At 41.9% G+C, this 52,878-nt stretch carries 77 protein-coding genes; 13 read left to right on the top strand and 64 right to left on the bottom strand.

The features are described 5' to 3' along the window. Positions 1-171 precede the first annotated feature (171 nt). The 4 genes from M4S28_RS09735 (at position 172) to ttcA (ending at position 3,875) form a co-directional block, all read left to right on the top strand. The gene (locus M4S28_RS09735; RefSeq protein WP_004733700.1) at positions 172-1,026 is read left to right on the top strand and encodes a DUF2189 domain-containing protein; all 855 of its coding nucleotides are present in this window, start codon (positions 172-174) and stop codon (positions 1,024-1,026) included. Continuing rightward, the gene (locus M4S28_RS09740) at positions 1,019-1,867 is read left to right on the top strand and encodes a glucosaminidase domain-containing protein (RefSeq protein WP_249631721.1); all 849 of its coding nucleotides are present in this window, start codon (positions 1,019-1,021) and stop codon (positions 1,865-1,867) included. Before M4S28_RS09735 ends, M4S28_RS09740 begins: the two co-directional genes overlap by 8 nt. 123 nt (positions 1,868-1,990) lie before the next feature. Then, positions 1,991-2,641, top strand: a complete 651-nt coding sequence (locus M4S28_RS09745) for a DUF2987 domain-containing protein (protein WP_249631722.1) — start codon at positions 1,991-1,993, stop codon at positions 2,639-2,641. Positions 2,642-2,981: 340 nt separating this feature from the next. After that, positions 2,982-3,875, top strand: a complete 894-nt coding sequence (gene ttcA / locus M4S28_RS09750; RefSeq protein ID WP_004733695.1) for a tRNA 2-thiocytidine(32) synthetase TtcA — start codon at positions 2,982-2,984, stop codon at positions 3,873-3,875. Positions 3,876-3,973: 98 nt separating this feature from the next. Here ttcA and uspE read toward each other — a convergent pair whose 3' ends face one another. From uspE to ccoN, 10 genes are all read right to left on the bottom strand, one after another. Further along, positions 3,974-4,921, bottom strand: a complete 948-nt coding sequence (gene uspE, locus M4S28_RS09755) for a universal stress protein UspE (RefSeq protein ID WP_004733693.1) — start codon at positions 4,919-4,921, stop codon at positions 3,974-3,976. A 132-nt stretch (positions 4,922-5,053) separates the two neighbouring features. Then, positions 5,054-5,800, bottom strand: coding sequence for a fumarate/nitrate reduction transcriptional regulator Fnr (fnr, locus tag M4S28_RS09760; protein WP_004733691.1), 747 nt, complete (start codon positions 5,798-5,800; stop codon positions 5,054-5,056). An 86-nt stretch (positions 5,801-5,886) separates the two neighbouring features. Then, the gene (locus M4S28_RS09765; RefSeq protein ID WP_004733688.1) at positions 5,887-6,561 is read right to left on the bottom strand and encodes a sulfite exporter TauE/SafE family protein; all 675 of its coding nucleotides are present in this window, start codon (positions 6,559-6,561) and stop codon (positions 5,887-5,889) included. After that, positions 6,551-6,787 carry a cbb3-type cytochrome oxidase assembly protein CcoS gene (gene ccoS, locus M4S28_RS09770; protein WP_004733686.1) on the bottom strand — a complete coding sequence of 79 codons (237 nt, stop codon included), beginning with the start codon at positions 6,785-6,787 and terminating at the stop codon, positions 6,551-6,553. The genes M4S28_RS09765 and ccoS overlap by 11 nt, the downstream gene beginning before the upstream one ends. Beyond that, positions 6,787-9,159 (bottom strand): heavy metal translocating P-type ATPase, encoded by a 2,373-nt coding sequence (locus tag M4S28_RS09775; protein WP_249631723.1) that lies wholly within the window; start codon positions 9,157-9,159, stop codon positions 6,787-6,789. Before M4S28_RS09775 ends, ccoS begins: the two co-directional genes overlap by 1 nt. 5 nt (positions 9,160-9,164) lie before the next feature. Next, positions 9,165-9,644: a FixH family protein gene (locus M4S28_RS09780; protein WP_004733683.1), complete on the bottom strand. Its 480-nt coding sequence runs from the start codon at positions 9,642-9,644 to the stop codon at positions 9,165-9,167. Between the two features lie 108 nt (positions 9,645-9,752). Further along, a complete protein-coding gene (gene ccoP, locus M4S28_RS09785) occupies positions 9,753-10,727 on the bottom strand; it encodes a cytochrome-c oxidase, cbb3-type subunit III (RefSeq protein ID WP_004733681.1) in 975 nt (324 codons plus the stop codon). Further along, positions 10,727-10,900 (bottom strand): CcoQ/FixQ family Cbb3-type cytochrome c oxidase assembly chaperone, encoded by a 174-nt coding sequence (locus M4S28_RS09790; protein WP_004733679.1) that lies wholly within the window; start codon positions 10,898-10,900, stop codon positions 10,727-10,729. The genes ccoP and M4S28_RS09790 overlap by 1 nt, the downstream gene beginning before the upstream one ends. Positions 10,901-10,909: 9 nt before the next feature. Continuing rightward, positions 10,910-11,530 (bottom strand): cytochrome-c oxidase, cbb3-type subunit II, encoded by a 621-nt coding sequence (ccoO, locus tag M4S28_RS09795; RefSeq protein ID WP_004733677.1) that lies wholly within the window; start codon positions 11,528-11,530, stop codon positions 10,910-10,912. Between the two features lie 11 nt (positions 11,531-11,541). Then, the gene (ccoN, locus tag M4S28_RS09800) at positions 11,542-12,969 is read right to left on the bottom strand and encodes a cytochrome-c oxidase, cbb3-type subunit I (RefSeq protein WP_032497766.1); all 1,428 of its coding nucleotides are present in this window, start codon (positions 12,967-12,969) and stop codon (positions 11,542-11,544) included. A 258-nt stretch (positions 12,970-13,227) separates the two neighbouring features. Between ccoN and M4S28_RS09805 the strand changes: the two genes are divergently transcribed. The 3 genes from M4S28_RS09805 (at position 13,228) to M4S28_RS09815 (ending at position 16,617) form a co-directional block, all read left to right on the top strand. Then, positions 13,228-13,593, top strand: coding sequence for a hypothetical protein (locus tag M4S28_RS09805; protein WP_004733675.1), 366 nt, complete (start codon positions 13,228-13,230; stop codon positions 13,591-13,593). Between the two features lie 115 nt (positions 13,594-13,708). Beyond that, positions 13,709-14,893 (top strand): FIST signal transduction protein, encoded by a 1,185-nt coding sequence (locus M4S28_RS09810; RefSeq protein ID WP_004733673.1) that lies wholly within the window; start codon positions 13,709-13,711, stop codon positions 14,891-14,893. After that, complete coding sequence (locus M4S28_RS09815) at positions 14,893-16,617, top strand: ATP-binding protein (RefSeq protein WP_249631724.1); 1,725 nt, start codon at positions 14,893-14,895, stop codon at positions 16,615-16,617. The genes M4S28_RS09810 and M4S28_RS09815 overlap by 1 nt, the downstream gene beginning before the upstream one ends. Positions 16,618-16,791: 174 nt before the next feature. Here the strand turns inward: M4S28_RS09815 and M4S28_RS09820 are convergent, their stop codons facing one another. The 11 genes from M4S28_RS09820 to M4S28_RS09870 all read right to left on the bottom strand — a co-directional run bounded on the left by M4S28_RS09820 (position 16,792) and on the right by M4S28_RS09870 (position 23,209). After that, entirely contained in the window at positions 16,792-17,037 is a 246-nt protein-coding gene (locus M4S28_RS09820; protein WP_019824186.1) for a hypothetical protein, read from the bottom strand. Positions 17,038-17,148: 111 nt separating this feature from the next. Continuing rightward, positions 17,149-17,394 carry a hypothetical protein gene (locus M4S28_RS09825; RefSeq protein WP_019824186.1) on the bottom strand — a complete coding sequence of 82 codons (246 nt, stop codon included), beginning with the start codon at positions 17,392-17,394 and terminating at the stop codon, positions 17,149-17,151. A 112-nt stretch (positions 17,395-17,506) separates the two neighbouring features. Then, positions 17,507-17,719 carry a hypothetical protein gene (locus M4S28_RS09830; RefSeq protein WP_249631725.1) on the bottom strand — a complete coding sequence of 71 codons (213 nt, stop codon included), beginning with the start codon at positions 17,717-17,719 and terminating at the stop codon, positions 17,507-17,509. Between the two features lie 193 nt (positions 17,720-17,912). After that, the gene (locus tag M4S28_RS09835; protein WP_249631726.1) at positions 17,913-19,052 is read right to left on the bottom strand and encodes a zonular occludens toxin domain-containing protein; all 1,140 of its coding nucleotides are present in this window, start codon (positions 19,050-19,052) and stop codon (positions 17,913-17,915) included. Continuing rightward, positions 19,049-19,363: a DUF2523 family protein gene (locus tag M4S28_RS09840; protein ID WP_102467478.1), complete on the bottom strand. Its 315-nt coding sequence runs from the start codon at positions 19,361-19,363 to the stop codon at positions 19,049-19,051. Before M4S28_RS09840 ends, M4S28_RS09835 begins: the two co-directional genes overlap by 4 nt. Before the next feature lies 1 nt (position 19,364). After that, positions 19,365-20,969, bottom strand: coding sequence for a hypothetical protein (locus M4S28_RS09845; RefSeq protein ID WP_249631727.1), 1,605 nt, complete (start codon positions 20,967-20,969; stop codon positions 19,365-19,367). Positions 20,970-21,115: 146 nt separating this feature from the next. Beyond that, positions 21,116-21,355 carry a phage coat protein gene (locus M4S28_RS09850; RefSeq protein WP_102467480.1) on the bottom strand — a complete coding sequence of 80 codons (240 nt, stop codon included), beginning with the start codon at positions 21,353-21,355 and terminating at the stop codon, positions 21,116-21,118. A gap of 10 nt (positions 21,356-21,365) precedes the next feature. After that, positions 21,366-21,611 carry a single-stranded DNA-binding protein gene (locus M4S28_RS09855; protein ID WP_102467481.1) on the bottom strand — a complete coding sequence of 82 codons (246 nt, stop codon included), beginning with the start codon at positions 21,609-21,611 and terminating at the stop codon, positions 21,366-21,368. A gap of 31 nt (positions 21,612-21,642) precedes the next feature. After that, a complete protein-coding gene (locus M4S28_RS09860) occupies positions 21,643-21,786 on the bottom strand; it encodes a hypothetical protein (RefSeq protein WP_249631728.1) in 144 nt (47 codons plus the stop codon). A gap of 8 nt (positions 21,787-21,794) precedes the next feature. Then, on the bottom strand, positions 21,795-22,127 hold the full coding sequence (locus M4S28_RS09865; RefSeq protein WP_249631729.1) for a CTX-RstB family phage integration protein: 333 nt from the start codon (positions 22,125-22,127) through the stop codon (positions 21,795-21,797). 2 nt (positions 22,128-22,129) lie between these two features. Beyond that, positions 22,130-23,209, bottom strand: a complete 1,080-nt coding sequence (locus M4S28_RS09870; RefSeq protein WP_192890635.1) for a replication initiation factor domain-containing protein — start codon at positions 23,207-23,209, stop codon at positions 22,130-22,132. A 151-nt stretch (positions 23,210-23,360) separates the two neighbouring features. Between M4S28_RS09870 and M4S28_RS09875 the strand changes: the two genes are divergently transcribed. Next, complete coding sequence (locus M4S28_RS09875; RefSeq protein ID WP_019822664.1) at positions 23,361-23,543, top strand: hypothetical protein; 183 nt, start codon at positions 23,361-23,363, stop codon at positions 23,541-23,543. Between the two features lie 441 nt (positions 23,544-23,984). Here M4S28_RS09875 and M4S28_RS09880 read toward each other — a convergent pair whose 3' ends face one another. The 11 genes from M4S28_RS09880 to M4S28_RS09930 form a co-directional block, all read right to left on the bottom strand. After that, entirely contained in the window at positions 23,985-24,230 is a 246-nt protein-coding gene (locus tag M4S28_RS09880) for a hypothetical protein (protein WP_019824186.1), read from the bottom strand. Between the two features lie 111 nt (positions 24,231-24,341). Further along, positions 24,342-24,587 (bottom strand): hypothetical protein, encoded by a 246-nt coding sequence (locus M4S28_RS09885; protein WP_019824186.1) that lies wholly within the window; start codon positions 24,585-24,587, stop codon positions 24,342-24,344. Between the two features lie 112 nt (positions 24,588-24,699). After that, the gene (locus tag M4S28_RS09890; RefSeq protein WP_249631725.1) at positions 24,700-24,912 is read right to left on the bottom strand and encodes a hypothetical protein; all 213 of its coding nucleotides are present in this window, start codon (positions 24,910-24,912) and stop codon (positions 24,700-24,702) included. A gap of 193 nt (positions 24,913-25,105) precedes the next feature. Next, on the bottom strand, positions 25,106-26,245 hold the full coding sequence (locus M4S28_RS09895) for a zonular occludens toxin domain-containing protein (RefSeq protein ID WP_249631726.1): 1,140 nt from the start codon (positions 26,243-26,245) through the stop codon (positions 25,106-25,108). Next, positions 26,242-26,556, bottom strand: coding sequence for a DUF2523 family protein (locus M4S28_RS09900; protein ID WP_102467478.1), 315 nt, complete (start codon positions 26,554-26,556; stop codon positions 26,242-26,244). Before M4S28_RS09900 ends, M4S28_RS09895 begins: the two co-directional genes overlap by 4 nt. Position 26,557: 1 nt before the next feature. After that, positions 26,558-28,162: a hypothetical protein gene (locus M4S28_RS09905; protein ID WP_249631727.1), complete on the bottom strand. Its 1,605-nt coding sequence runs from the start codon at positions 28,160-28,162 to the stop codon at positions 26,558-26,560. Between the two features lie 146 nt (positions 28,163-28,308). Next, a complete protein-coding gene (locus M4S28_RS09910; RefSeq protein ID WP_102467480.1) occupies positions 28,309-28,548 on the bottom strand; it encodes a phage coat protein in 240 nt (79 codons plus the stop codon). Positions 28,549-28,558: 10 nt separating this feature from the next. Continuing rightward, positions 28,559-28,804, bottom strand: a complete 246-nt coding sequence (locus tag M4S28_RS09915) for a single-stranded DNA-binding protein (RefSeq protein ID WP_102467481.1) — start codon at positions 28,802-28,804, stop codon at positions 28,559-28,561. Positions 28,805-28,835: 31 nt separating this feature from the next. Then, positions 28,836-28,979 (bottom strand): hypothetical protein, encoded by a 144-nt coding sequence (locus tag M4S28_RS09920; protein WP_249631728.1) that lies wholly within the window; start codon positions 28,977-28,979, stop codon positions 28,836-28,838. An 8-nt stretch (positions 28,980-28,987) separates the two neighbouring features. Next, entirely contained in the window at positions 28,988-29,320 is a 333-nt protein-coding gene (locus M4S28_RS09925; RefSeq protein ID WP_249631729.1) for a CTX-RstB family phage integration protein, read from the bottom strand. Positions 29,321-29,322: 2 nt separating this feature from the next. Continuing rightward, complete coding sequence (locus tag M4S28_RS09930) at positions 29,323-30,402, bottom strand: replication initiation factor domain-containing protein (RefSeq protein WP_192890635.1); 1,080 nt, start codon at positions 30,400-30,402, stop codon at positions 29,323-29,325. 151 nt (positions 30,403-30,553) lie between these two features. Between M4S28_RS09930 and M4S28_RS09935 the strand changes: the two genes are divergently transcribed. Further along, the gene (locus M4S28_RS09935; RefSeq protein ID WP_019822664.1) at positions 30,554-30,736 is read left to right on the top strand and encodes a hypothetical protein; all 183 of its coding nucleotides are present in this window, start codon (positions 30,554-30,556) and stop codon (positions 30,734-30,736) included. Between the two features lie 441 nt (positions 30,737-31,177). On the opposite strand, the gene M4S28_RS09940 is transcribed toward M4S28_RS09935, so the two are convergent. The 11 genes from M4S28_RS09940 to M4S28_RS09990 form a co-directional block, all read right to left on the bottom strand. Beyond that, positions 31,178-31,423, bottom strand: a complete 246-nt coding sequence (locus M4S28_RS09940) for a hypothetical protein (protein WP_019824186.1) — start codon at positions 31,421-31,423, stop codon at positions 31,178-31,180. A gap of 111 nt (positions 31,424-31,534) precedes the next feature. Continuing rightward, complete coding sequence (locus M4S28_RS09945; protein ID WP_019824186.1) at positions 31,535-31,780, bottom strand: hypothetical protein; 246 nt, start codon at positions 31,778-31,780, stop codon at positions 31,535-31,537. 112 nt (positions 31,781-31,892) lie between these two features. After that, the gene (locus M4S28_RS09950) at positions 31,893-32,105 is read right to left on the bottom strand and encodes a hypothetical protein (RefSeq protein ID WP_249631725.1); all 213 of its coding nucleotides are present in this window, start codon (positions 32,103-32,105) and stop codon (positions 31,893-31,895) included. Positions 32,106-32,298: 193 nt separating this feature from the next. Further along, complete coding sequence (locus tag M4S28_RS09955) at positions 32,299-33,438, bottom strand: zonular occludens toxin domain-containing protein (protein WP_249631726.1); 1,140 nt, start codon at positions 33,436-33,438, stop codon at positions 32,299-32,301. Next, on the bottom strand, positions 33,435-33,749 hold the full coding sequence (locus tag M4S28_RS09960) for a DUF2523 family protein (RefSeq protein ID WP_102467478.1): 315 nt from the start codon (positions 33,747-33,749) through the stop codon (positions 33,435-33,437). The genes M4S28_RS09955 and M4S28_RS09960 overlap by 4 nt, the downstream gene beginning before the upstream one ends. A 1-nt stretch (position 33,750) precedes the next feature. Further along, on the bottom strand, positions 33,751-35,355 hold the full coding sequence (locus M4S28_RS09965) for a hypothetical protein (protein WP_249631727.1): 1,605 nt from the start codon (positions 35,353-35,355) through the stop codon (positions 33,751-33,753). Between the two features lie 146 nt (positions 35,356-35,501). After that, entirely contained in the window at positions 35,502-35,741 is a 240-nt protein-coding gene (locus tag M4S28_RS09970) for a phage coat protein (protein WP_102467480.1), read from the bottom strand. A 10-nt stretch (positions 35,742-35,751) separates the two neighbouring features. Next, entirely contained in the window at positions 35,752-35,997 is a 246-nt protein-coding gene (locus tag M4S28_RS09975) for a single-stranded DNA-binding protein (RefSeq protein ID WP_102467481.1), read from the bottom strand. Between the two features lie 31 nt (positions 35,998-36,028). Beyond that, on the bottom strand, positions 36,029-36,172 hold the full coding sequence (locus M4S28_RS09980; protein WP_249631728.1) for a hypothetical protein: 144 nt from the start codon (positions 36,170-36,172) through the stop codon (positions 36,029-36,031). Between the two features lie 8 nt (positions 36,173-36,180). Then, positions 36,181-36,513 carry a CTX-RstB family phage integration protein gene (locus tag M4S28_RS09985; protein WP_249631729.1) on the bottom strand — a complete coding sequence of 111 codons (333 nt, stop codon included), beginning with the start codon at positions 36,511-36,513 and terminating at the stop codon, positions 36,181-36,183. Positions 36,514-36,515: 2 nt separating this feature from the next. Further along, positions 36,516-37,595, bottom strand: coding sequence for a replication initiation factor domain-containing protein (locus tag M4S28_RS09990; RefSeq protein WP_192890635.1), 1,080 nt, complete (start codon positions 37,593-37,595; stop codon positions 36,516-36,518). A 151-nt stretch (positions 37,596-37,746) separates the two neighbouring features. Here M4S28_RS09990 and M4S28_RS09995 point away from each other — a divergent pair, with 151 nt between their 5' ends. After that, a complete protein-coding gene (locus tag M4S28_RS09995) occupies positions 37,747-37,929 on the top strand; it encodes a hypothetical protein (RefSeq protein ID WP_019822664.1) in 183 nt (60 codons plus the stop codon). Positions 37,930-38,370: 441 nt separating this feature from the next. Here the strand turns inward: M4S28_RS09995 and M4S28_RS10000 are convergent, their stop codons facing one another. The 11 genes from M4S28_RS10000 to M4S28_RS10050 all read right to left on the bottom strand — a co-directional run bounded on the left by M4S28_RS10000 (position 38,371) and on the right by M4S28_RS10050 (position 44,788). Beyond that, positions 38,371-38,616, bottom strand: a complete 246-nt coding sequence (locus M4S28_RS10000; RefSeq protein ID WP_019824186.1) for a hypothetical protein — start codon at positions 38,614-38,616, stop codon at positions 38,371-38,373. Positions 38,617-38,727: 111 nt separating this feature from the next. Next, on the bottom strand, positions 38,728-38,973 hold the full coding sequence (locus M4S28_RS10005) for a hypothetical protein (RefSeq protein ID WP_019824186.1): 246 nt from the start codon (positions 38,971-38,973) through the stop codon (positions 38,728-38,730). A gap of 112 nt (positions 38,974-39,085) precedes the next feature. Next, positions 39,086-39,298 carry a hypothetical protein gene (locus tag M4S28_RS10010; RefSeq protein WP_249631725.1) on the bottom strand — a complete coding sequence of 71 codons (213 nt, stop codon included), beginning with the start codon at positions 39,296-39,298 and terminating at the stop codon, positions 39,086-39,088. 193 nt (positions 39,299-39,491) lie between these two features. Further along, complete coding sequence (locus M4S28_RS10015) at positions 39,492-40,631, bottom strand: zonular occludens toxin domain-containing protein (RefSeq protein ID WP_249631726.1); 1,140 nt, start codon at positions 40,629-40,631, stop codon at positions 39,492-39,494. Beyond that, positions 40,628-40,942, bottom strand: a complete 315-nt coding sequence (locus tag M4S28_RS10020) for a DUF2523 family protein (protein ID WP_102467478.1) — start codon at positions 40,940-40,942, stop codon at positions 40,628-40,630. The genes M4S28_RS10015 and M4S28_RS10020 overlap by 4 nt, the downstream gene beginning before the upstream one ends. Before the next feature lies 1 nt (position 40,943). After that, on the bottom strand, positions 40,944-42,548 hold the full coding sequence (locus M4S28_RS10025) for a hypothetical protein (RefSeq protein ID WP_249631727.1): 1,605 nt from the start codon (positions 42,546-42,548) through the stop codon (positions 40,944-40,946). 146 nt (positions 42,549-42,694) lie between these two features. Next, positions 42,695-42,934: a phage coat protein gene (locus tag M4S28_RS10030; RefSeq protein WP_102467480.1), complete on the bottom strand. Its 240-nt coding sequence runs from the start codon at positions 42,932-42,934 to the stop codon at positions 42,695-42,697. A gap of 10 nt (positions 42,935-42,944) precedes the next feature. Further along, complete coding sequence (locus M4S28_RS10035) at positions 42,945-43,190, bottom strand: single-stranded DNA-binding protein (protein WP_102467481.1); 246 nt, start codon at positions 43,188-43,190, stop codon at positions 42,945-42,947. 31 nt (positions 43,191-43,221) lie between these two features. Next, the gene (locus tag M4S28_RS10040; RefSeq protein ID WP_249631728.1) at positions 43,222-43,365 is read right to left on the bottom strand and encodes a hypothetical protein; all 144 of its coding nucleotides are present in this window, start codon (positions 43,363-43,365) and stop codon (positions 43,222-43,224) included. Between the two features lie 8 nt (positions 43,366-43,373). Further along, a complete protein-coding gene (locus M4S28_RS10045) occupies positions 43,374-43,706 on the bottom strand; it encodes a CTX-RstB family phage integration protein (RefSeq protein WP_249631729.1) in 333 nt (110 codons plus the stop codon). A gap of 2 nt (positions 43,707-43,708) precedes the next feature. Further along, the gene (locus M4S28_RS10050) at positions 43,709-44,788 is read right to left on the bottom strand and encodes a replication initiation factor domain-containing protein (RefSeq protein ID WP_192890635.1); all 1,080 of its coding nucleotides are present in this window, start codon (positions 44,786-44,788) and stop codon (positions 43,709-43,711) included. 151 nt (positions 44,789-44,939) lie between these two features. On the opposite strand from M4S28_RS10050, the gene M4S28_RS10055 reads away from it, so the two are divergent. Then, positions 44,940-45,122, top strand: a complete 183-nt coding sequence (locus tag M4S28_RS10055; protein ID WP_019822664.1) for a hypothetical protein — start codon at positions 44,940-44,942, stop codon at positions 45,120-45,122. 441 nt (positions 45,123-45,563) lie between these two features. On the opposite strand, the gene M4S28_RS10060 is transcribed toward M4S28_RS10055, so the two are convergent. The 5 genes from M4S28_RS10060 to M4S28_RS10080 all read right to left on the bottom strand — a co-directional run bounded on the left by M4S28_RS10060 (position 45,564) and on the right by M4S28_RS10080 (position 47,866). Further along, positions 45,564-45,809 (bottom strand): hypothetical protein, encoded by a 246-nt coding sequence (locus M4S28_RS10060; RefSeq protein ID WP_019824186.1) that lies wholly within the window; start codon positions 45,807-45,809, stop codon positions 45,564-45,566. Between the two features lie 111 nt (positions 45,810-45,920). Continuing rightward, positions 45,921-46,154 carry an RstC protein gene (locus M4S28_RS10065; RefSeq protein WP_249631730.1) on the bottom strand — a complete coding sequence of 78 codons (234 nt, stop codon included), beginning with the start codon at positions 46,152-46,154 and terminating at the stop codon, positions 45,921-45,923. 66 nt (positions 46,155-46,220) lie between these two features. Further along, the gene (locus M4S28_RS10070) at positions 46,221-46,436 is read right to left on the bottom strand and encodes a hypothetical protein (protein ID WP_032499644.1); all 216 of its coding nucleotides are present in this window, start codon (positions 46,434-46,436) and stop codon (positions 46,221-46,223) included. Continuing rightward, entirely contained in the window at positions 46,433-46,714 is a 282-nt protein-coding gene (locus M4S28_RS10075) for a single-stranded DNA-binding protein (RefSeq protein ID WP_102270860.1), read from the bottom strand. Before M4S28_RS10075 ends, M4S28_RS10070 begins: the two co-directional genes overlap by 4 nt. Positions 46,715-46,723: 9 nt before the next feature. Next, complete coding sequence (locus tag M4S28_RS10080; protein WP_076647604.1) at positions 46,724-47,866, bottom strand: phage/plasmid replication protein, II/X family; 1,143 nt, start codon at positions 47,864-47,866, stop codon at positions 46,724-46,726. 121 nt (positions 47,867-47,987) lie between these two features. Here M4S28_RS10080 and M4S28_RS10085 point away from each other — a divergent pair, with 121 nt between their 5' ends. Continuing rightward, a complete protein-coding gene (locus M4S28_RS10085) occupies positions 47,988-48,506 on the top strand; it encodes a helix-turn-helix domain-containing protein (protein ID WP_249631731.1) in 519 nt (172 codons plus the stop codon). A 1,138-nt stretch (positions 48,507-49,644) separates the two neighbouring features. On the opposite strand, the gene M4S28_RS10090 is transcribed toward M4S28_RS10085, so the two are convergent. From M4S28_RS10090 to M4S28_RS10110, 5 genes are all read right to left on the bottom strand, one after another. Next, entirely contained in the window at positions 49,645-49,890 is a 246-nt protein-coding gene (locus M4S28_RS10090) for a hypothetical protein (protein WP_019824186.1), read from the bottom strand. 111 nt (positions 49,891-50,001) lie between these two features. Next, positions 50,002-50,235, bottom strand: a complete 234-nt coding sequence (locus tag M4S28_RS10095; protein ID WP_249631730.1) for an RstC protein — start codon at positions 50,233-50,235, stop codon at positions 50,002-50,004. A 66-nt stretch (positions 50,236-50,301) separates the two neighbouring features. Further along, positions 50,302-50,517: a hypothetical protein gene (locus M4S28_RS10100; protein WP_032499644.1), complete on the bottom strand. Its 216-nt coding sequence runs from the start codon at positions 50,515-50,517 to the stop codon at positions 50,302-50,304. Next, entirely contained in the window at positions 50,514-50,795 is a 282-nt protein-coding gene (locus M4S28_RS10105) for a single-stranded DNA-binding protein (RefSeq protein ID WP_102270860.1), read from the bottom strand. Before M4S28_RS10105 ends, M4S28_RS10100 begins: the two co-directional genes overlap by 4 nt. Positions 50,796-50,804: 9 nt before the next feature. Next, a complete protein-coding gene (locus M4S28_RS10110) occupies positions 50,805-51,947 on the bottom strand; it encodes a phage/plasmid replication protein, II/X family (protein ID WP_076647604.1) in 1,143 nt (380 codons plus the stop codon). A gap of 121 nt (positions 51,948-52,068) precedes the next feature. On the opposite strand from M4S28_RS10110, the gene M4S28_RS10115 reads away from it, so the two are divergent. Beyond that, positions 52,069-52,587 carry a helix-turn-helix domain-containing protein gene (locus M4S28_RS10115; RefSeq protein ID WP_249631731.1) on the top strand — a complete coding sequence of 173 codons (519 nt, stop codon included), beginning with the start codon at positions 52,069-52,071 and terminating at the stop codon, positions 52,585-52,587. The last annotated feature ends 291 nt before the right edge of the window (positions 52,588-52,878 follow it).

Genomic DNA, 52,878 nt, shown 5'->3' on the forward strand with positions numbered 1-52,878 from the left:
TTTATTGGGTTCACACCCTAACAAGTGTCTAATTATTAACCATTAAGACGCAAAAGCAAGCCTTGTTACAGATTCATATTTTAGTTTGCAGCCGACATATGGGTATAATGAAGGCAATTTTTTATCAATAAGTTAGGTGGCTTCGTTTAGTTGGCGCACCTAGGTATCAATATGAACAACGACATCGAAAAAGATTTTAATTTGGGCGGTAGTATCGACCGTGCACTTTCCGGCGATTATGAGCTCAAAGCAACGGCTGTATTCCAAGAAGCTTGGAAACATACGATAAGTCACTTTCTTTCGTTTTCCCCTGCGATTGTTGCGCTGATGTTCGTGCAATTGGCTATCTTTTATATCGCACTAAAACTGCAGCTTGGTGACCCCGCGATTATCTTAGACGCGGTTATCGACCCAGAGGCATTTACACCACAGGTCGTTGAATCCATTTTTATTGCTAACTTTAGCTACGAAGTAATCAGCGCGCCTATCTATGCTGGCATCTGTTTAATGGCAATGAGCCACGTCGCAGGCTTACAAACCAAAGTGCGTCATATCGGAAAAGGTTTACAGTTCACGGTTCCAGTCATTCTCGTTACTTTGTTCAGCCTCATGCTTCAAGGCATCGCAGGTATGCTTTTGCCATTTTTGTCTATCTACTTCTCACTAGCATTCAGCAATTCAATTCTGCTGATTTGTGATAAGAAAGTACCGCCAATGCAATCGTTGCTGCTTTCTCTAAGAGCGGTAAATAAGAAAATCTTCGTCGTCGCATCTATCTACTTAATGGTTATGCTGATGTTCATTGTGGCAGCAATGATGTACGGCATTGGCTTGATATTCGTTCTTCCGTTCTTCTTTCATGTGAAAGGCATCATCTACCGTGAAATGTTTGGTATCAAACTGAAGGTTATTGCGTCAGATCGACCTAATAGTGATGACGACAACAGCAACGGCGACAGTAATAACGACGGCAACAACAGTAACGATGGTAACAAAAACAAAAACCCTCAGGTGTTCGATGCGTAATAATGTCAAAGGCAGCGCAAGTAAATCACTTGCGCTAAAGGTAACTGCACTAGCGATTGTGGGGTCTATCTCACTGGTTGGTCCATACATTTACCAAGAAGAAGAGCGCCGACGTTCGGCAGACCAAAGTTCAAATACATCAAGTGAGTTTGGTGATTTGACCGTGGCTTCAGATCGACCAAATTTTGCTGCCATCGAAGATGTGAACGTAAAAAAAGACACATTCTTTTCGTTCCTTCGCCCAAGCATCAATATTGAAAACAAACGTATCACCAAAGAACGCGCGTTTTTAACTAAGCTATCTGAATCTGGTTTGAGCAATATTGACTCTGAAGACGCGTCTTATGCGAAAAGGTTAGGGAAGTTGTACAGCTTACCAGTGCCTAGTGAAGGTTTAGATCAGGCATGGCTGACAGAGGTGCTGAGCCGTGTCAACGTACTGCCAGAGGCGCTGGTACTGACACAGGCTGCTAATGAATCGGCTTGGGGGGCATCGCGTTTCGCCACCAAAGCCAACAACTATTTCGGACACTGGTGTTACACCAAAGGTTGTGGACTTGTTCCGCTACAACGTAACGAAGGTAGCTCGCATGAAGTAGCAACATTCTCTTCAAGCCAAGAATCGGTGCATCGTTACTTCATGAACCTTAACCGCAACCGTGCTTACGCTGATTTAAGAGCCATTCGTGCAAAACTTGCTGCACAAGGTGATGATCTTTTAACTACCGAAACAGCGGCAGAGCTCACCAACGGCTTGTTAAAATATTCTGAGCGAGGTTCAGACTATGTGACTGATTTACAAGCTATGATCCGTCACAACAAGGTATACTGGAAAAAGTAACTCATTTTGATACCAACTTGGTTGCCTTCGAAAGTCGGCTGACACCAAGTAACATCACAAAAAGAGCAGCTCATTGGCTGCTCTTTCTATTTATAAACGCTCAACTTCGACAAGATTATAATAATGAAAAAGACAGTACTCGCTCTATTAGCCACTTTAAGCCTTGGCGTTTCTCTCCCAGCTTCGGCACAAGAATACATGTTCACGTATTCTAAACTCTATACTCAGCTGAAAAACAATACCAAAGAAGGGCACGATGATGTCAAAGTTGCGGTCTTCTTTGTTGACCAACAAGCACAGAAAACCTGCCACATCAGCAAAGCTTGGATGGAGAAAGAAGAGCATTACGAAGAGTTAAAAGTGTCTCCTGCGAATGAGCTGCTTCTACCGGTAGATAAAAACCTACGCTCAGCAAACCCTCTTATCTTTGTACAAACCCAAGAACAAGAATGTGCGTATTCGCTCGTCGTAATGACTCAGGAGCCTTTGGCTGGAACGGTTGAGGTTGCACAGTTAGAAAACCTTTTACCACAGATGCAAGCGATGCTAGAAGACCTCAGCGGCATGTTCTCTAGTTGGTTCACTCCTGATATTCAAGGTTTGACGCTAGAATTTGATAGTAAACTTGAAGGCAATATTGCTCTGTCTAACGGTAAGCAAATCCCAATTGAAGAAGGGCGTGCGAAATTCACGCTGGACGAACTGAATGGAAGTGACAGCATCACGTTACCAGAAGCCACAGTTCGCGTTTTGCCTTACATCCCAGCGCAATAATAGCGACCAGCCAGAATCTGTTTGCTCAGCTTAAGATCTTAACGAAACAGCCTGTTCTTCTTTGAACAGGCTGTTTTCGTTTAAAGTCTTAAACCTAAACCTAAACCTTGCCAAATCACATATCTCAACGGCCTTTCATCTTTGATTCTAACCTCTTATTAAGACATATTTTTCTCACCGCTAGAGGACAGATCGTATGATAAGGCGGAATCTTTCTCCTGGTTGGCTTGTTTATCCTGCCATTACTGTTCCAACCTGAAATAAAAATCCGTATAATCCACGCCCTAAAACAGTCCCACTAGCAATCTACAGTCGGTAATACGACGGTGTGAGAGTCGCAATGAACCAAAACGAAAATAAAAAAGATACACTTGAATTCAACAAGCTTCAGAAACTTCTAAGAAGAAATGTTGGGAATGCCATCGTCGACTACAACATGATCGAAGAGAATGACGTAGTAATGGCGTGCATTAGTGGCGGTAAAGATTCATTTGCGATGCTAGACATTTTGCTACGTTTGCGTGAAGCAGCACCCATCAAATTTGATGTTGTTGCCGTAAACCTAGACCAAAAACAACCGGGGTTCCCTGAGCATATTCTTCCTGAGTACTTTGAAACTCTGAACATTCCTTACTACATCGTAGATAAAGATACGTACTCAGTGGTAAAAGAAAAAGTGCCGGAAGGTAAGACAACTTGTGGCCTTTGTTCACGTCTGCGTCGCGGTACTTTGTACTCGTTTGCAGAGAAGATTGGCGCAACGAAGATTGCTCTAGGTCACCACCTAGACGACATTGTTGAGACTATGTTCCTGAACATGTTCCACGGTGCTCGCCTTAAGGCTATGCCACCTAAGCTTCGCTCTGACGATGGTCGTAACGTTGTAATCCGTCCTCTGACTTACTGTCGCGAAACTGACCTAATCAAATACGCAGAGCATAAAGAGTTTCCGATCATTCCGTGTAACCTGTGTGGTTCTCAAGAAAACCTGCAACGTCAAAACATCAAAGCGATGCTAATTGATTGGGATAAACAGACTCCAGGCCGTGTTGAGAAGGTCTTCAAGTCAATTCAGAACGTGAGCCCAAGCCAATTGGCTGACCGTGAGTTGTTTGATTTCATTAACCTTCCACTGGATCGTAGCGAAGATCGCAAAGCATACGAATTCGAAGAAGCTGAAATCTCGTCTTCAAACATTGATGAGTCAATGTTCATCGACGTAACTAACGTATAACGCGATATAAACGATTCTGTTGTTGGAATCGCGCAAGCTTTAGATAAACAAAAACGCCTCAAGCATTGCTTGAGGCGTTTTTTATAATTAAAAATCAGCTATTTAGACAGGTTCGGATCGAGAGGGCTAACGTAACCTGACGGTTTAAGAGCCAGTACATCGCAGTTAATCTTGTCGATGACATGTTCCGCAGTATTGCCGATAAACACGGCAGACAAGCCAGTACGACCTGTTGTACCAAGGATAACCATAGCAGCATTGTGTTCAGACGCTACACGAGGAATAACATCTTCAGGCAAGCCTTGCTCAACCACGGTTTGCTCTTCACACATACCGTGTTTCTGGCGCAGTGCTTTCATCGCGGTTAAGTGATGGCCACGAACTGCATCAGTATAAGAGGTTGGATCAAACTCTGGCAATTCGATTGTGATATTCGCTGGTGTCACCGGGTAGGCGTTCACCAAGAAAGGTTCAGCATCCAAACGACCAGTGATCTCAAGTAATCTGTCGACCATCGTATCATTGAGCTCTAAGTGAGCTTCTGTTTCAGAGCCTACATGAACGGAAGCGTAGATCTTCGCGTGTTCTGGCCAGAAATCATTTTTAACCAACAGCACTGGGCTAGGGCACTTTCTTAATAGATGCCAGTCGGTTGGAGTAAATATGACCGATTCTAAGGTATCGTGCTTACGCGTGCCTTTGATCAAAATGTCATGCTCACCACTGTAAACCTCAGCAATGATCGCTTCATACGGGCGATTATGCCAAACCACTTGTACGTTAAATTCAATAGAATCATCAAGGTAAGGAGCAGCAACCTTATTCATCCAAATTTCACGCTGATGAATTACGCCTTTGCGCATTGCGTCTCTCTCATCGACAGAGAGCATAGATGTCATTTCATACGAGAAGTCGTAGATCGACAAAAAGAAAGTGATGTGGCTTGTTGAGGTGCTTTTCTTGGCAAGTTGGATAGCACGAACTAGAGCAGGTTGCTCATCGTGATTAATGTCTGCGACAACTAAAATTTTGTTATAGATACTCATAACTAAGCCTACTTTTCAGACCGAACATATAAATAATGTAGCGTAGTTATGGAGAGAATAAGAGAAATATAAGAGGTTTTAAGAGAGAAACATGATGTAGCTCATTATTGAACTACATCATTGATATCTAGACTATTCTTTTGAAACGCCAGCAAGTTCCATCAACGCATCGTGATCTTCGATAGTGATGTATTTACCTTTAACGCTCAAGATGTCCGCTTTTTGGAAACGACCTAACAAACGGCTGATTGTTTCAACAGTCAAACCAAGGTAGTTACCAATATCGCCACGAGTCATCGTTAAGCGGAACTCACGAGGGCTGAAGCCACGCTGAGAGAAGCGAGTTGAAAGGTTGTAAAGGAATGCCGCAAGGCGCTCTTCCGCGTTCTTTTTAGAAAGAAGCAGAATCATTTCCTGGTCACCTTTAATCTCATTACTCATCAAACGCATAATCTGCTGACGCAATTTAGGCATTTTCCCTGATAAGTCATCGAGAATCTCATATGGAATTTCACATACCATAGAAGTTTCCAAAGCTTGAGCGAAACTAGGGTGTTCATCACCCGTGATCGCGTCAAAGCCAACAAGATCGCCCGCTAAGTGGAATGCAGTAATCTGCTCATCACCTTGCTCGGTAATCGTATAGCTTTTAATCGTTCCAGAGCGAATAGCATAAAGAGACTTAAGTTCGTCTCCCGCTTTAAATAGCTCTTGGCCTTTTTGAATAGGTTTCTTTCTTTCAATGATCTGATCAAGTTGATCTAGCTCAGATTCATTCAAAGTAAATGGGATACAGAGTTGGCTAATACTACAATCTTGGCAGTGGATCGCACAGCCACCAGACTGAACTCGTTTCGTCACAGGCTTTTCAGAAATCATAACAATCTTTCACTATTTGATATACGTCAATATTTTAGCATTCCTTAATCCTAAAGGGTAGTAAAAAAACCGGATTAAAGACACCGCTATACGGTATAAATAATGAGCTGTAGCGCCATATAACCGGTATAGAAGCCGTAAATGAGGATTAAAATTGCGCCAAACTGGCGAAATAAGTCAGCTTGTTGCAGTTTTTTGAGGAAATTGGCGCCCATTCCAACCGTGAGCATCGCTGGAAGAGTACCTAAACCGAAAGCAAGCATGATACCCGCTCCGTTATACCAACTTCCTGACACTGCTGCCCACGTTAGCATTGAGTAAACAAGACCACATGGAAGCCAACCCCAGATAAAACCAAAAGGTAAAGCATGGCTAGGGTGCTTCAATGGTAGAAATGATTTGCCTAAAGGAGAGATATAACGCCATAGCTTCTGTCCAACTTTTTCAAAGAACAACAAGCCAAACCACCATTTACCAATATACAAACCTAAGACGATCATAAAACCAGCAGCAAACAAACGCAGCCAGCCCAGCAGAGCATTAAAATCGCTCAGTTGACCTATCGAAGAGATTGCACCACCAATAACACCGCCAATCACAGCATAGCTTAGCAAGCGCCCTAAGTTATAAAGCAGGGGAATGACAGGCGAAGGTTTACTGTTGCCAATCGAAAGAAGCGACGCAATACCACCACACATTCCCATGCAATGGCCTGCTCCGATCAATCCAACAACAAAAGCGCCAATCCAATCAGGCGTCATCGTTCTTTTTGTCTAAGTTAGTTTGGCTTTCTACGTTAGCTTTCTCATTCTTGACAGGTTTACTATCAGAATGATGATGAACATTAGTATCTTCATCAAACAGAATGTTATGGCCTTGGCGTTCAAGGTCTTCAAACTGCTCGCTCTTCACTGCCCATAGAAAGATTCCAACCGCGATACATACAAGTACGATCGCAATTGGAATGAGTATGTATAAACTTTCCATTATTTACCTTGCTCTTTTAAAAGCCTTAACGAGTTAGATACTACAATAATAGAGCTAGCAGACATGCCAACAACGGCAATGTATGGAGCAACCAAACCTGCGACAGCCAAAGGAAGAATAAGTAAGTTATATCCTAGTGACCAAGCTAGGTTTTCACGGATTATCCTACGCGTTTTTAGCGCCAAAGTACGGGACTTAAGTAATCTATCGAGCTTATCACCCAATAGCACCATATCCGCAGAGGCTTTCGCCACATCAGTACCGCCGCCCATAGCAACAGACAGGTGAGCACCGGCAAGAATAGGGGCGTCATTGATACCGTCACCAACCATCATGGTGATGTCACTTGCGTCTCTAGAGTTTAAATAAGCCAGCTTGTCTTCCGGCTTCGCGTTAGCAACAATGTCAGTAATACCAATCTCTGCTGCAACAGGCTTCGCATTAATCAAAGAGTCTCCAGTCAGCAGCGTAGTTTTGATTCCCGCTTCTTTGAATTGCTTAATGAACTCGATACTTTCTTTACGAATCGGATCTTCATAAGTGAATGTTGCAATATGACGACCAGACATCGACAAGTAAATACCATTACTTTCAGATGGCTGATCTTCACCTAGAATGAACTCGCTGCTACCAATCGCCACTTCTTGCCCATTCAACTCGCCAGTAATGCCCGAGCCAATCACGTTGTTTACCGACTCTACTTCGATACCATCAGAAATATAAGTTTTGAACGCTTTAGCGATAGGGTGGTTAGCGTATTGCTCTAGGCTTGCTGCAACTTGCAAACAAGTGTCTTTATCAAGGTCAGCAAACGTCTCAACTTTACTGATACGAATATCACCTTCAGTCAGAGTGCCCGTTTTATCGATGATCAAGTGGTTTACCTTGCACAAGGTTTCAAATACGTGACCTTTGCGCAGCAAAATACCAAAGTTACCCATACGAGATGTTGAACACGTAATCGCCGTCGGCGTCGCAAGAGACAGAGCGCAAGGGCAGGTCGCTACTAATACTGAAAGCATGATCCAGAAAGCGTCTTCTGGTCGTGTTTGATGCCAGTAGAACCAAGTCCCAAATGAAATAATTAAGATAACCGCGACAAAGTATCGAGCCACCACATCGGCGATTTCAGCAATTCGGGGTTTAGACAATTGAGCTTCATCTTGAAGACGAACGATATTAGAAATAACCGAATCCGCTTTAGAGGTCATCACTTCCAATTCAAACGATTCATCACCGTTCAATGTGCCAGCAAAGACCGTATCACCTTCATTCTTAACCACATGGATAGATTCGCCAGTCAGCATGGATTCATCGATATGAATTCTGCCAGACAATACTTTGCCATCTGCGGGAATATGTTCACCCGGTAGAACGCGAATCTGGTCGCCAACTTTTAAGGTTTTTACCGGTACTTGCTCACCGTCTAGCGTTGTCGCCATCGCAGGAACGAGCTTAAGCAGGTTACCGCTAGCGGCTGCCGCTTTACGACGCGCGCGCATCTCAAGGAAACGACCAAGCAACAAGAAGAAGGTGAACATCGAGATAGATTCAAAGAACACTTCACCTTGCTCTGTCACTGTTGCCACTAAACTCGCAACGTAAGCAAATAGCAGAGCGATCGAAACGGGTACATCCATACCCAATGTTCGGCCTTTAATACTGCGCCACGCATTAATATAGAAAGGTAACGCAGAGTATAGGAGAACAGGTGTTGCGAAGATCAAACTTACCCAACGGAAGTAACTTTTGAATTCAGGTTCAAGGCTGCCAAATACTTCGAGGTAGAGCGCTACAGCTAACATCATGACTTGCATGGTCGCTAAACCAGCAATACCAAGACGATAGAGATAATTCTTCATCGAACGATGATAGGCGGCTTCTTGTTGATCAGCCTCGAATGGCGCTGCTTTGTAGCCTAGGGTATGGATTGCAGACAACAGCTCGCTCAGTTTAGCCTGAGTGTTGTCCCAGCTGAGCAGGGCGCGGTTAGTCGTGGTATTAACACGAATGCTAACAACCCCTAACTTTGAAGAGACTTGCTTTTCAATAAGCCATGCACAAGCAGCACAAGAGACACCTTCGAGTGACAATGTCACTTCAGATGTATTTTCAGAGTTACGGACGAACTCCAATTGAACATCTTCGTTGTCGTAATGACTGAGTGCCAGAAGTTGCTCTGGAACTAGATCCGCTTTTTCAGCCGGAGCGGTACGATATTGGTAATAAGAGACCAAACCGCTATCAACGATTGTCTGGGCTACAGTTTCGCAACCTGGACAACACATCGGTCGAACCGATCCTAAGATTTCTACTTTAAAATCCGTTTCCGCTGGTACATCTTCACCGCAGTGATAACAGGATTCACACATAAGCTTTAGTTCGTTAGTTGAGTAGGAGTATCAATTGGGAAGTTCATGCGACCTTGCACTAACCATTCAGAATCATGCGGAGAAAGCTCGATAAACCATGGACCTTGCATTTCATGGTCCAGAGTCAACGTGTAGTTGCCGCTCGCATCAGCGGTCAGTAGCTGAGTAAAATCACGGTCAGGGAGCGTTCGGTGCACGAACATTGCGCTAATAGCAGGGAAGTGGTCTAGCTTGCCTTTGTCTAGGGTAATGATAACTGAGTTACCTTTCTCGCTAACTGAAGCTGATAGGCCAAGCTTTTTAGCAACGTTTACTTTTGAAATGTCGACATTAATACCTTTACCTTTTTTATAGTAATCTTCAGTGACAACGTTAACTGAATGGTTGGTAAGTATCGCGACTCGAACCAATGTTAGCATAGAAACGCCAACGGTTAGGAAGATCAAAAACCACGGCCAAAACTGCTTATACCAAGGTTGTACCATATTATTATTCTCAATATATCCAATGAAATAAAACTAATTTTTACAAACACTTAAGGTTATAACTGTAAAAGAAAGACAGCCCCTTAAGAAGGGGCTGTTATTATTATGTTACTCTTTATCTGAGTTGCTGAGGCTCCAGACGTAGGCAGCGACGAGCTGTACCTTATCCTCTCCGAGGATGTCCTTCCAAGCCGGCATTACACCAGAACGACCGTTCATTACTGTTTCAGTTACATCAGCACGAGAATCGCCAAACAACCAATCGCGGTCTGTTAGGTCAGGAGCACCAACAGCAGGGTTACCCTTACCATCTGTACCATGACACGCAGCACACACTACGAAACGTGCTTTACCAGCTTCTGCTTCACGTACGTTCACGCTACGACCAGAAAGGCTAAGAGTGTAGCTAACCACTTCTTTAACGCCTTCTTCGCCAAGTGCGTCTTTCCACGCTGGCATTTGACCGACACGACCATGCATGATGGTAGTAACGATCGCTTGTGGTTCACCGCCATATAGCCATGCATCGTCAGTCAAGTTAGGGAAGCCCTTTTGACCACGAGCATCAGAACCATGACACTGAGAACAGTTTTGCAGGAACAAGCGTTGACCAACTTTGATTGCGTCAGCATCTGATGCAATGTCAGGAACAGAACGAAGACCGTTCTCATCATGAGCTAGCTTTTTAAATGCTTCGCCAAAGTAAGTGTTCGCGTCATCAAGCTCTTTTGCGTACTCATCTAACTGTTTGTTAGCTTGAGCTGCAGCGATTGCAGAGCGAGACTCTTCTACGCTACGAACTGTTTGGTTTGAACTCGTCCAACCTAGTAGACCTTTAAAGTTGCCAAGGCCCGGGTATAGAGCAAGATAAACAGCTGCAAACACAATTGTGCTAACGAAAAGGTATGTCCACCATTTAGGTAATGGGTTATTAAGCTCACGAATACCATCGTATTCATGGCCCATGTCATGACCTTCTTCTACACCTGTTTTATCGTTGGAACACCAACGAAGTAAGGCTGCACAGCCAATCAGCGTACCGATTGTGATGACTGTTACCCAAATACTCCAGAATGTACTCATTACTTCGTCACTCCTTGATTTTTATCTTTCGCAGGTGCTTCATCAGCGAACACTAGGTTTGCATCTTCGTCGAAGCGCGACTTACGATTTTTACCGAAAGCCCACCAAACGATGCCGATGAAACAAGCAAAAACAGTAACAGTCCAAACACTTTGAAATGTAATAATGTCCATAATTATTCCTTATTTCATTGCGTGGCCAAGCGATTGAAGGTAAGCGATGATTGCATCCATCTCTGTTTTTCCTTCAACATCTTGTTTAGCGTTAGCAATTTGTTCGTCTGTGTAAGGAACACCAAATTGATTACGGAAGATTTCAAGCTTCTGCTTAGTCAATTTGCCATCAAGTACATTCTCAGCAAGCCATGGGAAACCAGGCATGTTTGATTCAGGAACAAGTTCGCGAGGGTCGAGAAGGTGAACACGGTGCCACTCATCAGAGTAACGATCACCAACACGCGCTAGATCTGGGCCAGTACGCTTAGAACCCCATAGGAATGGATGTTCCCAAACACTTTCGCCAGCTACAGAGTAGTGACCGTAACGTTCAGTTTCAGAGCGGAAAGGACGAATCATTTGGCTGTGACATACGTTACAACCTTCACGAATGTAAATATCACGACCTTCCATTTCCAGAGCAGAGTAAACGCGTAGGTTTTCTACAGGTTCAGTCGTTTGCTTTTGGAAAATAAGCGGGGTGATTTCTACTAAAGCACCAAAGCTGATTGCGATAACAATTAAGATCGCGAGTAGACCAACGTTTTTCTCGACCAACTCATGGCGATTATTTGAATTTGAGCTCATTCTAAATCTCCTTAAGCCGGTTGAGGGATAGCTTTAAGGCTATCTTTAGGTGCAGAAACAGTTTTGTACGTGTTGTATGCCAGTAAGAACATACCAGATAGGAAGATAAGACCACCTAAGAAACGCACAAAGTAGAACGGGTAAGAAGCTTCTACAGATTCTACAAAGCTGTAAGTCAATGTACCGTCAGAGTTAACTGCACGCCACATCAGACCTTGCATCACACCAGAGATCCACATTGCAACAATGTAGAAAACTGTACCAATCGTTGCTAACCAGAAGTGAACATTGATTAGAGATACAGAGTACATACGCTCTTGACCAAATAGTTTAGGAACTAAGTGGTAAACCGAACCAATTGAAACCATAGCAACCCAACCTAACGCACCAGAGTGAACGTGACCGATGGTCCAGTCCGTGTAGTGAGATAGTGCGTTAACCGTTTTAATTGCCATCATAGGGCCTTCGAAAGTCGACATGCCGTAGAATGATAGAGAAACGATTAGGAAACGTAGGATTGGGTCGTAGCGAAGCTTATGCCACGCACCAGATAGAGTCATAATACCGTTGATCATGCCACCCCAAGACGGAGCAAACAGAACCAATGACATAACCATACCTAGAGACTGAGTCCAGTCTGGAAGTGCAGTGTAGTGTAGGTGGTGTGGACCAGCCCAGATATACAGTGACACAAGAGCCCAGAAGTGAACAATCGACAAACGGTAAGAGTAAACAGGGCGACCAGCTTGTTTAGGAACGAAGTAATACATCATACCTAGGAAACCAGCTGTCAATAGGAAGCCTACCGCATTGTGTCCGTACCACCATTGCACCATTGCATCAATTGCACCTGCATAAATCGAGTAAGATTTAAACGCAGATACAGGAACAGCTAAGCTGTTAACTATGTGCAACACGGCAACCGTGATGATGAAGGCTCCGAAGAACCAGTTTGCTACATAAATGTGCGATGTCCTACGTTTAATCATGGTTCCAAAGAACACGACTGCGTAAGCTACCCACACAAGAGTAATAGCAATATCGATTGGCCATTCAAGTTCTGCATATTCTTTACCAGAGGTTAAACCTAACGGTAAAGTAATTGCAGCGGACAGGATAATCGCTTGCCAACCCCAAAAGGTAAAGGCTACGAGAGGGCCACCAAAGAGACGCGTCTGACAGGTACGTTGCACAACATAATATGATGTTGCAAACAGCGCACTTGTACCGAACGCAAAAATAACCGCATTAGTATGCAGGGGACGTAAACGACTGTACGTCAACCACGGCGTATCAAAGTTTAGCTGTGGCCAAACTAATTGAGCGGCAATCAAAACACCAACGCCCATACCGACAATACCCCACAAAATTGTAACGAGGGTAAATTGACGGACGACCGTATAGTTGTAGTTTTGTTCAAGCTGCTTTTCTTGGCTCATTTGCATGCTTCCAATTTCTTATTTACTACACTTTACTTCCAACACGACTCACGTCGTAATGCCACCCAAATTAGAAAAGGAAATTCAGCCTATTCAGGGCTTTATTTCCACTTGCTGATTTTGAAAAAAAGTGGCATTTTCAACGCGACACTATACTTGAATTAACAAATCAATGACAGAGTAGTAACCTTACGCTTGGTCTGGAATTGGATTTTTATTTAAAAACTTTGAACTTTGTAACAAGGAGTAAAGATTATAATGGCGGCACAAAAGCTAACAAAGGGCAGGCTCGTACAAATTATCGGCATGTTGGTTATTTTAATAGCGGCATTTACTTGGAGAACAGTAACATACGACAATAACGAAACAGTAAGCTGTATAATTTCAAAACCGTGTGAATTTGGTATTGATAATCATAATGTTTTAATTTCGGGCGATAGTTCAGGGTATTCAATCGAAACATCTAAAACTGGCAAATTTATCATTAGCTACAATGAGAGCGGAATTCTAGAAGAAAAAGGGCCTTCGAATTGGCTGTTACAAACTAATGATAAGACCTCCTCAATAACAGTTACATTTCCACAACAGATAAGCACGTTTTCCGTAAACCTTTCTAAAGAGTAATAGAGGTAAAACTGAGTCACACCTCGGTTCTTTTGATAGAAATATGTACCAAATCAGTGAAACACCATGCATTAAAGTGTTATAAAGAGGACATTAATAAAGTTTCCCGGAATCTATGAAATTTCTATCAAAAGTCTCTTATTCCCTAGACGACAAAATCGCAGTAGATGAGTTGCTCAATGGGGTAGAAAACCCTGACGATATTGCCTGTCTTATTTGCTACTGCACAGAAGAGTACTCAACACTCGCTGTGCAGAGATATTTCGTAGATGCTCTCCCTAACACCCCAATACATGGCTGCACCACTTGTCACGGCATTATGACCGAAACTGGGTTCCACTCCGGCCCAGTGATAGGCGTACTCATCATCTATGACTCCGGGATCAACGCCTATGGTACGGGTATCGAGCACTTTAGCGACTCCATAAACCAAAGCACCTTCAGCGCCATCGATAAAGCACTTAAGAACGCCAACCGAGAAGGTGAAATCCCTGATCTTATCTTACTGCATTCCACTCCTGGCAATGAAGAGAAGGTCATGGCGGCTATCGATAAGAAGTTTGGTACTGAGGTACCTGTTATTGGTGGCAGCGCGGCGGACAATCAGGTTTCTGGAAACTGGAGTATCTTTACCGAAGAGTCACTCTCTATCAATGGCGTATCTTTAACTGTGGTATTTGCTTCTCAGTCCATCTATTCGTCTTTTAGTGCAGGCCATACGCCCACTCGCTATTCTGGGACCGTGACTAAAGTAAGAAACCGAATATTGTTGGAGATTGACCATAGACCAGCCGTCACCGTTTATAACGAATGGACCAATTTCCATCTAGGTGGTAGTGATGATGGCTATATATTCGAAAAGTCGTCCGTGTATCCGCTAGGGCGAAAAGTTGGCTCTTCATACGACTACCCATATTTCAAATTGTCCCACTCAATCAGAGAAACAGAGTGCAATGGAATCGAGCTATTCACAGATATCAGTGAAGGCGACACCATTTATTTGATGCAGGGCTCTAAACAGCAATTGATAAGCCGTGCCGCTAATATTATTCACTCTTCTTACTACAACGACATGGATTTAGAAGAGAAGCTAGGTGCGATCAACATCTTCTGTGCAGGTCCAATGTTGAACCTTAAGCAAGATATGGACGAAGTATGCGATCAAATAAATCAAGCACTTAACGGACTCCCATACATATGCCCATTCACCTTTGGTGAACAAGGAAGGTTATCTGGCGGTGAGAGTGCGCACGGAAATTTAATGGTATCGTCTGCAACGTTTTATAGGTTGAAAAAATAATGGGCTCTGAAGGTCAAGAAGCGCTGCAAGAAGCACGTATTGAACTGCAAAAACTAAAAGCCCGTGAGCGAAAACTGGCTGAAGAGAACAGGGTGATCTTATCAACCATCTCTGCGATCAGTAAGGCAAGTAACATATCTGAGATATTTTATAGTCTTGAATTTGTGCTCAAAAAATACATTAAGTTTGATGACTTTATCGTAATATCTAGGGTAGGGAACGAAGGCAATTTCAAAAGCCTACTAACCAATAACAAAGTCTTCGAACAAATGAATTGGAGTGATTGTGGCAAGCTATCTCGAGTGATCAATGGAGAATGCGCTATCCTTTTTGAACCCAAGTCTCTGGGTGAATTCAATTCCTTACATCCTATTATCCTTGATCAAATAAACTCTGTTCTAATTACTGGTATCGATAGCGGACTAACACAATCCGTCATCATCTTTATCCACTCCAATACCAAGCACTTTAGTGTTGAAACCAAAGCAACCCTAAACCGATTTAGACCACTGATTGAGCGTGCTGTTTTCGATATTGAAAACAAAGAAAAGCTTGAAGCAACCGTTCGAGAGCGTACAGCAGAGCTTGTCACAGCAAGAAAAGACGCAGAAAGAGCCAACAAGGCCAAGTCTGAATTCCTCGCAATGATGAGTCATGAATTAAGAACACCGCTAAATGCCATCATTGGCTTGATAGACGCCCTAAAATCCACACCTCTGAACGACGAACAACAGTCTATACTGCTTAATATGAGCACATCATCTGAGCTTCTACTGGCAATTATCAGTGATGTATTGGACTTTTCTAAGATCGAGTCAGGATGTTTTTCGCTTGCGCCTCAATGGAGCAACGTAAGAGACACTGTAACGTTTGTATTGTCTGAACAAAAGAAGACAGCAGACGATAAAGGGTTGGCGCTAACGGTAACCAGCGATATCCCTGAAGGTGAACTTCATTACATCGACCCAAGTCGCTTGGCACAAATCCTATTTAATTTGATCGGTAACGCGATTAAGTTTACTGAACGCGGGCATGTTCATGTTTCTATCAAATACCTGCAGAGCTCATTCTATATAACAGTAGAAGACACCGGGATTGGCATCAGCCCACAACAACTTTCGTCGCTATTCAGCCCATTCGTGCAAGCTGATAGTACAATCACACGCAGATTTGGTGGCACCGGTTTAGGCCTGGCAATAACCAAGCGACTGGTAGAACTAATGCGAGGACGCATATCTGTAGAGAGTGAACCAGGAAAAGGCTCTAAATTCGAAGTACAGTTACCAGTACTTACCAGAGTCACGAACAATCTAGCTCACTGTGAAGAGGACAAATCTTCAAGAGAACTCAGAAGCCGCTATTCAGTTTTAGTTGTCGAAGACAATCCTACAAATCAAATGGTGATTAAATTGATTCTAACGCGACAAGGCCACGAAGTTTTCATCGCAAGTAACGGTGAAGAAGCAATTGGCTTTGTTGAAAGAGGAAACGACTCGATAGACATTATCTTGATGGATGTGTCGATGCCAGTAATGGATGGCTTGACGACAACTAAATACATGAGAGACGCGAACATCAAAACGCCAATCGTCGCGCTAACAGCACACACATCATTAGAAGATAAATGTTCGTGCTTAGATGTAGGCATGAATGATTTCGTTACCAAACCAGTAAGAACCAAAGAGATCACAGAGGCTATTGATCGATTAATGCTTGAAATCTAATAAACGTATTCTTAATCGAAGATTAGGATATATGTTTATTAGGTATTTTATGGTAAATAGCCTTACTGTTAAATAGAACGCCAATTTGGTAGATAAACAAGAGGCAGGGCATCACACAAAGATACCTGCCTTATAAAGGCCATAAACAATTTAACATAATATACATAATACGCACTAAGAGCTAATTTGTTTAAGACCGTCTAAGGCGTCCAGATAACCAGAAACGGCCTTACCATTACGATACAGCTTATCTCTAAGCTGCTCATTCTTGCGAACCTCTGATAAGTAAAGCTCTCGATACTTCAAAGCCTCATAACCGCCCTTGATTAGTGCCTTACTCATTGTAGACGTGTTGGTTTGGTCTTTTAGGTCTGAAAGCATTTTCTCATGCTCTGTTGTGTCTCGAATTGTAATTGCCATCATTTTTCCTTTCTGCAGAAATTGCCTGGTTTAATTATGATAGCAAAATAATAAATCGAGTCCAGGAGCCGGTGCGCGTTTTGATAGCAAACATAAAAACCATAATACGCACTAAGAGCTAATTTGTTTAAGACCGTCTAAGGCATCCAGATAACCAGAAACGGCCTTACCATTACGATACAGCTTATCTCTAAGCTGCTCATTCTTGCGAACCTCTGATAAGTAAAGCTCTCGATACTTCAAAGCCTCATAACCGCCCTTGATTAAAGCCTTACTCATTGTAGACGTGTTGGTTTGGTCTTTTAGGTCTGAAAGCATTTTCTCATGCTCTGTTGTGTCTCGAATTGTAATTGCCATCATTTTTCCTTTCTGCAGAAATTACCTAGTTTGATTATGGTAGCAAAATAAGAACTCGAGTCCAGGAACCGGTGCGTGTTTTGATAGCAAACATAAAAATCATAATACGCACTTAACGAGAAACCTTAGCCCTAGCTCTGCGTTCACTAATATCAGTGTAAATAGGCTTTTCAACAAATGACCTAAACCGACTAATGGTTCGACAAGCAATAAAAGCCAGCAAATCATAAAAAAACAAAGCACCTAGAACACCAATAAAACCATAGATAGCAAAAGCCTCAGCAATCGCCTCTACCTGTTCAGCCGTCAACACAATACTTTCCATACGCTTTAAAACCTCCAGTAAAACTATAACCACCAATCGACACTCAACGAAGCCTGCCCAAATTTAAAGAGCGCCTAGCAAGATGAAGGGGTTTCGTTTTACTCTCCATCATTGCTACGCTTCGCTGCTTATCGCTCATCAGGCGAAACCGACCCCTTAACATGATCATGTTCGCTTATCCCTGCGGGGCTTGTTATATGCTAATTGGTAACGCCTCGCTAAATAAATCAGGCTTGTTATCTTTGGGAACTTCACCACAAGTGATAATGCGCTCTGAATTTTCCCAAGCAACTTGATAGACACAATCAGACAACACCTTAAACTGATAACCAATTTCTTGAAGTCCTATCTGGTCTAAGCTAAACAGCTTCCGATTCTTGTCGTACACATCGATATAAATCTTATAGAACGACAAGTCGTTATCGATACGATTGCTAGAACGATGCCTGATATAGGCTATCTGCTTTGCATACCCAGTAACGAAAAACTTAAAACCATCTAATGGCCCGAACCAATCCGAATTGTTTTTTGCTTTTTTAACTGGCGTTCCTTCAGGCACAGTTTGAACAGCTGGCGTTCCTACCGCTTCAGCAGTCTGCACTTGCTCAGGTATGTCATTTTCTTCCTTATCTGAAAATGACCAAACCAACATGCTGACACCAACAATTAAAAATAGGACTGAACCGATAACAGGCCAACGCTTCCAAAGAGGAACAATATCCGCGGCCATAGCTTCAGTCACACTGCTATTAGATGCGGTATGACTTTTGTAAAAAGGAAAATAGGCTTGTTCGTATTTACGAATACTCGTATTAACAACATCACCATTGGCACCAGAACGCACTTTTCTTGTGTATGTACTATTCGAACCTAAAGCGGTGTTCTTAGCACAGTAGTAAGTCACCTCAATCATGTCTTTAATATCGCGGTGTATCTTCCTTAAATTCTGAGTCACCAGAATGATATCAACACCATAATGACGGTGAAGCGAATACCATTCGAGTATCTCAGTGTTTAAGTTCTTATTAGGCAAAGTCATGTGCGCCTCATCGACGACATATAATGGCCCCTGCCCTTTATCATTGCGCCATTCATCATTGTAATCAGCCACCTTACTGAATGGCCTTTCCATTGAACCAAAATCGTTAAGCTTGCCATCAATAACGACAATCAAATCTCTAACTTCTTCACCAAGAACAGCAACAAAATGGTCTATCTGCAAAGGTAGATTTGTGATCACCTTTCTCCCTTCTTTTAAAGCGGGAAGAACCTGGTACGCAACCGCTTCATAACTTTTGCCGCCCCCTGGACGACCGACTATCCCGTAAATCATGAGCCTAACCTCGTGAATGGAATCAGCTGAAGAAGAAGACGCGCAACCAATGACGCTAAGATAATAGAAAGACCTTGAGGAAGACCAATCGCAGAAAGCACCCAAGAAACCTCGCTAGGAATAGCGGTTAAGTATTGAGATATGTCCATAGGTTCGAAGAAAGCGAACACCCAATCTAAAAGTGACTGACACAGTGACAATATTTCATCTAACGCCCAGATAAACACATCTTTAATCATGTCCACTAAGCTAATAATCAAGCGGTATAGGAACTCAATAAGCTTATTAAATAAATCAACTATCCAATCCATGTTAGCCCCCTAAGATGTTTTTACGTGCCGTAGCAATGGCAGTGAAAATAAGACAAAAACGAACGAATCCAAATATCCAATCAAGATTGAGATAATCCTCGATGCTGTAATCACCAAAATCTAAAACAGGAATAGTAAAACTAGGACGTTTGGCATTAGATAAATCAAGGTTTCCGAAGGTGTTAACAAACCCGTCGAGTACGTTAGTCTTGATGGATTCAAAATGCGCATTGGCAACACCAGAAAGCCCGTCAGGATAACCGGACGTATAAAAACCCGTACAAGTATCAGTCTCGATACACGAACCCGAAGTACCCGCAGAGCTAGTATCAACCTTAGTCAAAGCATCAAGAGAGCCTTCAATTTTTTCTAACGATTCGCCAACATCAGAAAAGCCAGTATTAACGGCATTTACTGTATTTTTACCATTAGTATTAACGGCATCGACCGTTGTTGCGGTTCCTGTTTTGACGGCAACCTCAACACCTTGAATTAGTTGCTTAGTATTATTGTAAATATCGATATTGGTTTGAGCTAAATCCCTTGTAGCGTTCGAATTATTAACGACGTTTTTATTTAACCTATCAAGCTCGGTTTGTATTCTTGCTTGAGATTTGTTTATGTCGATATTTAAATCGTTCAGAGCTTGATTAACGTTGCTATTCATAGACGTTACAGCCTTAACAATATCGCCATTAGAATCAGGTGTTAACTCAGGCTCAGTAACTTCAGGAGGAGGCGTGACGGGTTCCCATGTTGCAGGTTCACCACTGGCATCAGGAATATTCCCACCATGACTGACATCACCATCAGGCTCAGTAGGTTCTACAGGGTTGGTAGGTTTATCTTTATCAAAAGAACCTAAACGACAAGAAAACTTACCACTAGAATCATGATCACAAATGGCCTTATCATCATAAGGTGCATCAGGGTTAGGTTTACCATCCCCATCGGTATCTTCACGGCATACAAAAGCGGAGTCTACGTAAGGTTTAGTGCAACCCTCCCAAGGGTCTTCGAGGTCTTCAGGCTCTGGAGGCGTCCCCCCATCACAGGAGCCGTAATAAGAACAATCAGCGTAATCTTCAGGATTACCAACACAATCTTTACCCGTATAAAAAGAGTCCTTAATCATTGAACCACCAGAGGCACGATAACCAGACAAAACTTCACATTTATTTGAAATATCGCAAGATAACCTAGAAGAACCCAAAGATTGACCATCATCAGGAACGGGGCCTTGAGGAAAGGGAGCATCTTGACCTTGCAAGTCAGGACAATTCTCATTAGGTGGACAAGACTGAGTAATGGGATCCCAAATACTGCCGTTTTCACAGGTTAAATCATCATTAGCAGCACCCCAACGAGCGGTAACAGTACCCTCAAGACTCTTCCAGCAAACCTTATCGCCACAAAAGTAAGGCTTGTTATCATCCCAAGTCCAATTATCCTTGAGAGAGTAATTATGTTCAAAAGCAGGCAACAAACCGGGTTTATCAGAAGAAAGGGCCCAAGAACCGCCAACATCAACAGCATAACTAGGAGAGTTAGAATAAACGTTGACAGAGAAGCCGAACAAAAATAAAACCAAAAACAAAGACCTCATATTAGTCTCCGAATTAAATAAATAAAAAAAGGGAGCCGAAGCCCCCTAACCTTTCATATTTTGAGCCGCTATAAATGCTGCTAGACCGCCCAAAAGAGTAAAAACTATGAGTTGGAGGTCATGCAGAACTAATAGCATGTTCGCTCCTAAATCTTGTTAACGGTACGCTTACCAAGACCAATAGTTTTAAGCGCCATTGCAATACCAATAATCACAACACCAGCACCAACAACTTTTGTAGTCGTACCCGTCAAATCGATTGCAGCCCAGATATCATCTGCACCTTCAGCGCGAGCACCTGCCGATGCCATAAGAAGAAGTGAACCAACAGCAGCTTGAGTTTTAACTTTGCCTGCGAACTTACGAGCTTTATTCATGTATTTCATGATGTTTTCCTTAAATTAGCCTAATGACTTTTAATGCGGCTTTAATGCCATATGTTTGGAGAAAGCCAAATACAAAAACAAGTGCGAAACCACCTGAAAAGTAAGTAGCCATCTCCGACGAAGTTATTTGTGTATATGCCATAAAGTAATCGTATTCTTGAGCACTCAACATGACGTAACCAGAACAAGAAGATACTTCAAGCTCAGGAACGACAGCTAAGAAACCGTCCGAATTGGGAATGGCGCATACAGGCATAACTAATCCTTAATTTATCGAGAGAATTGATTCAGTTTGAGAGCACTTGTTTGAAGTCATAAAGCGCACTAATCGCAGCAGCATGAGCAGGACGGTTATCTGAGTCCGAATTCATACGTTTTGTTAGCAACTCTATTCTTTCATCTAGCAAACGCATCACCTCATCAATATCCATTAGACGACCTACTTCTTATGAAGATCATCAAAAAGTGATTTGATAACGGTATAACCAGTAATAAAGTTTTGTTCTGGATTTTCTGGATTAGGCTCAGTTTGAACCTCAGCGAGAACAGGAAAAGCGGTAGACTCGAATTGCTTCAGAATCTCATCAGAAACAACGAAAGTCATAGAGCCACCATCTTCACCAACATCAAAACCAAAGGTCGAACAGCTACCCTTATCAGTTGACCAAGCGCGTGGTTTTTTACCGTAGAAAATATCTGCAATTTCGTAAGGCTTGCCAGTTTTTCCCGAGATACCTTTAGAGTGCGAAGCACCAAGTAGAACTAATTTCATTTTTAACCGCCCGTTATTTCTTTGATTATTTTTTGATGAATATCAGGAAGACTGAACTCTGAATCCTGATGTTCACTAGATACGAGGAGACCGAAAACCTTTTCGATATCCCCATCAAAATACTTAGCTAAATCGGCAAGAGTTCGACCAACTTGACGACGCGCCCACTTCGCTCTTCCATGGATATCGAGAGCGATTGAAGACTTTTTTGTGATCACCTTTACAGGGCAAGAAGCCACTATCGAGGCCGAGAAATCACACAATCCTGCATAATGGCCGCTAATATCGAGCAGCACATCAATAGGGAAATCCTTAAGTTCGACCTCATTTCGGAACCAGTACATATCAAGACCTAATTGAGCAGCCTTGTTATAAATACGCCAGTAAACCCTAGATTGACGGCTACCAACTTCAAACGATTCATTAAGAACTCGACCATTGGCCTCTTTAAAAACACGTTCGCCAGCAGCTGGAGTTCTACCTCTAGAGCTAGTTCTAAACGCATCATCTGAATAAGCTTTCCTTGCATAGTCACGACCAAAAAGGCCATGAAAATCATCAACAGCTAAATCAACACGCGAAAGCTTCGAGCAATCAAGAAGCTGTAACCACCAATGCAAGCGAAACAAAGATGTATGTTCAACAAGAGAGCGACACCCTACTCCTTCAAGCTGTATGTAACAGGTGTCACGGTTACCACCGAGAGCGACAAAACCAACGTGTTGACGAGAATGTTTAGGCGTTAAATGACAAGAATTCTCATAACCATTAAGACCTTTATCGCGCCAAGGTGACATTTTCAAACCAAGAACGTGAAGACAAAAAACCTCCAAACGGTCAAGCATGGCAACACGCCATTTAGATCGATAAAGATCCTCTAATTTTGCTTTGCGATTAGGACAACGAACACGCTGATATGTTGGTTTTGGTAGCGGTGCCCAGCAAGGATTAGACAAATCTGACTTGTGAGCATGACGAAGTGATGAGTACGGAAACGAAAAAGCAAGGTAATCAACAAAAACAAAAGGCGAAGCCTCAGTGTCGATTTGTAATTCCTCTGCTGTGAAGATCTTCTTTTTCATAACTAGCCCAAAACCCTAACCCTGTGCGAACATGTATACATGTGATTTCTGGTAAAACTAACCCCAAAGTACCCATGTATGCAAGTACAATTGAGAAAAAAATACAACTGCATACTAAAATACATGGATAACATCACAAACTGAGGTGCATATGACACAAAAATACACATCGCTAAGAGTTAAAGAAGAAAACAAAATGAAACTGGAAAGAGTGGCGATAGATATCAGCTATGAAACAAAGGAATCTGTAAAGTGGACGGATGTGGCAAATTATCTATTTGAGAATTACCTACAAGAAGCAAAAGCAGACATGATCCATAAAAAAAGAGATTAGAAAACTTAACCACATGGTACTGGAGGGAACTAAGGTAGACTCGCTACGCTCAAACACTGGCGCGTTACACTTGCGAATACACGGTGAAGGCTGACAGTTCCGTGGAATTTACCCCCGTAATACTAGACGGGGGTTTTCGCTCCGCGCCATGTTGGGGCCCTCCCGGCGAAACGGGCCCCTCCCAACATTTGGTGCTCACGAAAACAAAACGGCTAGGAATTAAGAGGAGGTATGTCATTTTTTAACATACTGGTATGTCATGCAATGACAAACTCGAAATGTTAGTGCAGGTATTATGCGTAGTTATGTTACGGGCTATCACTAGCAAGCGATTCTCGTTCCTAACATGTACGGCCAGCCGACAATGAGTAAGTCTCTCGCCCACCCTTGCCGCGTTCTAGGCAAAGCAAACCCTCAACATAACTCTACTAATAATACGCACTAAGAGCTAATTTGTTTAAGACCGTCTAAGGCGTCCAGATAACCAGAAACGGCCTTACCATTACGATACAGCTTATCTCTAAGCTGCTCATTCTTGCGAACCTCTGATAAGTAAAGCTCTCGATACTTCAAAGCCTCATAACCGCCCTTGATTAGTGCCTTACTCATTGTAGACGTGTTGGTTTGGTCTTTTAGGTCTGAAAGCATTTTCTCATGCTCTGTTGTGTCTCGAATTGTAATTGCCATCATTTTTCCTTTCTGCAGAAATTGCCTGGTTTAATTATGATAGCAAAATAATAAATCGAGTCCAGGAGCCGGTGCGCGTTTTGATAGCAAACATAAAAACCATAATACGCACTAAGAGCTAATTTGTTTAAGACCGTCTAAGGCATCCAGATAACCAGAAACGGCCTTACCATTACGATACAGCTTATCTCTAAGCTGCTCATTCTTGCGAACCTCTGATAAGTAAAGCTCTCGATACTTCAAAGCCTCATAACCGCCCTTGATTAAAGCCTTACTCATTGTAGACGTGTTGGTTTGGTCTTTTAGGTCTGAAAGCATTTTCTCATGCTCTGTTGTGTCTCGAATTGTAATTGCCATCATTTTTCCTTTCTGCAGAAATTACCTAGTTTGATTATGGTAGCAAAATAAGAACTCGAGTCCAGGAACCGGTGCGTGTTTTGATAGCAAACATAAAAATCATAATACGCACTTAACGAGAAACCTTAGCCCTAGCTCTGCGTTCACTAATATCAGTGTAAATAGGCTTTTCAACAAATGACCTAAACCGACTAATGGTTCGACAAGCAATAAAAGCCAGCAAATCATAAAAAAACAAAGCACCTAGAACACCAATAAAACCATAGATAGCAAAAGCCTCAGCAATCGCCTCTACCTGTTCAGCCGTCAACACAATACTTTCCATACGCTTTAAAACCTCCAGTAAAACTATAACCACCAATCGACACTCAACGAAGCCTGCCCAAATTTAAAGAGCGCCTAGCAAGATGAAGGGGTTTCGTTTTACTCTCCATCATTGCTACGCTTCGCTGCTTATCGCTCATCAGGCGAAACCGACCCCTTAACATGATCATGTTCGCTTATCCCTGCGGGGCTTGTTATATGCTAATTGGTAACGCCTCGCTAAATAAATCAGGCTTGTTATCTTTGGGAACTTCACCACAAGTGATAATGCGCTCTGAATTTTCCCAAGCAACTTGATAGACACAATCAGACAACACCTTAAACTGATAACCAATTTCTTGAAGTCCTATCTGGTCTAAGCTAAACAGCTTCCGATTCTTGTCGTACACATCGATATAAATCTTATAGAACGACAAGTCGTTATCGATACGATTGCTAGAACGATGCCTGATATAGGCTATCTGCTTTGCATACCCAGTAACGAAAAACTTAAAACCATCTAATGGCCCGAACCAATCCGAATTGTTTTTTGCTTTTTTAACTGGCGTTCCTTCAGGCACAGTTTGAACAGCTGGCGTTCCTACCGCTTCAGCAGTCTGCACTTGCTCAGGTATGTCATTTTCTTCCTTATCTGAAAATGACCAAACCAACATGCTGACACCAACAATTAAAAATAGGACTGAACCGATAACAGGCCAACGCTTCCAAAGAGGAACAATATCCGCGGCCATAGCTTCAGTCACACTGCTATTAGATGCGGTATGACTTTTGTAAAAAGGAAAATAGGCTTGTTCGTATTTACGAATACTCGTATTAACAACATCACCATTGGCACCAGAACGCACTTTTCTTGTGTATGTACTATTCGAACCTAAAGCGGTGTTCTTAGCACAGTAGTAAGTCACCTCAATCATGTCTTTAATATCGCGGTGTATCTTCCTTAAATTCTGAGTCACCAGAATGATATCAACACCATAATGACGGTGAAGCGAATACCATTCGAGTATCTCAGTGTTTAAGTTCTTATTAGGCAAAGTCATGTGCGCCTCATCGACGACATATAATGGCCCCTGCCCTTTATCATTGCGCCATTCATCATTGTAATCAGCCACCTTACTGAATGGCCTTTCCATTGAACCAAAATCGTTAAGCTTGCCATCAATAACGACAATCAAATCTCTAACTTCTTCACCAAGAACAGCAACAAAATGGTCTATCTGCAAAGGTAGATTTGTGATCACCTTTCTCCCTTCTTTTAAAGCGGGAAGAACCTGGTACGCAACCGCTTCATAACTTTTGCCGCCCCCTGGACGACCGACTATCCCGTAAATCATGAGCCTAACCTCGTGAATGGAATCAGCTGAAGAAGAAGACGCGCAACCAATGACGCTAAGATAATAGAAAGACCTTGAGGAAGACCAATCGCAGAAAGCACCCAAGAAACCTCGCTAGGAATAGCGGTTAAGTATTGAGATATGTCCATAGGTTCGAAGAAAGCGAACACCCAATCTAAAAGTGACTGACACAGTGACAATATTTCATCTAACGCCCAGATAAACACATCTTTAATCATGTCCACTAAGCTAATAATCAAGCGGTATAGGAACTCAATAAGCTTATTAAATAAATCAACTATCCAATCCATGTTAGCCCCCTAAGATGTTTTTACGTGCCGTAGCAATGGCAGTGAAAATAAGACAAAAACGAACGAATCCAAATATCCAATCAAGATTGAGATAATCCTCGATGCTGTAATCACCAAAATCTAAAACAGGAATAGTAAAACTAGGACGTTTGGCATTAGATAAATCAAGGTTTCCGAAGGTGTTAACAAACCCGTCGAGTACGTTAGTCTTGATGGATTCAAAATGCGCATTGGCAACACCAGAAAGCCCGTCAGGATAACCGGACGTATAAAAACCCGTACAAGTATCAGTCTCGATACACGAACCCGAAGTACCCGCAGAGCTAGTATCAACCTTAGTCAAAGCATCAAGAGAGCCTTCAATTTTTTCTAACGATTCGCCAACATCAGAAAAGCCAGTATTAACGGCATTTACTGTATTTTTACCATTAGTATTAACGGCATCGACCGTTGTTGCGGTTCCTGTTTTGACGGCAACCTCAACACCTTGAATTAGTTGCTTAGTATTATTGTAAATATCGATATTGGTTTGAGCTAAATCCCTTGTAGCGTTCGAATTATTAACGACGTTTTTATTTAACCTATCAAGCTCGGTTTGTATTCTTGCTTGAGATTTGTTTATGTCGATATTTAAATCGTTCAGAGCTTGATTAACGTTGCTATTCATAGACGTTACAGCCTTAACAATATCGCCATTAGAATCAGGTGTTAACTCAGGCTCAGTAACTTCAGGAGGAGGCGTGACGGGTTCCCATGTTGCAGGTTCACCACTGGCATCAGGAATATTCCCACCATGACTGACATCACCATCAGGCTCAGTAGGTTCTACAGGGTTGGTAGGTTTATCTTTATCAAAAGAACCTAAACGACAAGAAAACTTACCACTAGAATCATGATCACAAATGGCCTTATCATCATAAGGTGCATCAGGGTTAGGTTTACCATCCCCATCGGTATCTTCACGGCATACAAAAGCGGAGTCTACGTAAGGTTTAGTGCAACCCTCCCAAGGGTCTTCGAGGTCTTCAGGCTCTGGAGGCGTCCCCCCATCACAGGAGCCGTAATAAGAACAATCAGCGTAATCTTCAGGATTACCAACACAATCTTTACCCGTATAAAAAGAGTCCTTAATCATTGAACCACCAGAGGCACGATAACCAGACAAAACTTCACATTTATTTGAAATATCGCAAGATAACCTAGAAGAACCCAAAGATTGACCATCATCAGGAACGGGGCCTTGAGGAAAGGGAGCATCTTGACCTTGCAAGTCAGGACAATTCTCATTAGGTGGACAAGACTGAGTAATGGGATCCCAAATACTGCCGTTTTCACAGGTTAAATCATCATTAGCAGCACCCCAACGAGCGGTAACAGTACCCTCAAGACTCTTCCAGCAAACCTTATCGCCACAAAAGTAAGGCTTGTTATCATCCCAAGTCCAATTATCCTTGAGAGAGTAATTATGTTCAAAAGCAGGCAACAAACCGGGTTTATCAGAAGAAAGGGCCCAAGAACCGCCAACATCAACAGCATAACTAGGAGAGTTAGAATAAACGTTGACAGAGAAGCCGAACAAAAATAAAACCAAAAACAAAGACCTCATATTAGTCTCCGAATTAAATAAATAAAAAAAGGGAGCCGAAGCCCCCTAACCTTTCATATTTTGAGCCGCTATAAATGCTGCTAGACCGCCCAAAAGAGTAAAAACTATGAGTTGGAGGTCATGCAGAACTAATAGCATGTTCGCTCCTAAATCTTGTTAACGGTACGCTTACCAAGACCAATAGTTTTAAGCGCCATTGCAATACCAATAATCACAACACCAGCACCAACAACTTTTGTAGTCGTACCCGTCAAATCGATTGCAGCCCAGATATCATCTGCACCTTCAGCGCGAGCACCTGCCGATGCCATAAGAAGAAGTGAACCAACAGCAGCTTGAGTTTTAACTTTGCCTGCGAACTTACGAGCTTTATTCATGTATTTCATGATGTTTTCCTTAAATTAGCCTAATGACTTTTAATGCGGCTTTAATGCCATATGTTTGGAGAAAGCCAAATACAAAAACAAGTGCGAAACCACCTGAAAAGTAAGTAGCCATCTCCGACGAAGTTATTTGTGTATATGCCATAAAGTAATCGTATTCTTGAGCACTCAACATGACGTAACCAGAACAAGAAGATACTTCAAGCTCAGGAACGACAGCTAAGAAACCGTCCGAATTGGGAATGGCGCATACAGGCATAACTAATCCTTAATTTATCGAGAGAATTGATTCAGTTTGAGAGCACTTGTTTGAAGTCATAAAGCGCACTAATCGCAGCAGCATGAGCAGGACGGTTATCTGAGTCCGAATTCATACGTTTTGTTAGCAACTCTATTCTTTCATCTAGCAAACGCATCACCTCATCAATATCCATTAGACGACCTACTTCTTATGAAGATCATCAAAAAGTGATTTGATAACGGTATAACCAGTAATAAAGTTTTGTTCTGGATTTTCTGGATTAGGCTCAGTTTGAACCTCAGCGAGAACAGGAAAAGCGGTAGACTCGAATTGCTTCAGAATCTCATCAGAAACAACGAAAGTCATAGAGCCACCATCTTCACCAACATCAAAACCAAAGGTCGAACAGCTACCCTTATCAGTTGACCAAGCGCGTGGTTTTTTACCGTAGAAAATATCTGCAATTTCGTAAGGCTTGCCAGTTTTTCCCGAGATACCTTTAGAGTGCGAAGCACCAAGTAGAACTAATTTCATTTTTAACCGCCCGTTATTTCTTTGATTATTTTTTGATGAATATCAGGAAGACTGAACTCTGAATCCTGATGTTCACTAGATACGAGGAGACCGAAAACCTTTTCGATATCCCCATCAAAATACTTAGCTAAATCGGCAAGAGTTCGACCAACTTGACGACGCGCCCACTTCGCTCTTCCATGGATATCGAGAGCGATTGAAGACTTTTTTGTGATCACCTTTACAGGGCAAGAAGCCACTATCGAGGCCGAGAAATCACACAATCCTGCATAATGGCCGCTAATATCGAGCAGCACATCAATAGGGAAATCCTTAAGTTCGACCTCATTTCGGAACCAGTACATATCAAGACCTAATTGAGCAGCCTTGTTATAAATACGCCAGTAAACCCTAGATTGACGGCTACCAACTTCAAACGATTCATTAAGAACTCGACCATTGGCCTCTTTAAAAACACGTTCGCCAGCAGCTGGAGTTCTACCTCTAGAGCTAGTTCTAAACGCATCATCTGAATAAGCTTTCCTTGCATAGTCACGACCAAAAAGGCCATGAAAATCATCAACAGCTAAATCAACACGCGAAAGCTTCGAGCAATCAAGAAGCTGTAACCACCAATGCAAGCGAAACAAAGATGTATGTTCAACAAGAGAGCGACACCCTACTCCTTCAAGCTGTATGTAACAGGTGTCACGGTTACCACCGAGAGCGACAAAACCAACGTGTTGACGAGAATGTTTAGGCGTTAAATGACAAGAATTCTCATAACCATTAAGACCTTTATCGCGCCAAGGTGACATTTTCAAACCAAGAACGTGAAGACAAAAAACCTCCAAACGGTCAAGCATGGCAACACGCCATTTAGATCGATAAAGATCCTCTAATTTTGCTTTGCGATTAGGACAACGAACACGCTGATATGTTGGTTTTGGTAGCGGTGCCCAGCAAGGATTAGACAAATCTGACTTGTGAGCATGACGAAGTGATGAGTACGGAAACGAAAAAGCAAGGTAATCAACAAAAACAAAAGGCGAAGCCTCAGTGTCGATTTGTAATTCCTCTGCTGTGAAGATCTTCTTTTTCATAACTAGCCCAAAACCCTAACCCTGTGCGAACATGTATACATGTGATTTCTGGTAAAACTAACCCCAAAGTACCCATGTATGCAAGTACAATTGAGAAAAAAATACAACTGCATACTAAAATACATGGATAACATCACAAACTGAGGTGCATATGACACAAAAATACACATCGCTAAGAGTTAAAGAAGAAAACAAAATGAAACTGGAAAGAGTGGCGATAGATATCAGCTATGAAACAAAGGAATCTGTAAAGTGGACGGATGTGGCAAATTATCTATTTGAGAATTACCTACAAGAAGCAAAAGCAGACATGATCCATAAAAAAAGAGATTAGAAAACTTAACCACATGGTACTGGAGGGAACTAAGGTAGACTCGCTACGCTCAAACACTGGCGCGTTACACTTGCGAATACACGGTGAAGGCTGACAGTTCCGTGGAATTTACCCCCGTAATACTAGACGGGGGTTTTCGCTCCGCGCCATGTTGGGGCCCTCCCGGCGAAACGGGCCCCTCCCAACATTTGGTGCTCACGAAAACAAAACGGCTAGGAATTAAGAGGAGGTATGTCATTTTTTAACATACTGGTATGTCATGCAATGACAAACTCGAAATGTTAGTGCAGGTATTATGCGTAGTTATGTTACGGGCTATCACTAGCAAGCGATTCTCGTTCCTAACATGTACGGCCAGCCGACAATGAGTAAGTCTCTCGCCCACCCTTGCCGCGTTCTAGGCAAAGCAAACCCTCAACATAACTCTACTAATAATACGCACTAAGAGCTAATTTGTTTAAGACCGTCTAAGGCGTCCAGATAACCAGAAACGGCCTTACCATTACGATACAGCTTATCTCTAAGCTGCTCATTCTTGCGAACCTCTGATAAGTAAAGCTCTCGATACTTCAAAGCCTCATAACCGCCCTTGATTAGTGCCTTACTCATTGTAGACGTGTTGGTTTGGTCTTTTAGGTCTGAAAGCATTTTCTCATGCTCTGTTGTGTCTCGAATTGTAATTGCCATCATTTTTCCTTTCTGCAGAAATTGCCTGGTTTAATTATGATAGCAAAATAATAAATCGAGTCCAGGAGCCGGTGCGCGTTTTGATAGCAAACATAAAAACCATAATACGCACTAAGAGCTAATTTGTTTAAGACCGTCTAAGGCATCCAGATAACCAGAAACGGCCTTACCATTACGATACAGCTTATCTCTAAGCTGCTCATTCTTGCGAACCTCTGATAAGTAAAGCTCTCGATACTTCAAAGCCTCATAACCGCCCTTGATTAAAGCCTTACTCATTGTAGACGTGTTGGTTTGGTCTTTTAGGTCTGAAAGCATTTTCTCATGCTCTGTTGTGTCTCGAATTGTAATTGCCATCATTTTTCCTTTCTGCAGAAATTACCTAGTTTGATTATGGTAGCAAAATAAGAACTCGAGTCCAGGAACCGGTGCGTGTTTTGATAGCAAACATAAAAATCATAATACGCACTTAACGAGAAACCTTAGCCCTAGCTCTGCGTTCACTAATATCAGTGTAAATAGGCTTTTCAACAAATGACCTAAACCGACTAATGGTTCGACAAGCAATAAAAGCCAGCAAATCATAAAAAAACAAAGCACCTAGAACACCAATAAAACCATAGATAGCAAAAGCCTCAGCAATCGCCTCTACCTGTTCAGCCGTCAACACAATACTTTCCATACGCTTTAAAACCTCCAGTAAAACTATAACCACCAATCGACACTCAACGAAGCCTGCCCAAATTTAAAGAGCGCCTAGCAAGATGAAGGGGTTTCGTTTTACTCTCCATCATTGCTACGCTTCGCTGCTTATCGCTCATCAGGCGAAACCGACCCCTTAACATGATCATGTTCGCTTATCCCTGCGGGGCTTGTTATATGCTAATTGGTAACGCCTCGCTAAATAAATCAGGCTTGTTATCTTTGGGAACTTCACCACAAGTGATAATGCGCTCTGAATTTTCCCAAGCAACTTGATAGACACAATCAGACAACACCTTAAACTGATAACCAATTTCTTGAAGTCCTATCTGGTCTAAGCTAAACAGCTTCCGATTCTTGTCGTACACATCGATATAAATCTTATAGAACGACAAGTCGTTATCGATACGATTGCTAGAACGATGCCTGATATAGGCTATCTGCTTTGCATACCCAGTAACGAAAAACTTAAAACCATCTAATGGCCCGAACCAATCCGAATTGTTTTTTGCTTTTTTAACTGGCGTTCCTTCAGGCACAGTTTGAACAGCTGGCGTTCCTACCGCTTCAGCAGTCTGCACTTGCTCAGGTATGTCATTTTCTTCCTTATCTGAAAATGACCAAACCAACATGCTGACACCAACAATTAAAAATAGGACTGAACCGATAACAGGCCAACGCTTCCAAAGAGGAACAATATCCGCGGCCATAGCTTCAGTCACACTGCTATTAGATGCGGTATGACTTTTGTAAAAAGGAAAATAGGCTTGTTCGTATTTACGAATACTCGTATTAACAACATCACCATTGGCACCAGAACGCACTTTTCTTGTGTATGTACTATTCGAACCTAAAGCGGTGTTCTTAGCACAGTAGTAAGTCACCTCAATCATGTCTTTAATATCGCGGTGTATCTTCCTTAAATTCTGAGTCACCAGAATGATATCAACACCATAATGACGGTGAAGCGAATACCATTCGAGTATCTCAGTGTTTAAGTTCTTATTAGGCAAAGTCATGTGCGCCTCATCGACGACATATAATGGCCCCTGCCCTTTATCATTGCGCCATTCATCATTGTAATCAGCCACCTTACTGAATGGCCTTTCCATTGAACCAAAATCGTTAAGCTTGCCATCAATAACGACAATCAAATCTCTAACTTCTTCACCAAGAACAGCAACAAAATGGTCTATCTGCAAAGGTAGATTTGTGATCACCTTTCTCCCTTCTTTTAAAGCGGGAAGAACCTGGTACGCAACCGCTTCATAACTTTTGCCGCCCCCTGGACGACCGACTATCCCGTAAATCATGAGCCTAACCTCGTGAATGGAATCAGCTGAAGAAGAAGACGCGCAACCAATGACGCTAAGATAATAGAAAGACCTTGAGGAAGACCAATCGCAGAAAGCACCCAAGAAACCTCGCTAGGAATAGCGGTTAAGTATTGAGATATGTCCATAGGTTCGAAGAAAGCGAACACCCAATCTAAAAGTGACTGACACAGTGACAATATTTCATCTAACGCCCAGATAAACACATCTTTAATCATGTCCACTAAGCTAATAATCAAGCGGTATAGGAACTCAATAAGCTTATTAAATAAATCAACTATCCAATCCATGTTAGCCCCCTAAGATGTTTTTACGTGCCGTAGCAATGGCAGTGAAAATAAGACAAAAACGAACGAATCCAAATATCCAATCAAGATTGAGATAATCCTCGATGCTGTAATCACCAAAATCTAAAACAGGAATAGTAAAACTAGGACGTTTGGCATTAGATAAATCAAGGTTTCCGAAGGTGTTAACAAACCCGTCGAGTACGTTAGTCTTGATGGATTCAAAATGCGCATTGGCAACACCAGAAAGCCCGTCAGGATAACCGGACGTATAAAAACCCGTACAAGTATCAGTCTCGATACACGAACCCGAAGTACCCGCAGAGCTAGTATCAACCTTAGTCAAAGCATCAAGAGAGCCTTCAATTTTTTCTAACGATTCGCCAACATCAGAAAAGCCAGTATTAACGGCATTTACTGTATTTTTACCATTAGTATTAACGGCATCGACCGTTGTTGCGGTTCCTGTTTTGACGGCAACCTCAACACCTTGAATTAGTTGCTTAGTATTATTGTAAATATCGATATTGGTTTGAGCTAAATCCCTTGTAGCGTTCGAATTATTAACGACGTTTTTATTTAACCTATCAAGCTCGGTTTGTATTCTTGCTTGAGATTTGTTTATGTCGATATTTAAATCGTTCAGAGCTTGATTAACGTTGCTATTCATAGACGTTACAGCCTTAACAATATCGCCATTAGAATCAGGTGTTAACTCAGGCTCAGTAACTTCAGGAGGAGGCGTGACGGGTTCCCATGTTGCAGGTTCACCACTGGCATCAGGAATATTCCCACCATGACTGACATCACCATCAGGCTCAGTAGGTTCTACAGGGTTGGTAGGTTTATCTTTATCAAAAGAACCTAAACGACAAGAAAACTTACCACTAGAATCATGATCACAAATGGCCTTATCATCATAAGGTGCATCAGGGTTAGGTTTACCATCCCCATCGGTATCTTCACGGCATACAAAAGCGGAGTCTACGTAAGGTTTAGTGCAACCCTCCCAAGGGTCTTCGAGGTCTTCAGGCTCTGGAGGCGTCCCCCCATCACAGGAGCCGTAATAAGAACAATCAGCGTAATCTTCAGGATTACCAACACAATCTTTACCCGTATAAAAAGAGTCCTTAATCATTGAACCACCAGAGGCACGATAACCAGACAAAACTTCACATTTATTTGAAATATCGCAAGATAACCTAGAAGAACCCAAAGATTGACCATCATCAGGAACGGGGCCTTGAGGAAAGGGAGCATCTTGACCTTGCAAGTCAGGACAATTCTCATTAGGTGGACAAGACTGAGTAATGGGATCCCAAATACTGCCGTTTTCACAGGTTAAATCATCATTAGCAGCACCCCAACGAGCGGTAACAGTACCCTCAAGACTCTTCCAGCAAACCTTATCGCCACAAAAGTAAGGCTTGTTATCATCCCAAGTCCAATTATCCTTGAGAGAGTAATTATGTTCAAAAGCAGGCAACAAACCGGGTTTATCAGAAGAAAGGGCCCAAGAACCGCCAACATCAACAGCATAACTAGGAGAGTTAGAATAAACGTTGACAGAGAAGCCGAACAAAAATAAAACCAAAAACAAAGACCTCATATTAGTCTCCGAATTAAATAAATAAAAAAAGGGAGCCGAAGCCCCCTAACCTTTCATATTTTGAGCCGCTATAAATGCTGCTAGACCGCCCAAAAGAGTAAAAACTATGAGTTGGAGGTCATGCAGAACTAATAGCATGTTCGCTCCTAAATCTTGTTAACGGTACGCTTACCAAGACCAATAGTTTTAAGCGCCATTGCAATACCAATAATCACAACACCAGCACCAACAACTTTTGTAGTCGTACCCGTCAAATCGATTGCAGCCCAGATATCATCTGCACCTTCAGCGCGAGCACCTGCCGATGCCATAAGAAGAAGTGAACCAACAGCAGCTTGAGTTTTAACTTTGCCTGCGAACTTACGAGCTTTATTCATGTATTTCATGATGTTTTCCTTAAATTAGCCTAATGACTTTTAATGCGGCTTTAATGCCATATGTTTGGAGAAAGCCAAATACAAAAACAAGTGCGAAACCACCTGAAAAGTAAGTAGCCATCTCCGACGAAGTTATTTGTGTATATGCCATAAAGTAATCGTATTCTTGAGCACTCAACATGACGTAACCAGAACAAGAAGATACTTCAAGCTCAGGAACGACAGCTAAGAAACCGTCCGAATTGGGAATGGCGCATACAGGCATAACTAATCCTTAATTTATCGAGAGAATTGATTCAGTTTGAGAGCACTTGTTTGAAGTCATAAAGCGCACTAATCGCAGCAGCATGAGCAGGACGGTTATCTGAGTCCGAATTCATACGTTTTGTTAGCAACTCTATTCTTTCATCTAGCAAACGCATCACCTCATCAATATCCATTAGACGACCTACTTCTTATGAAGATCATCAAAAAGTGATTTGATAACGGTATAACCAGTAATAAAGTTTTGTTCTGGATTTTCTGGATTAGGCTCAGTTTGAACCTCAGCGAGAACAGGAAAAGCGGTAGACTCGAATTGCTTCAGAATCTCATCAGAAACAACGAAAGTCATAGAGCCACCATCTTCACCAACATCAAAACCAAAGGTCGAACAGCTACCCTTATCAGTTGACCAAGCGCGTGGTTTTTTACCGTAGAAAATATCTGCAATTTCGTAAGGCTTGCCAGTTTTTCCCGAGATACCTTTAGAGTGCGAAGCACCAAGTAGAACTAATTTCATTTTTAACCGCCCGTTATTTCTTTGATTATTTTTTGATGAATATCAGGAAGACTGAACTCTGAATCCTGATGTTCACTAGATACGAGGAGACCGAAAACCTTTTCGATATCCCCATCAAAATACTTAGCTAAATCGGCAAGAGTTCGACCAACTTGACGACGCGCCCACTTCGCTCTTCCATGGATATCGAGAGCGATTGAAGACTTTTTTGTGATCACCTTTACAGGGCAAGAAGCCACTATCGAGGCCGAGAAATCACACAATCCTGCATAATGGCCGCTAATATCGAGCAGCACATCAATAGGGAAATCCTTAAGTTCGACCTCATTTCGGAACCAGTACATATCAAGACCTAATTGAGCAGCCTTGTTATAAATACGCCAGTAAACCCTAGATTGACGGCTACCAACTTCAAACGATTCATTAAGAACTCGACCATTGGCCTCTTTAAAAACACGTTCGCCAGCAGCTGGAGTTCTACCTCTAGAGCTAGTTCTAAACGCATCATCTGAATAAGCTTTCCTTGCATAGTCACGACCAAAAAGGCCATGAAAATCATCAACAGCTAAATCAACACGCGAAAGCTTCGAGCAATCAAGAAGCTGTAACCACCAATGCAAGCGAAACAAAGATGTATGTTCAACAAGAGAGCGACACCCTACTCCTTCAAGCTGTATGTAACAGGTGTCACGGTTACCACCGAGAGCGACAAAACCAACGTGTTGACGAGAATGTTTAGGCGTTAAATGACAAGAATTCTCATAACCATTAAGACCTTTATCGCGCCAAGGTGACATTTTCAAACCAAGAACGTGAAGACAAAAAACCTCCAAACGGTCAAGCATGGCAACACGCCATTTAGATCGATAAAGATCCTCTAATTTTGCTTTGCGATTAGGACAACGAACACGCTGATATGTTGGTTTTGGTAGCGGTGCCCAGCAAGGATTAGACAAATCTGACTTGTGAGCATGACGAAGTGATGAGTACGGAAACGAAAAAGCAAGGTAATCAACAAAAACAAAAGGCGAAGCCTCAGTGTCGATTTGTAATTCCTCTGCTGTGAAGATCTTCTTTTTCATAACTAGCCCAAAACCCTAACCCTGTGCGAACATGTATACATGTGATTTCTGGTAAAACTAACCCCAAAGTACCCATGTATGCAAGTACAATTGAGAAAAAAATACAACTGCATACTAAAATACATGGATAACATCACAAACTGAGGTGCATATGACACAAAAATACACATCGCTAAGAGTTAAAGAAGAAAACAAAATGAAACTGGAAAGAGTGGCGATAGATATCAGCTATGAAACAAAGGAATCTGTAAAGTGGACGGATGTGGCAAATTATCTATTTGAGAATTACCTACAAGAAGCAAAAGCAGACATGATCCATAAAAAAAGAGATTAGAAAACTTAACCACATGGTACTGGAGGGAACTAAGGTAGACTCGCTACGCTCAAACACTGGCGCGTTACACTTGCGAATACACGGTGAAGGCTGACAGTTCCGTGGAATTTACCCCCGTAATACTAGACGGGGGTTTTCGCTCCGCGCCATGTTGGGGCCCTCCCGGCGAAACGGGCCCCTCCCAACATTTGGTGCTCACGAAAACAAAACGGCTAGGAATTAAGAGGAGGTATGTCATTTTTTAACATACTGGTATGTCATGCAATGACAAACTCGAAATGTTAGTGCAGGTATTATGCGTAGTTATGTTACGGGCTATCACTAGCAAGCGATTCTCGTTCCTAACATGTACGGCCAGCCGACAATGAGTAAGTCTCTCGCCCACCCTTGCCGCGTTCTAGGCAAAGCAAACCCTCAACATAACTCTACTAATAATACGCACTAAGAGCTAATTTGTTTAAGACCGTCTAAGGCGTCCAGATAACCAGAAACGGCCTTACCATTACGATACAGCTTATCTCTAAGCTGCTCATTCTTGCGAACCTCTGATAAGTAAAGCTCTCGATACTTCAAAGCCTCATAACCGCCCTTGATTAGTGCCTTACTCATTGTAGACGTGTTGGTTTGGTCTTTTAGGTCTGAAAGCATTTTCTCATGCTCTGTTGTGTCTCGAATTGTAATTGCCATCATTTTTCCTTTCTGCAGAAATTGCCTGGTTTAATTATGATAGCAAAATAATAAATCGAGTCCAGGAGCCGGTGCGCGTTTTGATAGCAAACATAAAAACCATAATACGCACTAAGAGCTAATTTGTTTAAGACCGTCTAAGGCATCCAGATAACCAGAAACGGCCTTACCATTACGATACAGCTTATCTCTAAGCTGCTCATTCTTGCGAACCTCTGATAAGTAAAGCTCTCGATACTTCAAAGCCTCATAACCGCCCTTGATTAAAGCCTTACTCATTGTAGACGTGTTGGTTTGGTCTTTTAGGTCTGAAAGCATTTTCTCATGCTCTGTTGTGTCTCGAATTGTAATTGCCATCATTTTTCCTTTCTGCAGAAATTACCTAGTTTGATTATGGTAGCAAAATAAGAACTCGAGTCCAGGAACCGGTGCGTGTTTTGATAGCAAACATAAAAATCATAATACGCACTTAACGAGAAACCTTAGCCCTAGCTCTGCGTTCACTAATATCAGTGTAAATAGGCTTTTCAACAAATGACCTAAACCGACTAATGGTTCGACAAGCAATAAAAGCCAGCAAATCATAAAAAAACAAAGCACCTAGAACACCAATAAAACCATAGATAGCAAAAGCCTCAGCAATCGCCTCTACCTGTTCAGCCGTCAACACAATACTTTCCATACGCTTTAAAACCTCCAGTAAAACTATAACCACCAATCGACACTCAACGAAGCCTGCCCAAATTTAAAGAGCGCCTAGCAAGATGAAGGGGTTTCGTTTTACTCTCCATCATTGCTACGCTTCGCTGCTTATCGCTCATCAGGCGAAACCGACCCCTTAACATGATCATGTTCGCTTATCCCTGCGGGGCTTGTTATATGCTAATTGGTAACGCCTCGCTAAATAAATCAGGCTTGTTATCTTTGGGAACTTCACCACAAGTGATAATGCGCTCTGAATTTTCCCAAGCAACTTGATAGACACAATCAGACAACACCTTAAACTGATAACCAATTTCTTGAAGTCCTATCTGGTCTAAGCTAAACAGCTTCCGATTCTTGTCGTACACATCGATATAAATCTTATAGAACGACAAGTCGTTATCGATACGATTGCTAGAACGATGCCTGATATAGGCTATCTGCTTTGCATACCCAGTAACGAAAAACTTAAAACCATCTAATGGCCCGAACCAATCCGAATTGTTTTTTGCTTTTTTAACTGGCGTTCCTTCAGGCACAGTTTGAACAGCTGGCGTTCCTACCGCTTCAGCAGTCTGCACTTGCTCAGGTATGTCATTTTCTTCCTTATCTGAAAATGACCAAACCAACATGCTGACACCAACAATTAAAAATAGGACTGAACCGATAACAGGCCAACGCTTCCAAAGAGGAACAATATCCGCGGCCATAGCTTCAGTCACACTGCTATTAGATGCGGTATGACTTTTGTAAAAAGGAAAATAGGCTTGTTCGTATTTACGAATACTCGTATTAACAACATCACCATTGGCACCAGAACGCACTTTTCTTGTGTATGTACTATTCGAACCTAAAGCGGTGTTCTTAGCACAGTAGTAAGTCACCTCAATCATGTCTTTAATATCGCGGTGTATCTTCCTTAAATTCTGAGTCACCAGAATGATATCAACACCATAATGACGGTGAAGCGAATACCATTCGAGTATCTCAGTGTTTAAGTTCTTATTAGGCAAAGTCATGTGCGCCTCATCGACGACATATAATGGCCCCTGCCCTTTATCATTGCGCCATTCATCATTGTAATCAGCCACCTTACTGAATGGCCTTTCCATTGAACCAAAATCGTTAAGCTTGCCATCAATAACGACAATCAAATCTCTAACTTCTTCACCAAGAACAGCAACAAAATGGTCTATCTGCAAAGGTAGATTTGTGATCACCTTTCTCCCTTCTTTTAAAGCGGGAAGAACCTGGTACGCAACCGCTTCATAACTTTTGCCGCCCCCTGGACGACCGACTATCCCGTAAATCATGAGCCTAACCTCGTGAATGGAATCAGCTGAAGAAGAAGACGCGCAACCAATGACGCTAAGATAATAGAAAGACCTTGAGGAAGACCAATCGCAGAAAGCACCCAAGAAACCTCGCTAGGAATAGCGGTTAAGTATTGAGATATGTCCATAGGTTCGAAGAAAGCGAACACCCAATCTAAAAGTGACTGACACAGTGACAATATTTCATCTAACGCCCAGATAAACACATCTTTAATCATGTCCACTAAGCTAATAATCAAGCGGTATAGGAACTCAATAAGCTTATTAAATAAATCAACTATCCAATCCATGTTAGCCCCCTAAGATGTTTTTACGTGCCGTAGCAATGGCAGTGAAAATAAGACAAAAACGAACGAATCCAAATATCCAATCAAGATTGAGATAATCCTCGATGCTGTAATCACCAAAATCTAAAACAGGAATAGTAAAACTAGGACGTTTGGCATTAGATAAATCAAGGTTTCCGAAGGTGTTAACAAACCCGTCGAGTACGTTAGTCTTGATGGATTCAAAATGCGCATTGGCAACACCAGAAAGCCCGTCAGGATAACCGGACGTATAAAAACCCGTACAAGTATCAGTCTCGATACACGAACCCGAAGTACCCGCAGAGCTAGTATCAACCTTAGTCAAAGCATCAAGAGAGCCTTCAATTTTTTCTAACGATTCGCCAACATCAGAAAAGCCAGTATTAACGGCATTTACTGTATTTTTACCATTAGTATTAACGGCATCGACCGTTGTTGCGGTTCCTGTTTTGACGGCAACCTCAACACCTTGAATTAGTTGCTTAGTATTATTGTAAATATCGATATTGGTTTGAGCTAAATCCCTTGTAGCGTTCGAATTATTAACGACGTTTTTATTTAACCTATCAAGCTCGGTTTGTATTCTTGCTTGAGATTTGTTTATGTCGATATTTAAATCGTTCAGAGCTTGATTAACGTTGCTATTCATAGACGTTACAGCCTTAACAATATCGCCATTAGAATCAGGTGTTAACTCAGGCTCAGTAACTTCAGGAGGAGGCGTGACGGGTTCCCATGTTGCAGGTTCACCACTGGCATCAGGAATATTCCCACCATGACTGACATCACCATCAGGCTCAGTAGGTTCTACAGGGTTGGTAGGTTTATCTTTATCAAAAGAACCTAAACGACAAGAAAACTTACCACTAGAATCATGATCACAAATGGCCTTATCATCATAAGGTGCATCAGGGTTAGGTTTACCATCCCCATCGGTATCTTCACGGCATACAAAAGCGGAGTCTACGTAAGGTTTAGTGCAACCCTCCCAAGGGTCTTCGAGGTCTTCAGGCTCTGGAGGCGTCCCCCCATCACAGGAGCCGTAATAAGAACAATCAGCGTAATCTTCAGGATTACCAACACAATCTTTACCCGTATAAAAAGAGTCCTTAATCATTGAACCACCAGAGGCACGATAACCAGACAAAACTTCACATTTATTTGAAATATCGCAAGATAACCTAGAAGAACCCAAAGATTGACCATCATCAGGAACGGGGCCTTGAGGAAAGGGAGCATCTTGACCTTGCAAGTCAGGACAATTCTCATTAGGTGGACAAGACTGAGTAATGGGATCCCAAATACTGCCGTTTTCACAGGTTAAATCATCATTAGCAGCACCCCAACGAGCGGTAACAGTACCCTCAAGACTCTTCCAGCAAACCTTATCGCCACAAAAGTAAGGCTTGTTATCATCCCAAGTCCAATTATCCTTGAGAGAGTAATTATGTTCAAAAGCAGGCAACAAACCGGGTTTATCAGAAGAAAGGGCCCAAGAACCGCCAACATCAACAGCATAACTAGGAGAGTTAGAATAAACGTTGACAGAGAAGCCGAACAAAAATAAAACCAAAAACAAAGACCTCATATTAGTCTCCGAATTAAATAAATAAAAAAAGGGAGCCGAAGCCCCCTAACCTTTCATATTTTGAGCCGCTATAAATGCTGCTAGACCGCCCAAAAGAGTAAAAACTATGAGTTGGAGGTCATGCAGAACTAATAGCATGTTCGCTCCTAAATCTTGTTAACGGTACGCTTACCAAGACCAATAGTTTTAAGCGCCATTGCAATACCAATAATCACAACACCAGCACCAACAACTTTTGTAGTCGTACCCGTCAAATCGATTGCAGCCCAGATATCATCTGCACCTTCAGCGCGAGCACCTGCCGATGCCATAAGAAGAAGTGAACCAACAGCAGCTTGAGTTTTAACTTTGCCTGCGAACTTACGAGCTTTATTCATGTATTTCATGATGTTTTCCTTAAATTAGCCTAATGACTTTTAATGCGGCTTTAATGCCATATGTTTGGAGAAAGCCAAATACAAAAACAAGTGCGAAACCACCTGAAAAGTAAGTAGCCATCTCCGACGAAGTTATTTGTGTATATGCCATAAAGTAATCGTATTCTTGAGCACTCAACATGACGTAACCAGAACAAGAAGATACTTCAAGCTCAGGAACGACAGCTAAGAAACCGTCCGAATTGGGAATGGCGCATACAGGCATAACTAATCCTTAATTTATCGAGAGAATTGATTCAGTTTGAGAGCACTTGTTTGAAGTCATAAAGCGCACTAATCGCAGCAGCATGAGCAGGACGGTTATCTGAGTCCGAATTCATACGTTTTGTTAGCAACTCTATTCTTTCATCTAGCAAACGCATCACCTCATCAATATCCATTAGACGACCTACTTCTTATGAAGATCATCAAAAAGTGATTTGATAACGGTATAACCAGTAATAAAGTTTTGTTCTGGATTTTCTGGATTAGGCTCAGTTTGAACCTCAGCGAGAACAGGAAAAGCGGTAGACTCGAATTGCTTCAGAATCTCATCAGAAACAACGAAAGTCATAGAGCCACCATCTTCACCAACATCAAAACCAAAGGTCGAACAGCTACCCTTATCAGTTGACCAAGCGCGTGGTTTTTTACCGTAGAAAATATCTGCAATTTCGTAAGGCTTGCCAGTTTTTCCCGAGATACCTTTAGAGTGCGAAGCACCAAGTAGAACTAATTTCATTTTTAACCGCCCGTTATTTCTTTGATTATTTTTTGATGAATATCAGGAAGACTGAACTCTGAATCCTGATGTTCACTAGATACGAGGAGACCGAAAACCTTTTCGATATCCCCATCAAAATACTTAGCTAAATCGGCAAGAGTTCGACCAACTTGACGACGCGCCCACTTCGCTCTTCCATGGATATCGAGAGCGATTGAAGACTTTTTTGTGATCACCTTTACAGGGCAAGAAGCCACTATCGAGGCCGAGAAATCACACAATCCTGCATAATGGCCGCTAATATCGAGCAGCACATCAATAGGGAAATCCTTAAGTTCGACCTCATTTCGGAACCAGTACATATCAAGACCTAATTGAGCAGCCTTGTTATAAATACGCCAGTAAACCCTAGATTGACGGCTACCAACTTCAAACGATTCATTAAGAACTCGACCATTGGCCTCTTTAAAAACACGTTCGCCAGCAGCTGGAGTTCTACCTCTAGAGCTAGTTCTAAACGCATCATCTGAATAAGCTTTCCTTGCATAGTCACGACCAAAAAGGCCATGAAAATCATCAACAGCTAAATCAACACGCGAAAGCTTCGAGCAATCAAGAAGCTGTAACCACCAATGCAAGCGAAACAAAGATGTATGTTCAACAAGAGAGCGACACCCTACTCCTTCAAGCTGTATGTAACAGGTGTCACGGTTACCACCGAGAGCGACAAAACCAACGTGTTGACGAGAATGTTTAGGCGTTAAATGACAAGAATTCTCATAACCATTAAGACCTTTATCGCGCCAAGGTGACATTTTCAAACCAAGAACGTGAAGACAAAAAACCTCCAAACGGTCAAGCATGGCAACACGCCATTTAGATCGATAAAGATCCTCTAATTTTGCTTTGCGATTAGGACAACGAACACGCTGATATGTTGGTTTTGGTAGCGGTGCCCAGCAAGGATTAGACAAATCTGACTTGTGAGCATGACGAAGTGATGAGTACGGAAACGAAAAAGCAAGGTAATCAACAAAAACAAAAGGCGAAGCCTCAGTGTCGATTTGTAATTCCTCTGCTGTGAAGATCTTCTTTTTCATAACTAGCCCAAAACCCTAACCCTGTGCGAACATGTATACATGTGATTTCTGGTAAAACTAACCCCAAAGTACCCATGTATGCAAGTACAATTGAGAAAAAAATACAACTGCATACTAAAATACATGGATAACATCACAAACTGAGGTGCATATGACACAAAAATACACATCGCTAAGAGTTAAAGAAGAAAACAAAATGAAACTGGAAAGAGTGGCGATAGATATCAGCTATGAAACAAAGGAATCTGTAAAGTGGACGGATGTGGCAAATTATCTATTTGAGAATTACCTACAAGAAGCAAAAGCAGACATGATCCATAAAAAAAGAGATTAGAAAACTTAACCACATGGTACTGGAGGGAACTAAGGTAGACTCGCTACGCTCAAACACTGGCGCGTTACACTTGCGAATACACGGTGAAGGCTGACAGTTCCGTGGAATTTACCCCCGTAATACTAGACGGGGGTTTTCGCTCCGCGCCATGTTGGGGCCCTCCCGGCGAAACGGGCCCCTCCCAACATTTGGTGCTCACGAAAACAAAACGGCTAGGAATTAAGAGGAGGTATGTCATTTTTTAACATACTGGTATGTCATGCAATGACAAACTCGAAATGTTAGTGCAGGTATTATGCGTAGTTATGTTACGGGCTATCACTAGCAAGCGATTCTCGTTCCTAACATGTACGGCCAGCCGACAATGAGTAAGTCTCTCGCCCACCCTTGCCGCGTTCTAGGCAAAGCAAACCCTCAACATAACTCTACTAATAATACGCACTAAGAGCTAATTTGTTTAAGACCGTCTAAGGCGTCCAGATAACCAGAAACGGCCTTACCATTACGATACAGCTTATCTCTAAGCTGCTCATTCTTGCGAACCTCTGATAAGTAAAGCTCTCGATACTTCAAAGCCTCATAACCGCCCTTGATTAGTGCCTTACTCATTGTAGACGTGTTGGTTTGGTCTTTTAGGTCTGAAAGCATTTTCTCATGCTCTGTTGTGTCTCGAATTGTAATTGCCATCATTTTTCCTTTCTGCAGAAATTGCCTGGTTTAATTATGATAGCAAAATAATAAATCGAGTCCAGGAGCCGGTGCGCGTTTTGATAGCAAACATAAAAACCATAATACGCACTAAGGCGTAAGTTCTTTCTGAGGGCTGTCTAGCTGCTCTTGAGCCTGAATCTGTGGGTAGATTCGAATAAAGCTAAGCATGCTCTGTAACGTCTCAATTTCTTCCATCATATGAAATGCTAATTTGTCGCCTATTTCTTCGGTGTAAGAACCTGAATTTAAGAAAAGAGACATATCGTGAAGATCATTAACCTTGTCGGAAACATCCGTTAGCGTGTACTCTTGGAAACTCATAATTAACTCTCGTATAGTTGATTGTGATAGAAGCCCGTAGCTGTTCTAGCAGTTACGGGCTTTGTTTTATTTGGTAATGAGTGGTTCTGATTCTGTCAGAACTCTCAATGCTGATTGGCAATTAGGACACTCAATTTTTGAAAGAAATGCACCAATGAAAACCTCATCTTCAAAGAATGGTTTGTAACAAGATGTACACTGATATTTAGGGTCATCCTCACGGCTCACCATGGTCAGTCCACCTTTGTAGTGAATGGTACGCTTAGGTAAATTCCAAATCATAAATCCAACTCCAGAGGTGTGATGATTTTTCCGTACTTCTTTAGCTCCACAGTGCCAAAGTTATTAACGATATAAGAAGAGCTATGAAAGGTATAAAATCCGGCTTCATAAGGTGGTTGACCTTCTTCCAGTTGAACCTTTGTGAGCGTTGGAAAACGACCTTGTAAATGCGCATAAGCGTCTTGTTCGTAAATAGTACGTGGTGGCTTGCCGTCTTTCCCTGGCATGGTTCTGGGTGTAACTCTTACGTCTTCTTTGAATACTTCGATTTTTAACATGGTGTTTTCCTATGCGTAGGCTTTGAAAGGTAAAATATTAGTTTCGGCTACAACTGGCATCTTGTACCAAGGCGGAATCTTAAGTGGCTGAACCTCGATAACCTCAGAACGTTTAAGCGTTGGACACATCCGACTAACATCGAATTGTTGACCGATATCGATACCGATCGCTTTTAGGCGCGCTTTGTGTTCGTAAAATTGACTATCTTTTAAAACACTTCTTAAATTTGTTCCGTGTTGCCACATAATGGCGTAACTCTGCGTTGCATTGGCTGCTTGTCGGCTCTTAACTACGCCTAGTGATAAAAGTTGGTCTGCAAAGGATTGATGCTCGTCGTGTGATATGTGTGTTGTTTTCATAGCATTCTCAATATCTTGTAAGTGTTTATAAAAGTCTTGTTCTGTAGTGATGCCGTAAAATTGTAAGTCGTGTCGTTTTAATAATGCCTGTCTCAAACTGTGCTCTTCTCGAACAACACCGAATGATTCGCAGTAATCAATAAGCTTGTTCACGTAATTTAATGCCTCTTGTGATACTCCTTCTTTTTTGCGTTGGTCTTTTAATAAATGTCTCTGTAAATCAACCGATTTTGCATATAGCTTGTCCATTATCCACGTAGAGCCTTCCCCCCAGTTACATGTATTGCCATCAGGATAGAGCTTAGGTTTTCGGCCTCGACCAATTTGCATAGAAGAAAGACCTCGAATAAAAGAGCGTTCATTACCCTTCCCTACAGCTAAATTTCTAGTCCAATCTATCGATGTAATTTCAGCACCATTACCAATCAATGAAGACGATTTACCATCAGCCGATTGACGGTGAGCAAAGCGAGTATTTTTAGTGAACGGAGGCAAGTCATACGAAGCTAAAATATGGTTATAAATTGCTACACATTCATCAAGCGTCTGCAATCCAAATAGGTTGTCCATACGTTGCCAGCGCGACGGGTTCCCCTCGACTCGAACGCGAGTTCCATTACATCGAATAGTTAACTTTGTACTGTATGAGCCCTCTAATATTTTTTGGTTAACTGTGGGTGGAAGATTTTCACCAGTTTCTAATTCAACCCTTTCGATAACATGACGCCCCACAAGAGGAAGATTTCCCTCATGGTGATCTTGTTGCATGAAAAGTTGGTCAATAAAGAACAAATGAAAACCCTGTCAAGAATCAATACAAACACTTTTATGTATGTACACAGATATAAATGTATGGCTGAATAATATGATATATAAAAGTAGGTGTAAACTTAAACTTAAATAGGGTTTTGATATGGATTACGTAAATATGAGTGTTGGTAGCGTTCTAAAAGACAAACGAATTGAATTGAATATCAAACAAGAAGATATTGCAGAACAGATGAAAGTGACGGTACAAACCGTAAGTAAGTGGGAAAGAGATATTACCGAACCCAAAGCAACCCAAGTTTCAAAGCTAAGTCAGATTCTCAAAATTTCAGAGAAAGAAATCTGCAGCGGTGACATTCAAAGTCAAAAAATTGATCCTCTAGATTTTGTTAGGCGCGTTGGGATATTAATGCAGCATGTGCCACATACAGAAATGCTAATAGGTATGCATAAGTATATTAATGATACGGAAGGATTCATCCGTATGCTTTCTCAGGTATCAGAGTACCCTTTCGAGCTCTTTGATATTGAAGCAAGAGAAGACGAAATTCGTCATGCAAAGTTAGTATTAAAAGTAATCGAGAATGGCCAACTTGATGCTAGCGAAGAAGAAATAAAGAAAGCAAAAGAACATGCCATTAAAGTTCTAGATAAAGAGAAATAGTCCGGATGTCCGGAGTTAGTTGGGGTGTTACAGGAACCCCAACCCTTCGGGTGACCGATTGAGATTTTGAAGATGACCTTTTGAGGTCATTTTTTTATGGTTGGAGAATGACAAAGTGAAGACCTCGAGGTTATTTCATTTAGGACCCTTCCCCGACGAAACGGGGCCCCTTCCCAAATGAATAACTCTCTCCTATTTTCCTTCTCACCGTCCTTGCTCAGTCTTCGCCGTCCTTGTTCGTCGTCAAACGTCGAGTAATCGATAGAAACGAAAATTGGGAGTGCTCTGTACCAAAAAGCTATTCTGGCAAAATGAAAGGAAGGTTTTGTGATCTTCTTTGGAGGGAGTAACGCTTCGCTGCTTTTCGGGCATTTGGGGGAGCGATGCCCAAGAACTGTATCGAGTGCCCTTATCCCTGCGGGGCTAGTTCCGCTCATCCTCGTCGCTTGCGGTCGGGTGTCTGATTTGTAATAACCACCACCTAATAGAGAAGTACCGAAGTTCTTGGTCTCAGACCAAAAAAGCAATCAACGCGTCACGTTTGCGCGTAACTTAAAAGCATGCAATGATACGAATCCTACTTTATAAGTAGAAACGAGAAAAACCACAATTAAGTGGCCTTTCGAATTCAACCCTACAGCTAGATTGAGCGTCTTCTCTGTAGGGTTACTTTAAAACTCAGAGGTAAAAATGAAATACATAGAGATATTAATAAAAATCTTAAAGTTAGCAGACAAAGCTCTTGAAGTTCTGAATCAATTACTTGGAGTTCTGAATCAATTACTTGAAGTTCTGAATCAATTAATAGGCTAACTATTAAACTTTATGTGGGGCAAAGTTAGAGCTGAGCTCCACAATCATCTAATCATCTAATCATCTAATCATTTCAACTGTTATCAAATGATGTATGTTTCTCTTTACATTGTCAACGTGTTTACAGCAATTTGATGGGGAAGAATTGTAGGATTAATGCGCATTGTGCAAATTATGTTACGGGTTAACTTCTAACAACGATTTTCCTAACGAGCATCAAAAAGGCCGGACAAGCCGACCTCCTCATTGAGCATGTTACTCACCCACGTTCTTATTCAGTTAAGCAAAGCGAACCACTCAACATAATTTAGACCCATAATACGCACTAAGAGCTAATTTGTTTAAGACCGTCTAAGGCGTCCAGATAACCAGAAACGGCCTTACCATTACGATACAGCTTATCTCTAAGCTGCTCATTCTTGCGAACCTCTGATAAGTAAAGCTCTCGATACTTCAAAGCCTCATAACCGCCCTTGATTAGTGCCTTACTCATTGTAGACGTGTTGGTTTGGTCTTTTAGGTCTGAAAGCATTTTCTCATGCTCTGTTGTGTCTCGAATTGTAATTGCCATCATTTTTCCTTTCTGCAGAAATTGCCTGGTTTAATTATGATAGCAAAATAATAAATCGAGTCCAGGAGCCGGTGCGCGTTTTGATAGCAAACATAAAAACCATAATACGCACTAAGGCGTAAGTTCTTTCTGAGGGCTGTCTAGCTGCTCTTGAGCCTGAATCTGTGGGTAGATTCGAATAAAGCTAAGCATGCTCTGTAACGTCTCAATTTCTTCCATCATATGAAATGCTAATTTGTCGCCTATTTCTTCGGTGTAAGAACCTGAATTTAAGAAAAGAGACATATCGTGAAGATCATTAACCTTGTCGGAAACATCCGTTAGCGTGTACTCTTGGAAACTCATAATTAACTCTCGTATAGTTGATTGTGATAGAAGCCCGTAGCTGTTCTAGCAGTTACGGGCTTTGTTTTATTTGGTAATGAGTGGTTCTGATTCTGTCAGAACTCTCAATGCTGATTGGCAATTAGGACACTCAATTTTTGAAAGAAATGCACCAATGAAAACCTCATCTTCAAAGAATGGTTTGTAACAAGATGTACACTGATATTTAGGGTCATCCTCACGGCTCACCATGGTCAGTCCACCTTTGTAGTGAATGGTACGCTTAGGTAAATTCCAAATCATAAATCCAACTCCAGAGGTGTGATGATTTTTCCGTACTTCTTTAGCTCCACAGTGCCAAAGTTATTAACGATATAAGAAGAGCTATGAAAGGTATAAAATCCGGCTTCATAAGGTGGTTGACCTTCTTCCAGTTGAACCTTTGTGAGCGTTGGAAAACGACCTTGTAAATGCGCATAAGCGTCTTGTTCGTAAATAGTACGTGGTGGCTTGCCGTCTTTCCCTGGCATGGTTCTGGGTGTAACTCTTACGTCTTCTTTGAATACTTCGATTTTTAACATGGTGTTTTCCTATGCGTAGGCTTTGAAAGGTAAAATATTAGTTTCGGCTACAACTGGCATCTTGTACCAAGGCGGAATCTTAAGTGGCTGAACCTCGATAACCTCAGAACGTTTAAGCGTTGGACACATCCGACTAACATCGAATTGTTGACCGATATCGATACCGATCGCTTTTAGGCGCGCTTTGTGTTCGTAAAATTGACTATCTTTTAAAACACTTCTTAAATTTGTTCCGTGTTGCCACATAATGGCGTAACTCTGCGTTGCATTGGCTGCTTGTCGGCTCTTAACTACGCCTAGTGATAAAAGTTGGTCTGCAAAGGATTGATGCTCGTCGTGTGATATGTGTGTTGTTTTCATAGCATTCTCAATATCTTGTAAGTGTTTATAAAAGTCTTGTTCTGTAGTGATGCCGTAAAATTGTAAGTCGTGTCGTTTTAATAATGCCTGTCTCAAACTGTGCTCTTCTCGAACAACACCGAATGATTCGCAGTAATCAATAAGCTTGTTCACGTAATTTAATGCCTCTTGTGATACTCCTTCTTTTTTGCGTTGGTCTTTTAATAAATGTCTCTGTAAATCAACCGATTTTGCATATAGCTTGTCCATTATCCACGTAGAGCCTTCCCCCCAGTTACATGTATTGCCATCAGGATAGAGCTTAGGTTTTCGGCCTCGACCAATTTGCATAGAAGAAAGACCTCGAATAAAAGAGCGTTCATTACCCTTCCCTACAGCTAAATTTCTAGTCCAATCTATCGATGTAATTTCAGCACCATTACCAATCAATGAAGACGATTTACCATCAGCCGATTGACGGTGAGCAAAGCGAGTATTTTTAGTGAACGGAGGCAAGTCATACGAAGCTAAAATATGGTTATAAATTGCTACACATTCATCAAGCGTCTGCAATCCAAATAGGTTGTCCATACGTTGCCAGCGCGACGGGTTCCCCTCGACTCGAACGCGAGTTCCATTACATCGAATAGTTAACTTTGTACTGTATGAGCCCTCTAATATTTTTTGGTTAACTGTGGGTGGAAGATTTTCACCAGTTTCTAATTCAACCCTTTCGATAACATGACGCCCCACAAGAGGAAGATTTCCCTCATGGTGATCTTGTTGCATGAAAAGTTGGTCAATAAAGAACAAATGAAAACCCTGTCAAGAATCAATACAAACACTTTTATGTATGTACACAGATATAAATGTATGGCTGAATAATATGATATATAAAAGTAGGTGTAAACTTAAACTTAAATAGGGTTTTGATATGGATTACGTAAATATGAGTGTTGGTAGCGTTCTAAAAGACAAACGAATTGAATTGAATATCAAACAAGAAGATATTGCAGAACAGATGAAAGTGACGGTACAAACCGTAAGTAAGTGGGAAAGAGATATTACCGAACCCAAAGCAACCCAAGTTTCAAAGCTAAGTCAGATTCTCAAAATTTCAGAGAAAGAAATCTGCAGCGGTGACATTCAAAGTCAAAAAATTGATCCTCTAGATTTTGTTAGGCGCGTTGGGATATTAATGCAGCATGTGCCACATACAGAAATGCTAATAGGTATGCATAAGTATATTAATGATACGGAAGGATTCATCCGTATGCTTTCTCAGGTATCAGAGTACCCTTTCGAGCTCTTTGATATTGAAGCAAGAGAAGACGAAATTCGTCATGCAAAGTTAGTATTAAAAGTAATCGAGAATGGCCAACTTGATGCTAGCGAAGAAGAAATAAAGAAAGCAAAAGAACATGCCATTAAAGTTCTAGATAAAGAGAAATAGTCCGGATGTCCGGAGTTAGTTGGGGTGTTACAGGAACCCCAACCCTTCGGGTGACCGATTGAGATTTTGAAGATGACCTTTTGAGGTCATTTTTTTATGGTTGGAGAATGACAAAGTGAAGACCTCGAGGTTATTTCATTTAGGACCCTTCCCCGACGAAACGGGGCCCCTTCCCAAATGAATAACTCTCTCCTATTTTCCTTCTCACCGTCCTTGCTCAGTCTTCGCCGTCCTTGTTCGTCGTCAAACGTCGAGTAATCGATAGAAACGAAAATTGGGAGTGCTCTGTAC

It is taken from the genome of Vibrio sp. J383 (assembly GCF_023503985.1).
Lineage (GTDB): Bacteria > Pseudomonadota > Gammaproteobacteria > Enterobacterales > Vibrionaceae > Vibrio > Vibrio splendidus.

Bases quoted from the DNA above. Each gene is read 5' to 3' on its own strand.
- M4S28_RS09735 (WP_004733700.1), top strand. From the start codon at position 172: ATGAACAACGACATCGAAAAAGATTTTAATTTGGGCGGTAGTATCGAC.
- M4S28_RS09740 (WP_249631721.1), top strand. From the start codon at position 1,019: ATGCGTAATAATGTCAAAGGCAGCGCAAGTAAATCACTTGCGCTAAAG.
- M4S28_RS09745 (WP_249631722.1), top strand. From the start codon at position 1,991: ATGAAAAAGACAGTACTCGCTCTATTAGCCACTTTAAGCCTTGGCGTT.
- ttcA (WP_004733695.1), top strand. From the start codon at position 2,982: ATGAACCAAAACGAAAATAAAAAAGATACACTTGAATTCAACAAGCTT.
- uspE (WP_004733693.1), bottom strand. From the start codon at position 4,921: ATGAGTATCTATAACAAAATTTTAGTTGTCGCAGACATTAATCACGAT.
- fnr (WP_004733691.1), bottom strand. From the start codon at position 5,800: ATGATTTCTGAAAAGCCTGTGACGAAACGAGTTCAGTCTGGTGGCTGT.
- M4S28_RS09765 (WP_004733688.1), bottom strand. From the start codon at position 6,561: ATGACGCCTGATTGGATTGGCGCTTTTGTTGTTGGATTGATCGGAGCA.
- ccoS (WP_004733686.1), bottom strand. From the start codon at position 6,787: ATGGAAAGTTTATACATACTCATTCCAATTGCGATCGTACTTGTATGT.
- M4S28_RS09775 (WP_249631723.1), bottom strand. From the start codon at position 9,159: ATGTGTGAATCCTGTTATCACTGCGGTGAAGATGTACCAGCGGAAACG.
- M4S28_RS09780 (WP_004733683.1), bottom strand. From the start codon at position 9,644: ATGGTACAACCTTGGTATAAGCAGTTTTGGCCGTGGTTTTTGATCTTC.
- ccoP (WP_004733681.1), bottom strand. From the start codon at position 10,727: ATGAGTACATTCTGGAGTATTTGGGTAACAGTCATCACAATCGGTACG.
- M4S28_RS09790 (WP_004733679.1), bottom strand. From the start codon at position 10,900: ATGGACATTATTACATTTCAAAGTGTTTGGACTGTTACTGTTTTTGCT.
- ccoO (WP_004733677.1), bottom strand. From the start codon at position 11,530: ATGAGCTCAAATTCAAATAATCGCCATGAGTTGGTCGAGAAAAACGTT.
- ccoN (WP_032497766.1), bottom strand. From the start codon at position 12,969: ATGAGCCAAGAAAAGCAGCTTGAACAAAACTACAACTATACGGTCGTC.
- M4S28_RS09805 (WP_004733675.1), top strand. From the start codon at position 13,228: ATGGCGGCACAAAAGCTAACAAAGGGCAGGCTCGTACAAATTATCGGC.
- M4S28_RS09810 (WP_004733673.1), top strand. From the start codon at position 13,709: ATGAAATTTCTATCAAAAGTCTCTTATTCCCTAGACGACAAAATCGCA.
- M4S28_RS09815 (WP_249631724.1), top strand. From the start codon at position 14,893: ATGGGCTCTGAAGGTCAAGAAGCGCTGCAAGAAGCACGTATTGAACTG.
- M4S28_RS09820 (WP_019824186.1), bottom strand. From the start codon at position 17,037: ATGGCAATTACAATTCGAGACACAACAGAGCATGAGAAAATGCTTTCA.
- M4S28_RS09825 (WP_019824186.1), bottom strand. From the start codon at position 17,394: ATGGCAATTACAATTCGAGACACAACAGAGCATGAGAAAATGCTTTCA.
- M4S28_RS09830 (WP_249631725.1), bottom strand. From the start codon at position 17,719: ATGGAAAGTATTGTGTTGACGGCTGAACAGGTAGAGGCGATTGCTGAG.
- M4S28_RS09835 (WP_249631726.1), bottom strand. From the start codon at position 19,052: ATGATTTACGGGATAGTCGGTCGTCCAGGGGGCGGCAAAAGTTATGAA.
- M4S28_RS09840 (WP_102467478.1), bottom strand. From the start codon at position 19,363: ATGGATTGGATAGTTGATTTATTTAATAAGCTTATTGAGTTCCTATAC.
- M4S28_RS09845 (WP_249631727.1), bottom strand. From the start codon at position 20,969: ATGAGGTCTTTGTTTTTGGTTTTATTTTTGTTCGGCTTCTCTGTCAAC.
- M4S28_RS09850 (WP_102467480.1), bottom strand. From the start codon at position 21,355: ATGAAATACATGAATAAAGCTCGTAAGTTCGCAGGCAAAGTTAAAACT.
- M4S28_RS09855 (WP_102467481.1), bottom strand. From the start codon at position 21,611: ATGCCTGTATGCGCCATTCCCAATTCGGACGGTTTCTTAGCTGTCGTT.
- M4S28_RS09860 (WP_249631728.1), bottom strand. From the start codon at position 21,786: ATGGATATTGATGAGGTGATGCGTTTGCTAGATGAAAGAATAGAGTTG.
- M4S28_RS09865 (WP_249631729.1), bottom strand. From the start codon at position 22,127: ATGAAATTAGTTCTACTTGGTGCTTCGCACTCTAAAGGTATCTCGGGA.
- M4S28_RS09870 (WP_192890635.1), bottom strand. From the start codon at position 23,209: ATGAAAAAGAAGATCTTCACAGCAGAGGAATTACAAATCGACACTGAG.
- M4S28_RS09875 (WP_019822664.1), top strand. From the start codon at position 23,361: ATGACACAAAAATACACATCGCTAAGAGTTAAAGAAGAAAACAAAATG.
- M4S28_RS09880 (WP_019824186.1), bottom strand. From the start codon at position 24,230: ATGGCAATTACAATTCGAGACACAACAGAGCATGAGAAAATGCTTTCA.
- M4S28_RS09885 (WP_019824186.1), bottom strand. From the start codon at position 24,587: ATGGCAATTACAATTCGAGACACAACAGAGCATGAGAAAATGCTTTCA.
- M4S28_RS09890 (WP_249631725.1), bottom strand. From the start codon at position 24,912: ATGGAAAGTATTGTGTTGACGGCTGAACAGGTAGAGGCGATTGCTGAG.
- M4S28_RS09895 (WP_249631726.1), bottom strand. From the start codon at position 26,245: ATGATTTACGGGATAGTCGGTCGTCCAGGGGGCGGCAAAAGTTATGAA.
- M4S28_RS09900 (WP_102467478.1), bottom strand. From the start codon at position 26,556: ATGGATTGGATAGTTGATTTATTTAATAAGCTTATTGAGTTCCTATAC.
- M4S28_RS09905 (WP_249631727.1), bottom strand. From the start codon at position 28,162: ATGAGGTCTTTGTTTTTGGTTTTATTTTTGTTCGGCTTCTCTGTCAAC.
- M4S28_RS09910 (WP_102467480.1), bottom strand. From the start codon at position 28,548: ATGAAATACATGAATAAAGCTCGTAAGTTCGCAGGCAAAGTTAAAACT.
- M4S28_RS09915 (WP_102467481.1), bottom strand. From the start codon at position 28,804: ATGCCTGTATGCGCCATTCCCAATTCGGACGGTTTCTTAGCTGTCGTT.
- M4S28_RS09920 (WP_249631728.1), bottom strand. From the start codon at position 28,979: ATGGATATTGATGAGGTGATGCGTTTGCTAGATGAAAGAATAGAGTTG.
- M4S28_RS09925 (WP_249631729.1), bottom strand. From the start codon at position 29,320: ATGAAATTAGTTCTACTTGGTGCTTCGCACTCTAAAGGTATCTCGGGA.
- M4S28_RS09930 (WP_192890635.1), bottom strand. From the start codon at position 30,402: ATGAAAAAGAAGATCTTCACAGCAGAGGAATTACAAATCGACACTGAG.
- M4S28_RS09935 (WP_019822664.1), top strand. From the start codon at position 30,554: ATGACACAAAAATACACATCGCTAAGAGTTAAAGAAGAAAACAAAATG.
- M4S28_RS09940 (WP_019824186.1), bottom strand. From the start codon at position 31,423: ATGGCAATTACAATTCGAGACACAACAGAGCATGAGAAAATGCTTTCA.
- M4S28_RS09945 (WP_019824186.1), bottom strand. From the start codon at position 31,780: ATGGCAATTACAATTCGAGACACAACAGAGCATGAGAAAATGCTTTCA.
- M4S28_RS09950 (WP_249631725.1), bottom strand. From the start codon at position 32,105: ATGGAAAGTATTGTGTTGACGGCTGAACAGGTAGAGGCGATTGCTGAG.
- M4S28_RS09955 (WP_249631726.1), bottom strand. From the start codon at position 33,438: ATGATTTACGGGATAGTCGGTCGTCCAGGGGGCGGCAAAAGTTATGAA.
- M4S28_RS09960 (WP_102467478.1), bottom strand. From the start codon at position 33,749: ATGGATTGGATAGTTGATTTATTTAATAAGCTTATTGAGTTCCTATAC.
- M4S28_RS09965 (WP_249631727.1), bottom strand. From the start codon at position 35,355: ATGAGGTCTTTGTTTTTGGTTTTATTTTTGTTCGGCTTCTCTGTCAAC.
- M4S28_RS09970 (WP_102467480.1), bottom strand. From the start codon at position 35,741: ATGAAATACATGAATAAAGCTCGTAAGTTCGCAGGCAAAGTTAAAACT.
- M4S28_RS09975 (WP_102467481.1), bottom strand. From the start codon at position 35,997: ATGCCTGTATGCGCCATTCCCAATTCGGACGGTTTCTTAGCTGTCGTT.
- M4S28_RS09980 (WP_249631728.1), bottom strand. From the start codon at position 36,172: ATGGATATTGATGAGGTGATGCGTTTGCTAGATGAAAGAATAGAGTTG.
- M4S28_RS09985 (WP_249631729.1), bottom strand. From the start codon at position 36,513: ATGAAATTAGTTCTACTTGGTGCTTCGCACTCTAAAGGTATCTCGGGA.
- M4S28_RS09990 (WP_192890635.1), bottom strand. From the start codon at position 37,595: ATGAAAAAGAAGATCTTCACAGCAGAGGAATTACAAATCGACACTGAG.
- M4S28_RS09995 (WP_019822664.1), top strand. From the start codon at position 37,747: ATGACACAAAAATACACATCGCTAAGAGTTAAAGAAGAAAACAAAATG.
- M4S28_RS10000 (WP_019824186.1), bottom strand. From the start codon at position 38,616: ATGGCAATTACAATTCGAGACACAACAGAGCATGAGAAAATGCTTTCA.
- M4S28_RS10005 (WP_019824186.1), bottom strand. From the start codon at position 38,973: ATGGCAATTACAATTCGAGACACAACAGAGCATGAGAAAATGCTTTCA.
- M4S28_RS10010 (WP_249631725.1), bottom strand. From the start codon at position 39,298: ATGGAAAGTATTGTGTTGACGGCTGAACAGGTAGAGGCGATTGCTGAG.
- M4S28_RS10015 (WP_249631726.1), bottom strand. From the start codon at position 40,631: ATGATTTACGGGATAGTCGGTCGTCCAGGGGGCGGCAAAAGTTATGAA.
- M4S28_RS10020 (WP_102467478.1), bottom strand. From the start codon at position 40,942: ATGGATTGGATAGTTGATTTATTTAATAAGCTTATTGAGTTCCTATAC.
- M4S28_RS10025 (WP_249631727.1), bottom strand. From the start codon at position 42,548: ATGAGGTCTTTGTTTTTGGTTTTATTTTTGTTCGGCTTCTCTGTCAAC.
- M4S28_RS10030 (WP_102467480.1), bottom strand. From the start codon at position 42,934: ATGAAATACATGAATAAAGCTCGTAAGTTCGCAGGCAAAGTTAAAACT.
- M4S28_RS10035 (WP_102467481.1), bottom strand. From the start codon at position 43,190: ATGCCTGTATGCGCCATTCCCAATTCGGACGGTTTCTTAGCTGTCGTT.
- M4S28_RS10040 (WP_249631728.1), bottom strand. From the start codon at position 43,365: ATGGATATTGATGAGGTGATGCGTTTGCTAGATGAAAGAATAGAGTTG.
- M4S28_RS10045 (WP_249631729.1), bottom strand. From the start codon at position 43,706: ATGAAATTAGTTCTACTTGGTGCTTCGCACTCTAAAGGTATCTCGGGA.
- M4S28_RS10050 (WP_192890635.1), bottom strand. From the start codon at position 44,788: ATGAAAAAGAAGATCTTCACAGCAGAGGAATTACAAATCGACACTGAG.
- M4S28_RS10055 (WP_019822664.1), top strand. From the start codon at position 44,940: ATGACACAAAAATACACATCGCTAAGAGTTAAAGAAGAAAACAAAATG.
- M4S28_RS10060 (WP_019824186.1), bottom strand. From the start codon at position 45,809: ATGGCAATTACAATTCGAGACACAACAGAGCATGAGAAAATGCTTTCA.
- M4S28_RS10065 (WP_249631730.1), bottom strand. From the start codon at position 46,154: ATGAGTTTCCAAGAGTACACGCTAACGGATGTTTCCGACAAGGTTAAT.
- M4S28_RS10070 (WP_032499644.1), bottom strand. From the start codon at position 46,436: ATGATTTGGAATTTACCTAAGCGTACCATTCACTACAAAGGTGGACTG.
- M4S28_RS10075 (WP_102270860.1), bottom strand. From the start codon at position 46,714: ATGTTAAAAATCGAAGTATTCAAAGAAGACGTAAGAGTTACACCCAGA.
- M4S28_RS10085 (WP_249631731.1), top strand. From the start codon at position 47,988: ATGGATTACGTAAATATGAGTGTTGGTAGCGTTCTAAAAGACAAACGA.
- M4S28_RS10090 (WP_019824186.1), bottom strand. From the start codon at position 49,890: ATGGCAATTACAATTCGAGACACAACAGAGCATGAGAAAATGCTTTCA.
- M4S28_RS10095 (WP_249631730.1), bottom strand. From the start codon at position 50,235: ATGAGTTTCCAAGAGTACACGCTAACGGATGTTTCCGACAAGGTTAAT.
- M4S28_RS10100 (WP_032499644.1), bottom strand. From the start codon at position 50,517: ATGATTTGGAATTTACCTAAGCGTACCATTCACTACAAAGGTGGACTG.
- M4S28_RS10105 (WP_102270860.1), bottom strand. From the start codon at position 50,795: ATGTTAAAAATCGAAGTATTCAAAGAAGACGTAAGAGTTACACCCAGA.
- M4S28_RS10115 (WP_249631731.1), top strand. From the start codon at position 52,069: ATGGATTACGTAAATATGAGTGTTGGTAGCGTTCTAAAAGACAAACGA.